Origin of the sequence: Mesorhizobium sp. M6A.T.Ce.TU.002.03.1.1 (assembly GCF_003997275.1) — a bacterium.
Taxonomy (GTDB): Bacteria; Pseudomonadota; Alphaproteobacteria; order Rhizobiales; family Rhizobiaceae; genus Mesorhizobium; species Mesorhizobium mediterraneum.
Window position 1 is genome coordinate 1 of sequence record NZ_RZTI01000001.1, and the last position, 56,022, is coordinate 56,022.

Annotated in this window: 57 protein-coding genes (1 of these 57 only partly in view); 39 read left to right on the top strand and 18 right to left on the bottom strand. The window is 62.5% G+C overall.

The genetic code is table 11. From position 1 onward, the window contains the following. The 9 genes from EOC93_RS00005 to trmB form a co-directional block, all read left to right on the top strand. Nucleotides 1-143 (top strand): TRAM domain-containing protein (locus EOC93_RS00005; RefSeq protein WP_127203535.1); only part of this gene is annotated, 143 nt, incomplete at its 5' end. 26 nt (nt 144-169) lie between these two features. Beyond that, nucleotides 170-1,219, top strand: a complete 1,050-nt coding sequence (locus EOC93_RS00010; RefSeq protein WP_095487850.1) for a PhoH family protein — start codon at nt 170-172, stop codon at nt 1,217-1,219. A gap of 17 nt (nt 1,220-1,236) precedes the next feature. Next, entirely contained in the window at nt 1,237-1,743 is a 507-nt protein-coding gene (ybeY, locus tag EOC93_RS00015) for an rRNA maturation RNase YbeY (protein ID WP_095487852.1), read from the top strand. Nucleotides 1,744-1,770: 27 nt separating this feature from the next. Next, the gene (locus EOC93_RS00020; protein ID WP_095487854.1) at nt 1,771-2,844 is read left to right on the top strand and encodes a hemolysin family protein; all 1,074 of its coding nucleotides are present in this window, start codon (nt 1,771-1,773) and stop codon (nt 2,842-2,844) included. A gap of 256 nt (nt 2,845-3,100) precedes the next feature. Then, nucleotides 3,101-3,538, top strand: coding sequence for a nuclear transport factor 2 family protein (locus EOC93_RS00025; protein WP_127203536.1), 438 nt, complete (start codon nt 3,101-3,103; stop codon nt 3,536-3,538). Between the two features lie 239 nt (nt 3,539-3,777). Further along, nucleotides 3,778-5,370, top strand: coding sequence for an apolipoprotein N-acyltransferase (gene lnt / locus EOC93_RS00030; RefSeq protein ID WP_127203537.1), 1,593 nt, complete (start codon nt 3,778-3,780; stop codon nt 5,368-5,370). Nucleotides 5,371-5,507: 137 nt separating this feature from the next. Next, the gene (locus EOC93_RS00035) at nt 5,508-5,927 is read left to right on the top strand and encodes a helix-turn-helix transcriptional regulator (RefSeq protein ID WP_095487857.1); all 420 of its coding nucleotides are present in this window, start codon (nt 5,508-5,510) and stop codon (nt 5,925-5,927) included. A gap of 308 nt (nt 5,928-6,235) precedes the next feature. After that, nucleotides 6,236-7,525, top strand: a complete 1,290-nt coding sequence (gene metK, locus EOC93_RS00040; protein WP_095488070.1) for a methionine adenosyltransferase — start codon at nt 6,236-6,238, stop codon at nt 7,523-7,525. A gap of 26 nt (nt 7,526-7,551) precedes the next feature. Then, nucleotides 7,552-8,253 (top strand): tRNA (guanosine(46)-N7)-methyltransferase TrmB, encoded by a 702-nt coding sequence (gene trmB, locus EOC93_RS00045; RefSeq protein ID WP_095487859.1) that lies wholly within the window; start codon nt 7,552-7,554, stop codon nt 8,251-8,253. Nucleotides 8,254-8,333: 80 nt separating this feature from the next. On the opposite strand, the gene EOC93_RS00050 is transcribed toward trmB, so the two are convergent. Continuing rightward, nucleotides 8,334-8,498: a hypothetical protein gene (locus EOC93_RS00050; protein ID WP_095487861.1), complete on the bottom strand. Its 165-nt coding sequence runs from the start codon at nt 8,496-8,498 to the stop codon at nt 8,334-8,336. Nucleotides 8,499-8,835: 337 nt separating this feature from the next. Between EOC93_RS00050 and rimP the strand changes: the two genes are divergently transcribed. The 10 genes from rimP to EOC93_RS00100 all read left to right on the top strand — a co-directional run bounded on the left by rimP (nt 8,836) and on the right by EOC93_RS00100 (nt 21,138). Continuing rightward, complete coding sequence (gene rimP, locus EOC93_RS00055) at nt 8,836-9,480, top strand: ribosome maturation factor RimP (RefSeq protein WP_095487863.1); 645 nt, start codon at nt 8,836-8,838, stop codon at nt 9,478-9,480. 48 nt (nt 9,481-9,528) lie between these two features. Then, nucleotides 9,529-11,124: a transcription termination factor NusA gene (nusA, locus tag EOC93_RS00060; protein WP_095488072.1), complete on the top strand. Its 1,596-nt coding sequence runs from the start codon at nt 9,529-9,531 to the stop codon at nt 11,122-11,124. 38 nt (nt 11,125-11,162) lie between these two features. Next, entirely contained in the window at nt 11,163-11,813 is a 651-nt protein-coding gene (locus EOC93_RS00065) for an RNA-binding protein (RefSeq protein ID WP_095487865.1), read from the top strand. Continuing rightward, nucleotides 11,810-14,377 carry a translation initiation factor IF-2 gene (infB, locus tag EOC93_RS00070; RefSeq protein ID WP_095487867.1) on the top strand — a complete coding sequence of 856 codons (2,568 nt, stop codon included), beginning with the start codon at nt 11,810-11,812 and terminating at the stop codon, nt 14,375-14,377. Before EOC93_RS00065 ends, infB begins: the two co-directional genes overlap by 4 nt. 124 nt (nt 14,378-14,501) lie before the next feature. Continuing rightward, on the top strand, nt 14,502-14,939 hold the full coding sequence (rbfA, locus tag EOC93_RS00075) for a 30S ribosome-binding factor RbfA (RefSeq protein ID WP_095487869.1): 438 nt from the start codon (nt 14,502-14,504) through the stop codon (nt 14,937-14,939). Next, nucleotides 14,939-15,898 carry a tRNA pseudouridine(55) synthase TruB gene (gene truB / locus EOC93_RS00080; RefSeq protein ID WP_126103751.1) on the top strand — a complete coding sequence of 320 codons (960 nt, stop codon included), beginning with the start codon at nt 14,939-14,941 and terminating at the stop codon, nt 15,896-15,898. The genes rbfA and truB overlap by 1 nt, the downstream gene beginning before the upstream one ends. 45 nt (nt 15,899-15,943) lie before the next feature. Continuing rightward, the gene (corA, locus tag EOC93_RS00085; protein ID WP_095487873.1) at nt 15,944-17,038 is read left to right on the top strand and encodes a magnesium/cobalt transporter CorA; all 1,095 of its coding nucleotides are present in this window, start codon (nt 15,944-15,946) and stop codon (nt 17,036-17,038) included. Nucleotides 17,039-17,178: 140 nt separating this feature from the next. Further along, entirely contained in the window at nt 17,179-17,490 is a 312-nt protein-coding gene (rpsO, locus tag EOC93_RS00090; protein ID WP_280953385.1) for a 30S ribosomal protein S15, read from the top strand. Between the two features lie 414 nt (nt 17,491-17,904). Continuing rightward, nucleotides 17,905-20,052, top strand: coding sequence for a polyribonucleotide nucleotidyltransferase (gene pnp / locus EOC93_RS00095; protein WP_127203538.1), 2,148 nt, complete (start codon nt 17,905-17,907; stop codon nt 20,050-20,052). Nucleotides 20,053-20,124: 72 nt separating this feature from the next. Further along, a complete protein-coding gene (locus EOC93_RS00100) occupies nt 20,125-21,138 on the top strand; it encodes a class I SAM-dependent methyltransferase (protein ID WP_127203539.1) in 1,014 nt (337 codons plus the stop codon). Nucleotides 21,139-21,177: 39 nt separating this feature from the next. On the opposite strand, the gene fabI is transcribed toward EOC93_RS00100, so the two are convergent. The 3 genes from fabI to fabA form a co-directional block, all read right to left on the bottom strand. Further along, nucleotides 21,178-21,990 (bottom strand): enoyl-ACP reductase FabI, encoded by an 813-nt coding sequence (fabI, locus tag EOC93_RS00105; RefSeq protein WP_095487879.1) that lies wholly within the window; start codon nt 21,988-21,990, stop codon nt 21,178-21,180. Between the two features lie 13 nt (nt 21,991-22,003). Further along, entirely contained in the window at nt 22,004-23,224 is a 1,221-nt protein-coding gene (fabB, locus tag EOC93_RS00110; protein WP_095487881.1) for a beta-ketoacyl-ACP synthase I, read from the bottom strand. A 117-nt stretch (nt 23,225-23,341) separates the two neighbouring features. Beyond that, nucleotides 23,342-23,860, bottom strand: a complete 519-nt coding sequence (fabA, locus tag EOC93_RS00115) for a 3-hydroxyacyl-[acyl-carrier-protein] dehydratase FabA (RefSeq protein ID WP_023802127.1) — start codon at nt 23,858-23,860, stop codon at nt 23,342-23,344. A gap of 243 nt (nt 23,861-24,103) precedes the next feature. Here fabA and irrA point away from each other — a divergent pair, with 243 nt between their 5' ends. Further along, nucleotides 24,104-24,535: an iron response transcriptional regulator IrrA gene (irrA, locus tag EOC93_RS00120; protein WP_006337949.1), complete on the top strand. Its 432-nt coding sequence runs from the start codon at nt 24,104-24,106 to the stop codon at nt 24,533-24,535. A 71-nt stretch (nt 24,536-24,606) separates the two neighbouring features. On the opposite strand, the gene EOC93_RS00125 is transcribed toward irrA, so the two are convergent. Next, nucleotides 24,607-25,164, bottom strand: coding sequence for an SH3 domain-containing protein (locus EOC93_RS00125; RefSeq protein WP_095487883.1), 558 nt, complete (start codon nt 25,162-25,164; stop codon nt 24,607-24,609). Nucleotides 25,165-25,322: 158 nt separating this feature from the next. On the opposite strand from EOC93_RS00125, the gene EOC93_RS00130 reads away from it, so the two are divergent. From EOC93_RS00130 to EOC93_RS00165, 8 genes are all read left to right on the top strand, one after another. Continuing rightward, nucleotides 25,323-26,324: a D-glycerate dehydrogenase gene (locus EOC93_RS00130; protein WP_095487885.1), complete on the top strand. Its 1,002-nt coding sequence runs from the start codon at nt 25,323-25,325 to the stop codon at nt 26,322-26,324. A 303-nt stretch (nt 26,325-26,627) separates the two neighbouring features. Next, entirely contained in the window at nt 26,628-27,815 is a 1,188-nt protein-coding gene (locus tag EOC93_RS00135) for a M20 family metallopeptidase (RefSeq protein ID WP_127203540.1), read from the top strand. A gap of 33 nt (nt 27,816-27,848) precedes the next feature. After that, nucleotides 27,849-28,706 carry a transporter substrate-binding domain-containing protein gene (locus EOC93_RS00140; RefSeq protein WP_127203541.1) on the top strand — a complete coding sequence of 286 codons (858 nt, stop codon included), beginning with the start codon at nt 27,849-27,851 and terminating at the stop codon, nt 28,704-28,706. 7 nt (nt 28,707-28,713) lie between these two features. Next, a complete protein-coding gene (locus EOC93_RS00145; RefSeq protein WP_245461338.1) occupies nt 28,714-29,433 on the top strand; it encodes an ABC transporter permease subunit in 720 nt (239 codons plus the stop codon). 1 nt (nt 29,434) lies between these two features. Next, nucleotides 29,435-30,121 (top strand): ABC transporter permease subunit, encoded by a 687-nt coding sequence (locus tag EOC93_RS00150; protein ID WP_127203542.1) that lies wholly within the window; start codon nt 29,435-29,437, stop codon nt 30,119-30,121. After that, nucleotides 30,118-30,894 carry an ATP-binding cassette domain-containing protein gene (locus tag EOC93_RS00155; RefSeq protein WP_126103743.1) on the top strand — a complete coding sequence of 259 codons (777 nt, stop codon included), beginning with the start codon at nt 30,118-30,120 and terminating at the stop codon, nt 30,892-30,894. Before EOC93_RS00150 ends, EOC93_RS00155 begins: the two co-directional genes overlap by 4 nt. Before the next feature lie 11 nt (nt 30,895-30,905). After that, on the top strand, nt 30,906-31,598 hold the full coding sequence (locus tag EOC93_RS00160) for a GntR family transcriptional regulator (protein WP_127203543.1): 693 nt from the start codon (nt 30,906-30,908) through the stop codon (nt 31,596-31,598). Then, nucleotides 31,595-32,494: a homocysteine S-methyltransferase family protein gene (locus tag EOC93_RS00165; protein WP_127203544.1), complete on the top strand. Its 900-nt coding sequence runs from the start codon at nt 31,595-31,597 to the stop codon at nt 32,492-32,494. The genes EOC93_RS00160 and EOC93_RS00165 overlap by 4 nt, the downstream gene beginning before the upstream one ends. A gap of 128 nt (nt 32,495-32,622) precedes the next feature. Here EOC93_RS00165 and EOC93_RS00175 read toward each other — a convergent pair whose 3' ends face one another. From EOC93_RS00175 to EOC93_RS00215, 9 genes are all read right to left on the bottom strand, one after another. Further along, nucleotides 32,623-33,105, bottom strand: a complete 483-nt coding sequence (locus EOC93_RS00175) for a GNAT family N-acetyltransferase (protein WP_127203546.1) — start codon at nt 33,103-33,105, stop codon at nt 32,623-32,625. 3 nt (nt 33,106-33,108) lie between these two features. Then, nucleotides 33,109-33,864, bottom strand: coding sequence for a molybdopterin-synthase adenylyltransferase MoeB (locus EOC93_RS00180; RefSeq protein ID WP_095487898.1), 756 nt, complete (start codon nt 33,862-33,864; stop codon nt 33,109-33,111). Between the two features lie 31 nt (nt 33,865-33,895). Beyond that, nucleotides 33,896-35,068: a DNA replication/repair protein RecF gene (gene recF, locus EOC93_RS00185; protein WP_127203547.1), complete on the bottom strand. Its 1,173-nt coding sequence runs from the start codon at nt 35,066-35,068 to the stop codon at nt 33,896-33,898. A 25-nt stretch (nt 35,069-35,093) separates the two neighbouring features. After that, on the bottom strand, nt 35,094-36,212 hold the full coding sequence (gene dnaN / locus EOC93_RS00190; RefSeq protein WP_095487902.1) for a DNA polymerase III subunit beta: 1,119 nt from the start codon (nt 36,210-36,212) through the stop codon (nt 35,094-35,096). Nucleotides 36,213-36,503: 291 nt separating this feature from the next. Then, nucleotides 36,504-37,976: a chromosomal replication initiator protein DnaA gene (gene dnaA, locus EOC93_RS00195; RefSeq protein ID WP_245329992.1), complete on the bottom strand. Its 1,473-nt coding sequence runs from the start codon at nt 37,974-37,976 to the stop codon at nt 36,504-36,506. Nucleotides 37,977-38,896: 920 nt separating this feature from the next. Next, entirely contained in the window at nt 38,897-39,163 is a 267-nt protein-coding gene (gene rpsT / locus EOC93_RS00200) for a 30S ribosomal protein S20 (RefSeq protein ID WP_095487906.1), read from the bottom strand. Nucleotides 39,164-39,344: 181 nt separating this feature from the next. Then, the gene (locus tag EOC93_RS00205) at nt 39,345-40,118 is read right to left on the bottom strand and encodes an enoyl-CoA hydratase (protein WP_127203548.1); all 774 of its coding nucleotides are present in this window, start codon (nt 40,116-40,118) and stop codon (nt 39,345-39,347) included. Nucleotides 40,119-40,188: 70 nt separating this feature from the next. Beyond that, a complete protein-coding gene (mutM, locus tag EOC93_RS00210) occupies nt 40,189-41,097 on the bottom strand; it encodes a bifunctional DNA-formamidopyrimidine glycosylase/DNA-(apurinic or apyrimidinic site) lyase (protein WP_127203549.1) in 909 nt (302 codons plus the stop codon). After that, nucleotides 41,090-42,328: a phosphopentomutase gene (locus EOC93_RS00215; RefSeq protein ID WP_127203599.1), complete on the bottom strand. Its 1,239-nt coding sequence runs from the start codon at nt 42,326-42,328 to the stop codon at nt 41,090-41,092. Before EOC93_RS00215 ends, mutM begins: the two co-directional genes overlap by 8 nt. A 153-nt stretch (nt 42,329-42,481) precedes the next feature. Between EOC93_RS00215 and EOC93_RS00220 the strand changes: the two genes are divergently transcribed. Then, the gene (locus EOC93_RS00220) at nt 42,482-43,405 is read left to right on the top strand and encodes a PhnD/SsuA/transferrin family substrate-binding protein (protein WP_127203550.1); all 924 of its coding nucleotides are present in this window, start codon (nt 42,482-42,484) and stop codon (nt 43,403-43,405) included. Nucleotides 43,406-43,523: 118 nt separating this feature from the next. On the opposite strand, the gene EOC93_RS00225 is transcribed toward EOC93_RS00220, so the two are convergent. From EOC93_RS00225 to EOC93_RS00235, 3 genes are all read right to left on the bottom strand, one after another. After that, nucleotides 43,524-44,144: a TadE/TadG family type IV pilus assembly protein gene (locus tag EOC93_RS00225; RefSeq protein WP_127203551.1), complete on the bottom strand. Its 621-nt coding sequence runs from the start codon at nt 44,142-44,144 to the stop codon at nt 43,524-43,526. A 35-nt stretch (nt 44,145-44,179) separates the two neighbouring features. Continuing rightward, a complete protein-coding gene (locus tag EOC93_RS00230) occupies nt 44,180-44,740 on the bottom strand; it encodes a TadE/TadG family type IV pilus assembly protein (protein WP_095487918.1) in 561 nt (186 codons plus the stop codon). Between the two features lie 153 nt (nt 44,741-44,893). Further along, nucleotides 44,894-45,316 (bottom strand): pilus assembly protein N-terminal domain-containing protein, encoded by a 423-nt coding sequence (locus tag EOC93_RS00235; RefSeq protein ID WP_127203552.1) that lies wholly within the window; start codon nt 45,314-45,316, stop codon nt 44,894-44,896. Nucleotides 45,317-45,670: 354 nt separating this feature from the next. Between EOC93_RS00235 and EOC93_RS00240 the strand changes: the two genes are divergently transcribed. The 9 genes from EOC93_RS00240 (at nt 45,671) to EOC93_RS00280 (ending at nt 54,748) form a co-directional block, all read left to right on the top strand. Further along, nucleotides 45,671-45,841 (top strand): Flp family type IVb pilin, encoded by a 171-nt coding sequence (locus tag EOC93_RS00240; protein ID WP_126103734.1) that lies wholly within the window; start codon nt 45,671-45,673, stop codon nt 45,839-45,841. A gap of 148 nt (nt 45,842-45,989) precedes the next feature. Then, the gene (locus EOC93_RS00245) at nt 45,990-46,508 is read left to right on the top strand and encodes a prepilin peptidase (RefSeq protein ID WP_127203553.1); all 519 of its coding nucleotides are present in this window, start codon (nt 45,990-45,992) and stop codon (nt 46,506-46,508) included. Nucleotides 46,509-46,729: 221 nt separating this feature from the next. Beyond that, nucleotides 46,730-47,542: a Flp pilus assembly protein CpaB gene (gene cpaB / locus EOC93_RS00250; protein ID WP_126103732.1), complete on the top strand. Its 813-nt coding sequence runs from the start codon at nt 46,730-46,732 to the stop codon at nt 47,540-47,542. Further along, a complete protein-coding gene (locus EOC93_RS00255) occupies nt 47,539-49,071 on the top strand; it encodes a type II and III secretion system protein family protein (protein ID WP_126103731.1) in 1,533 nt (510 codons plus the stop codon). Before cpaB ends, EOC93_RS00255 begins: the two co-directional genes overlap by 4 nt. Before the next feature lie 14 nt (nt 49,072-49,085). Next, nucleotides 49,086-49,823: a CpaD family pilus assembly protein gene (locus EOC93_RS00260; RefSeq protein ID WP_127203554.1), complete on the top strand. Its 738-nt coding sequence runs from the start codon at nt 49,086-49,088 to the stop codon at nt 49,821-49,823. 28 nt (nt 49,824-49,851) lie between these two features. Then, nucleotides 49,852-51,141 carry a CpaE family protein gene (locus EOC93_RS00265; RefSeq protein WP_126103729.1) on the top strand — a complete coding sequence of 430 codons (1,290 nt, stop codon included), beginning with the start codon at nt 49,852-49,854 and terminating at the stop codon, nt 51,139-51,141. Nucleotides 51,142-51,170: 29 nt separating this feature from the next. Continuing rightward, nucleotides 51,171-52,676, top strand: a complete 1,506-nt coding sequence (locus EOC93_RS00270) for a CpaF family protein (RefSeq protein ID WP_126103728.1) — start codon at nt 51,171-51,173, stop codon at nt 52,674-52,676. A 29-nt stretch (nt 52,677-52,705) separates the two neighbouring features. Next, entirely contained in the window at nt 52,706-53,719 is a 1,014-nt protein-coding gene (locus EOC93_RS00275) for a type II secretion system F family protein (RefSeq protein ID WP_126103727.1), read from the top strand. A 12-nt stretch (nt 53,720-53,731) separates the two neighbouring features. Next, nucleotides 53,732-54,748: a type II secretion system F family protein gene (locus tag EOC93_RS00280; protein ID WP_126103726.1), complete on the top strand. Its 1,017-nt coding sequence runs from the start codon at nt 53,732-53,734 to the stop codon at nt 54,746-54,748. 108 nt (nt 54,749-54,856) lie between these two features. Here EOC93_RS00280 and EOC93_RS00285 read toward each other — a convergent pair whose 3' ends face one another. Continuing rightward, nucleotides 54,857-55,678 (bottom strand): tetratricopeptide repeat protein, encoded by an 822-nt coding sequence (locus tag EOC93_RS00285; protein ID WP_127203600.1) that lies wholly within the window; start codon nt 55,676-55,678, stop codon nt 54,857-54,859. Between the two features lie 121 nt (nt 55,679-55,799). On the opposite strand from EOC93_RS00285, the gene EOC93_RS00290 reads away from it, so the two are divergent. Beyond that, a protein-coding gene (locus tag EOC93_RS00290; RefSeq protein WP_127203555.1) for a leucyl aminopeptidase family protein crosses the window boundary here: on the top strand, nt 55,800-56,022 show its 5' end (the start). It continues 1,142 nt past the right edge of the window; the window shows 223 of its 1,365 coding nt (coding positions 1-223); its start codon is at nt 55,800-55,802; its stop codon lies off the right edge, out of view.

A 56,022-nucleotide genomic window follows, 5' to 3' on the forward strand; every position in this document is an offset into this window, starting at 1 on the left:
GTCCTCAAGCCGGTCAGAATGTCGGACGCTCGCCGTGGCTGCAGCCGGTTATTGTTGATGAAAAGTCCGGCGAAATCGGTGACATTATCCAGGTACGAATCACGAAGACGGGTTACAACAGCCTGTTCGCCGAATTGGCCTGAAGGTCTCGGCAGATGAGGAGAGACGGTTGAGCGCTGCGGAAGTGAAGAACCTGCCCCAGAACCTACCATCGGGGGCTTCGGATATGGCGCACATCGTTCTGACTTTCGACAACAACAAGCTTGCCAGCGCCCTTTATGGCCAGTTCGACGAGAATCTGGCCAGGCTCGAGCAGAAGCTTGGCGTCGATATCCGATCCCGAGGCAACCAGCTGACCATCAAGGGCTCCGCCTCGGCCGCCGAGCAGGCGCGGCGCGCCCTGGATAATCTCTACGGCATTCTCCAGAAAGGCGCTGACATCGGCCAGTCGGACGTCGACGGCGCCGTGCGCATGGCGATCGCCGCCGACGACCAGCTGACGCTGCCGACGCTGGAGCGCAAGGGCAAGGTGTCCGCCGCCCAGATATCGACGCGCAAGAAGACGATCTATGCCCGTTCGCTCAACCAGGACGCCTATATGCGCGCGCTGGAGCGGTCCGAGCTCGTCTTCGGCATCGGCCCGGCCGGCACCGGCAAGACCTATCTGGCGGTAGCGCATGCGGCGATGCTGCTCGAGCGCGGCATGGTCGAGCGCATCGTGCTGTCGCGGCCGGCCGTCGAGGCCGGCGAGCGGCTTGGCTTCCTGCCCGGCGACATGAAGGAGAAGGTCGATCCGTACCTGCGGCCGCTCTACGACGCGCTTTACGACATGATGCCGGCCGACAAGGTCGAACGGGCGATTGCCGCCGAGGTGATCGAGATCGCGCCGCTAGCCTTCATGCGCGGCCGCACGCTGGCGCACGCCGCCGTCATCCTCGACGAGGCGCAGAACACCACACCGATGCAGATGAAGATGTTCCTGACCCGCCTCGGCGAGAATTCGCGCATGATCGTCACCGGCGATCCGACCCAGATCGACCTGCCGCAAAACACCAAATCGGGTCTGGTCGAGGCGCTCCGGATCCTCGACGGCGTTACCGGCATGGTGACAGTGCGCTTCAACGAAGGCGACGTCGTCAGGCATCCGCTGGTCGCCGAGATCGTCAAGGCCTACGACCGCGACGGCAAGCTGGCCCGGGGCCTGGGCACCGAAGGCTGATGTGAAGATGCGGCCTTATGGCTGAGGACAAAAAGTCTGTAGGCGGGGATCTTCCGGTTCCCATCGACATCGATATAGCGGTTGAAGCGGGCGACTGGCCCGATGCGGCCGCGCTGACGCGGCTGGTCGATCGCGCCGTTGCCGCTGCGTTTGCCGAAACCGGCGTGGCCGGCCGCTCCGAGCTCAGCATAGTCTTTTCTGACGATGCCCATATCCGCAGCCTCAATGCCGGCTGGCGCGGCAAGGACAAACCGACCAACGTCTTGTCTTTCCCGGCGTTTCCGCTCGCCAAGGGCGGTCCGCTGCCGCCCATGCTGGGCGACATCGTGCTGGCCGCCGAGACGGTCGCGCGAGAAGCCGCCCTGGAAGACAAGCCTGTCGAGAACCATATCATCCATCTCGTCATCCACGGCCTGCTGCATTTGCTGGGCTACGATCACGAGACCGACGCCGAGGCCGAGGAAATGGAAGCCAAAGAACGCGCAGCGCTTGCGAGGCTTGCCATTCCCGATCCCTACGCGTAACTAAAAAGATCAAATGACCGGACGACGATGAACGACAAACCAGAGACTGCCGCCCGCCCAGACGCCGGCAGTGCGACCAAGCCATCCGAACAGACGGAAGAGGGCTCTAGTCCGAGTACCACGACCGGCAGCTTCGCCAGCGAGCCATCGCCTGCCGGTCCTTCCCTGTTCGATCGCGTGCTCGGCCTGTTCAGGCAGCGCAACGGCACCAGCCTGCGTGAGGAGATCGCCGACGCGCTTGCCGAAACCGCGAGCGATGCTGGCGCCTTTTCGCCCGGCGAACGGGCCATGCTCAACAACATCCTGCGCTTGCGCGAGGTGCGCGTCGAGGACGTCATGGTGCCGCGCGCCGACATAGAGGCGGTCGAGATCACGACGAACCTTGGCGATCTTCTGGGACTGTTCGAGCAATCCGGCCATTCCCGCATGCCGGTCTATTCGGAGACGCTCGACGATCCGCGCGGCATGGTCCACATCCGCGACGTGCTCGCTCACATCACCAAGATCGCCCGCGTCAGAAAGGGCAGGACGACCAGGAAAGCCGCCGCCACCACGCTTCTCGATCTTGCCAAGGTCGATCTCGCGCGCACCATCGGCGACCTGAACCTGATCCGCCCGGTGCTTTTCGTGCCGCCGTCGATGCTCGCCTCCGATCTCATGGGGCGGATGCAGGCGATGCGCACTCAGATGGCGCTGGTCATCGATGAGTATGGCGGCACCGATGGCCTGGCCTCGCTCGAGGACATCGTCGAGATGGTGGTTGGCGACATCGAGGACGAGCATGACGAGGACGAGCCGATGATCACCCAGACCGGCGAGGGCGTGTTCGTCGTCGACGGCAAGGCCGAGATCGACGAAGTCACCAAGATGATCGGCGAGGATTTCGCCGCCGGCGAGCATGGCGAATATGTCGACACGATCGGCGGCATGATCTTCAACACGCTTGGCCGTGTTCCGGCCCGCGGCGAAGTGGTGCAGGCCATACCTGGTTTCGAATTCCTTGTGCTCGACGCCGATCCGCGCCGCGTCAAGCGCGTGCGCATCGTGGAGACCCAAAAGGGCGAGCGCCGCCGGCGCGCGGTGCGCGCCGAGCAGGCTTGAAGACGCCGCTCGCCCGATGACGGTCGACGATCCGTTTCAAGCACGCAACCCTGGGCTCGATCCCGCGAACTTCTGCACGGGTAATAAGCGGCCATTTGCCCGCCGTCTCAAAACGCTGTAGCGGAAACTTGTCCCGCGCCGTGCTATACTGACCAAGCCGACCTGCACTGCACCGCAGTTAGGGAAATGCCTACGGCGCGGACACCTGCGGGAGTCGCCAGTCCAGATCAGAAAATAAAATGACATGGTGGATGACATGTCCCTCGACGCCAATGATTTCGCTCAAGCAGTTGAAAAATACCACCTCGCTCTGGATGAGTTCATGAAAGGAAACCCCGCGCCTGCGAAGAAGCTCTTTTCTCAACGAGACGATGTAACACTGGGCAATCCCTTTGGCCCTTTCGCGCATGGACGGAAGCAGGTCGTTGAGACGATGGAGCAAGCGGCATCGAATTATAGGGACGGCGACGCTACCGGTTTCGAGAACATAGCGACATGTGTGACGTCTGAGCTGGCATACCTCGTCGAAGTAGAGCGGCTCAGGTCCAAGGTTGGCGGTCGCAGCGATGTCACGCCTCTTGCGTTACGCGTGACGAGCGTCTTTCGTCCAGAAGATGGTCTCTGGAAGATTGTGCATCGTCATGCCGATCCGATAACGACGGCTCAGCCGGCCAATTCGGTACTCCGCCGATAGGCGCGGTTGTGGTTTGGGGAGGCGGTCGATATCGCAAACCCTTGCTGCGGCAACGCGGCTATTCTTCATTCCGTTCTCGGCGAAGGTTGGCCCGCGTCATCGGGCTCGTAGCATCAGGCGTCCGCAAGGAGTCGTGAGCCGAATTCAATCCGGCACGTTGGCTGAAGCGGTGGCCGTTTGGAGCGCGGACCGCGGCCTGATAAATCTTGCTCCGTGATTCGCACGACTCGGAAGCATCGATGAAGCGCCTGGCCGGCCGGATAATTCTGCTGTGGGGCTGGCGCCGCGCGCTTGTGGCGTTTCTTGCCGGGGCGCTGGCGGTGCTTGCCCAGGCGCCTTACGATTTCTTCGCCGTCGGTTTCGTTTCGTTCCCGCTGCTGGTCTGGCTTCTCGACGGCGCGACCGGCGAAGCCTCCGATGGCTGGTTCCGGCGTTTGCGGCCTGCTTTCGCCATCGGCTGGTGGTTTGGCTTCGGCTATTTTCTCGCTGGCCTGTGGTGGATCGGCTCGGCACTTCTGGTCGAGGCCGACAGCTTCGCCTGGGCGCTCCCCTTCGCAGTGGTCGGAATTCCGCTGGCGCTCGCCTTTTTCTACGGCTTCGCGACAGCGGTTGCCCGGTTGCTGTGGAGCAACGACATCGGCCGCATCGCTGCCCTTGGCTTCGGCTTTGCCCTGGCGGAATGGCTGCGCGACTTTCTATTCACCGGCTTTCCCTGGAATGCCGTCGGCTACGCGGCGATGCCGGTGCCCTTGCTTATGCAGAGCGTGTCGGTGACCGGCATGGTTGGCATGAACGCGCTGACGGTCTTCGTCTTTTCATTGCCGGCCCTGCTTGCGGCGCGCCGGCATGTCCGCCTGGGGGCTGCACTGCTTGTCGTTCTCGTCTCGGCCCATGTCGGCTTCGGCTATATCAGGCTTGCTGCTCCGGAGAAGCCTGCGGAACGCAGCCTCGATGTCCGCATTGTGCAGCCGGCCGTTGACCTCAGCGAGAAGTGGGACGCTTCGGTGCCCGACCGGATCTTCGCCACGCTGATGGGACTTTCGGCCAAAGCGCCGGAGACTGGCCATGACAAGCCGCAGTTGATCCTATGGCCGGAGACCTCCGTGCCGTTCTTGTTCGCCCAGCGTCCCGATGCGCTGACCGCGCTGGGCGAGATGCTTGGCGACGGCCAGATGCTGATCGCCGGTGTTGTCCGGGAGGAGGGTGGCTCGGCGGCAAATGCCGACAGGCGGTATTACAATTCGGTGGTGGCGATCGACGACAAGGGTGAAATCGCAGATGCCGTCGACAAGGTTCATCTGGTGCCCTTTGGCGAATATCTGCCTTTTGCCGACCTGCTAGGCCGCTTCGGGCTCAAACAGCTTGTCGCCGGGCCGATGACCTACGCGGCGGGCAATGAGCGACATCCGATCGCGCTGCCCGGCGGCATCCGCGCGCTTCCGTTCATTTGCTATGAAGTCATCTTTCCCGATCTGGTGGCGGTTGACGCTACGTCAGCCGAGCTTATTGTGAACGTCACGAACGACGCGTGGTTCGGTGACACGCCGGGTCCATACCAGCATTTCAGGCAGGCGCAGATTCGCGCTGTGGAGAATGGGGTGCCCTTGTTGCGCGCAGCCAATAACGGCATCTCCGCTGTAGTCGATCCGCGCGGACGCATCCTTGACGCACTGGCGATCGACGCACGCGGAGCCATCGATGTCCATGTGCCGATTTCCAATCAGTCCGTCGTTTCTTCCAGCCAAAGGCGCATTAACGGACTGCTGATCATGTTGCTGCTTGGCCTGGCCGCTTTCGCATTGAATGTAAGGCAAAGGCTACGGGTGAATTGACAGTCGACACATTAGAAACTCATACTGTAACCGCCTGAAATTTCTCGAAGTCGGTACGTCGTTCTGTTGGGGCACTGGCCGCCGGCTTCGTTTGGGCAGAAAAACACAAAAAGCCGGAAAAATTCGGCGAGGAAAAAATGGCAGAAGAAAACAAGAAGAAGCCGAATCCTATCGACATCCATGTCGGAAGTCGCATCAGGCTTCGCCGCAATATGTTGGGAATGAGTCAGGAGAAGCTGGGCGAGAACCTCGGCATAACGTTTCAGCAGATACAGAAATACGAGAAGGGAACCAATCGCGTCGGCGCCAGCCGTTTGCAGGCAATAGCCTCGATACTCGGTGTTCCTGTCGCTTTCTTTTTCGAGGACGCGCCGGGCCAGGAGGCCGTGGGCAACCGCGGATTTGCCGAGGATGCATCAATGACTTTTGCGGTCGAATTCTGCGGCAGTCCTGAAGGGCTTCAACTCAACCGGGCCTTCGTCAAGATTGGCGACGTCAAGATACGCCGCAAGATCATCGAGCTCGTGAAGGCCCTTTCAACCGACGAGGTCGATTGATTGGGCCGATTGAGTTGGCAGGCAGTTTAAAGCCGGAAATGGCGAGGATGTCGTAGCCGGGCACGACCTCGCTGATCGCAGAATTTACATCCTGTAGGCAGGCCGGAGAGGAAATCGATTTTGCTCGACGCCCAACGTGTTGGAACTAAGCTCGCCGGCGGCATCCTGCCGCTGGTCGCAGTGGTGCAAGATAATAGCGCGATTTTCATGCCAGAATGGCCGCGCCGCTTGACGAGCGCCGCCCGGCACAGCTAACACGTGGCGCGCCAATCGGCAGCGTGCCGATATTTTTTCAAGAGGGGACACCCGTGACGCGGCAAAACTATTTATTCACCTCGGAATCCGTTGCCGAGGGTCATCCCGATAAGGTTTGCGATCGTATCTCCGACGAGATCGTCGATCTGGTCTATCGCGAGGCCAGAAAAACCGGCATGGACCCCTGGAAGGTCCGCGTCGCCTGCGAAACGCTGGCGACCACCAATCGCGTCGTCATCGCCGGCGAGGTGCGCGTCCCCGAGACCCTGCTCAAGAAGGACAAGGCCGGCAATATCCTGATGGATGCCGCCGGTCATCCGCTCGTCAATCCGGCGAAGTTCAAGTCGGCCGCCCGCAAGGCGATCCGCGAAATCGGCTATGAACAGGCCGGTTTCCACTGGAAGACGGCAAAGATCGAGGTTCTGCTGCACGGCCAGTCGCCGGATATCGGCCAGGGCGTTGACAATGCCTCCGACCGGCAAGGCGAGGAAGGGGCCGGCGACCAGGGCATCATGTTCGGCTATGCCTGCCGCGAGACACCGGATCTGATGCCGGCGCCGATCTACTACAGCCATAAGATCCTCGAACTGCTGGCCGCCGCACGCCATGAGGGCAACGGCGATGCCGGCCGGCTCGGGCCGGACGCCAAGAGCCAGGTCACCGTCCGCTATGTCGACGGCAAGGCGGCCGAAGTGACGCAAATCGTGCTGTCCACCCAGCATCTCGACGCCAGCTGGGATTCGAAGAAGGTCCGCAACGTCGTCGAGCCCTATATCCGCGAGGCGCTGGGCGAGCTGAAGATCGCCGACAGCTGCAACTGGTACATCAACCCGACGGGCAAGTTCGTCATCGGCGGCCCCGACGGCGACGCCGGCCTGACCGGACGCAAGATCATCGTCGATACTTACGGCGGTGCTGCGCCCCATGGCGGCGGTGCTTTTTCCGGCAAGGACACCACCAAGGTCGATCGTTCCGCAGCCTATGCGGCACGCTACCTGGCCAAGAACGTGGTGGCGGCGAAGCTCGCCGATCGCTGCACCATCCAGCTTTCCTATGCCATTGGCGTCGCCCAGCCGCTGTCGGTCTATGTCGACCTGCACGGCACCGGCAAGGTCGATGAGGCGAAGCTCGAGCAGGCGCTGCGCACCGTGATGGACCTGTCGCCGTCCGGCATTCGCCGTCACCTCGATCTCAACAAGCCGATTTATGCCAAGACGTCCTCTTATGGCCATTTCGGCCGCAAGGCCGGCCGCGACGGGTCCTTCTCCTGGGAAAAGACCGACCTCGCCAAGGCGCTCAAGGATGCACTCGCCGAAGCGCCCGCCGAAGCAGTCGCGGCCTAGCCGCGGCGTCCATAGATCCGAAAGACGTGGATCCGAAAGACCGGCCAAGCCGTGCGACCGAAGCATTTTTCGGTCGCCGGCGCGGCAAGACCATCCGTCCGCAGCAGGCGGCGGCACTGGAAAGCGGCTTCCGCACCTACCGGCTCGATCTGATGGCCGGACCGCCGGCCGAACTGCGCAGCCTGTTCGAAGCGGATGTCTGCGCCATTCATCTCGAGATTGGTTTCGGCGGCGGCGAGCACCTGCTGCATCGGGCGACGGCAGCTCCTGAGACCGGCTTTATCGGCGTCGAGCCTTTCGTCAACGGCATGGCCAAGATGATGATGGCGGTCAGGGAACGGCCGCTGGCCAATCTTCGGGTCTATGACGACGATGCCACGCGCCTGCTCGACTGGCTCCCGCAAGCCTCGCTCGACGGCATCGACCTTCTCTATCCCGATCCCTGGCCGAAAAAGAAACACTGGAAGCGCCGCTTCGTCAGTCCGGTCAATCTCGACCGTTTCGCGCGCGTCCTGAAGTCAGGCGGAAAATTCCGCTTTGCGTCCGATATCGATAGCTATGTGAACTGGACGCTGCTGCACTGCCGGGCGCATGATGCGTTTGAATGGCAGGCTGAAGAGGCAGCCGATTGGCATCGGCCCTATGAGGGTTGGCCGGGTACGCGCTACGAGGCGAAGGCCATTCGCGAAGGCCGTCGGCCTGCCTATCTCACCTTCGTCCGAAGATAGGCGACCAAGTTAAGCAGCGCCCCATCGCGCGCTTTGCCGTCGACGAGGACCAAGGACGTCCTCGTCCTGCTTCGCAGGTCTTAGAAGCGGCCGATCTTGTCGAAGGCGGCCGGATCCACGCCGAGATTGCGCAGATCGTGCGCGCGCGGCTTGCGGCCGGCTTCGACGGCGTGCGAAGCGGCGACGGCGCTGCCGAACACAGTGAAGAAATCGCCGATGGCCGAGAAAACCTTGCGGTTGGTCATGATTATGCCCTTTCGCCTGCTGCAATGTGACTGAATTTGTGCAGCGCAACATAGATAGGCGCGTATTGCCTGATATCACAGGGACGTTGCCGCATGGCCGCCATGCGTCCTGTGCAACGCTGCTGCCTCCTCACGGAGACAGAAAACCGGACAACTGGTGTGCTACCTAATCCGGGCAACTCGTCTGCTTACGACAGACCCCGCATGCGGACTTGAAACGACGGCCGCGATCGTCTATATCAAGCTCAAATTCTTGGTCGGTATGGCGAAGAGTGGGTCCACCCGGTCCCGCTCTTTTTTGTTACCTTCCGACCGCCAATGAAGCGACAGGAATAGAATGACCGCAACGGCGACCGACAGCGACGACCGCATCATCCGCGAAAGCGGCATCGATGCGCGCGTCGCGCTGATCGTGCAGCCGGTGCTGCGTGCCATCGGCTTTCGCCTTGTCAGGGTGCATCTGACGGGCCAGAACGGGCTGACGCTGCAGATCATGGCCGAGCGCGAGGACGGCACCATGACCGTCGAGGATTGCGAAGAGGTCAGCCGGGCAGTGTCGCCGGCCCTCGATGTCGATGATCCGATCGAAAAGGCGTATCATCTCGAAGTGTCGTCGCCGGGTATCGACCGGCCGCTGGTCCGCAAGTCGGATTTCGCGACCTGGACGGGCCATCTGGTGAAGATGGAAACGTCGGTCCTTGTCGCCGACCGCAAGCGCTTCAAGGGCAAGATCGCCGAGAGCGATGCGGACGGCGTGCTGATCGAGCGCGACAAGGCGGCCTATGGCGAGGAGCCGACGGTGCGCGTGCCCTACGATGCGATTGCAGAAGCGCGGCTGATCCTGACCGATGACCTTATCCGCGATGCGCTGTCGAAGGACAACAGGGCGCGCAAGGAAGCCAAGAAGCGCCGCGGCGAACCCGAAGACGCGCCAGAGGGCGTAGAAGCGGGCGCGGAAGACGAAACCGAACAGGAAATGTGATTGGGCTGCCGGGCGCAAAGGCTCGGCAACAAGCTCGGGAGAAAAAAGATGGTTGTAAGCGCCAACAGGCTTGAACTGCTGCAGATCGCCGACGCGGTCGCGCGTGAAAAGTCGATCGACAAGTCGATCGTCATCGCCGCCATGGCCGATGCGATCCAGAAGGCGGCGCGCTCGCGCTATGGCCAGGAAACCAACATCCGTGCCGACATCAATCCGAACACCGGCGAGATGAAGCTGCAGCGGCTGATGGAAGTGGTCGAGAAGGTCGACGACTATGCGACGCAGATCGCCATTTCCTCGGCGCGCGAGCGCAATCCCGACGCCCAGCTCGGCGACTTCATTGCCGAGCAGCTGCCGCCGATGGATTTCGGCCGCATCGCCGCCCAGTCGGCCAAGCAGGTCATCGTCCAGAAGGTGCGCGAGGCCGAGCGTGACCGCCAATATGACGAGTACAAGGACCGCATCGGCGAGATCGTCAACGGCACCGTCAAGCGCGTCGAATACGGCAATGTCATCGTCGATCTCGGCCGTGGCGAGGCGATCATCCGCCGCGACGAGCTGATCCCGCGCGAAAACTACAAATATGGCGATCGCGTCCGCGCCTATGTCTACGATGTGCGCCGCGAGCAGCGCGGTCCGCAGATATTCCTGTCGCGCACCCATCCGCAGTTCATGGCGAAGCTGTTCACCATGGAAGTGCCGGAAATCTACGACGGCATCATCGAGATCAAGTCGGTCGCCCGCGATCCGGGCTCGCGCGCCAAGATCGCCGTCATCTCGCGTGACAGTTCCATCGATCCGGTCGGCGCCTGCGTCGGCATGCGCGGCAGCCGCGTTCAGGCGGTGGTCGGCGAATTGCAGGGCGAGAAGATCGACATCATTCCGTGGTCGCCTTCGGCCGCTTCCTTCATCGTCAACGCGTTGCAGCCGGCGGAAGTCGCCAAGGTCGTGCTCGACGAGGACGCCGAACGCATCGAGGTCGTGGTGCCGGACGACCAGCTGTCGCTGGCTATCGGCCGCCGCGGCCAGAACGTCCGGCTTGCCTCGCAGCTCACCGGCTGGGATATCGACATCCTGACCGAGCAGGAAGAGAGCGAGCGCCGCCAGAAAGAGTTCGTCGAACGCTCGGCGCTGTTCATGGATGCGCTCAACGTCGACGAGATGGTCGGCCAGGTGCTCGCCTCCGAAGGCTTCACCAGCGTCGAGGAAGTCGCCTATGTCGATGCCGACGAGATCGCGTCGATCGACGGCTTCGACGAGGACACCGCCTCGGAAATCCAGGCCCGCGCCCGCGAGTATCTGGAGAAGATCGAAGCCGAGCATGACGAGAAGCGCAAGGCGCTGGGGGTCGAGGACGAGCTGCGTGAGATCCCTGGCGTGACCACCGCCATGATGGTGACGCTCGGCGAGGACGGCGTGAAGACGATCGAGGATTTCGCCGGCTATGCGGCCGACGACCTGACCGGCTGGAAGGAACGCAAGGACGGCGAGACGAAGGTGTTCCCCGGTGTGCTCGCCAGTCACGGCGTGTCGCGCGCCGATGCCGAGCAGATGGTTCTGGCTGCCCGCCTCAAGGCCGGCTGGATCACCGAAGACGAGCTTGTAGCCGAAGACGTGCCGGCTGACGAAGCCGTTGGTGCGTGAGGTGAAACCGCATCGCACACAACCCGCCCTTGGACGAGATGAACGATCGCACTTGCATCGTCACACGCAGACAGGCCGAACCGGATGAACTGATCCGTTTCGTCGTCGGCCCGGATTCGGCCGTCGTTCCGGATATCAAGAAAAACCTGCCCGGCCGCGGTTGCTGGGTGACGGCCGACCGCCTACATATCGACAAGGCGGCAGCGAAAAACCTGTTCGCTCGCGCCTTTAAGGCGCAGGTGATCGTGCCGACCGATCTCGGCGGCATGGTCGACGGGCTGCTTTCCAGATACGCTCTGGGCATGCTCGGTCTTGCCCGCAAGGCAGGCGCGATCGCGCTCGGCGCCACCAAGGTTGAGAGCGCGGTGCGTGGTGGGCTGGCGCTTTTCGTGTTGCATGCGACCGAGGCGTCAGATGACGGCGTCCGCAAGATCAGCCAGGCGCGACGGGCAACCGTCCACCTTGGTGGCCCCGCCATCCTTGCCTACAAACTTTTCTCCGAGGCCGAGTTGAGCTTGGCATTGGGGGGTACAAATGTGATACATGCTGCCGTTCTCGCGGGAGACGCGGGCAGGGCGGTCCAGAAGCGCATGGTTGCGCTCGACCGGTATCGGGGCGGTTCCCCGGACGATCTGGCAATGCTTGCGGCCGTTGCTGACGAAGATGATGCCGCAGAGGATATGGAATGAGCGATACGAAATCGGGCGACGACAAGACGTTGAGTGTGACGCCGAAGAAGACCTTGACGCTGAAGCGCCCCGGTACTGAACAGGGCACCGTGCGCCAAAGCTTCTCGCATGGCCGCACCAAGGCGGTCGTGGTCGAGACCAAGAAGCGCAAGTTCTCGCTGCCCGGCGACAAGCCGGAGCCGGCTGCTGCCCCTGTGTCAGTCTTCACGCCGAAGCCGCCGGTCGCGGCAGCGCCCGTTGTGCAGGAAGCGCCCAAGGCGCCGCCGCCTCCGCCGCCTGTCGAGCGCGGCGGCATGGTGCTGAACGAATTGTCGCGCAATGAGATGGAGGCGCGCCGCCGGGCCCTTGAGGGCTCGAAGGTCCGCGACGTCGAGGATCGCCAGCGCGCCATCGACGAGGCCAAGCGCCGCGCCGAGGATGAAGAGCGCCGCCGCCGCGAGCGCGAGGAATCCGCGCGCCGCCAGGCCGAGGAAGAGGCTCGGCTGCAGGCTGAGGCCGAGTCCCGCCGGCGTGCCGAGGAAGAGGCGCGTCGCCGCGCGCCGCTGGCCGCCGAACTGGCGACAGTCGACGACGAGGACATCAAGCCGAAGCGGACCGGCGCCGGTGCCCCGGTGCGCCGTCCGGTCACGCCCGAAGTGGCGCGTCCGGCCAAGCCGACCAAGGGCGAGGAAGATCGCCGCCGCGGCAAGCTGACGCTGAACGCCGCACTTTCCGATGAGGATGCGCGTGCGCGTTCGCTGTCGTCGATGCGTCGGCGCCAGGAGAAATTCAAGCGCGCGCTGCATAACGAACCGCGCGAGAAAGTCATGCGCGAAGTGATACTGCCCGAAACCATCACCATCCAAGAACTGGCGCAGCGCATGTCCGAGCGCGCCGTCGATGTGGTCAAGTTCTTCATGAAACAGGGCCAGATCCTGAAGCCGGGCGACGTCATCGACGCCGACACGGCCGAGCTGGTCGCCACCGAATTCGGCCACACGGTTCGCCGCGTCGCCGAGTCCGACATTGAGGAAGGCCTGTTCAACATCGCCGATCGCCCAGAAGATCTGGAATCGCGGCCGCCGGTGGTGACGATCATGGGCCATGTCGATCACGGCAAGACGTCGCTGCTCGATGCTATCCGCAACGCAAATGTCGTGTCCGGCGAGGCTGGCGGCATCACCCAGCATATCGGCGCCTATCAGGTCGAGAAGAACGGTCACAAGATCACCTTCATCGACACGCCCGGCCACGCCGCCTTCACGGCGATGCGCGCCCGCGGCGCCCAGGCGACTGACATCGCCATCCTCGTGGTGGCGGCCGATGACAGCGTGATGCCGCAGACGATCGAATCGATCAGCCATGCCAAGGCGGCCGGCGTCCCGATCATCGTGGCGATCAACAAGATCGACAAGCATGACGCCGACCCGCAGAAGGTGCGCTCTGAGCTGCTGCGCCACGAAGTCTTCGTGGAATCGATGGGCGGCGAGGTGCTGGATGTCGAAGTGTCGGCGACCAAGGGCACCAATCTCGACAAGCTGCTCGAAGCGATCCTGCTGCAGGCCGAAATCCTCGACCTGAAGGCCAATCCGGACCGCACCGCCGAGGGCGTCGTCATCGAAGCCCAGCTCGACAAGGGCCGCGGTCCCGTCGCCACGGTGCTGGTCCAGACAGGCACGCTGATGCCCGGCGACATCCTCGTTGCCGGCAACGAATGGGGCCGGGTGCGTGCGCTGGTCAACGACCGCGGCGGGCAGATCAAGGAAGCGCCGCCGGCAATGCCGGTGGAGGTGCTTGGTCTGCAGGGAACACCGCAGGCCGGCGACCGTTTCGCCGTCGTCAACAACGAGGCCCGTGCCCGCGAGATCACCGAATACCGCCAGCGTCTGGCGCGCGAGAAGGCGGTGGCCAAGCATGCCGGCCAGCGTGGGTCGCTCGAACAGATGATGTCGCAGCTGCAGACGAGCGGGCTGAAGGAATTCCCGCTGGTCATCAAGGGCGACGTGCAGGGCTCGATCGAGGCGATCAACGCGGCGCTGGACAAGCTCGGCACCGACGAGGTGCGTGCGCGCATCGTCCATGCGGGCGCCGGCGGCATCACCGAAAGCGATGTGTCGCTGGCGGAAACCTCGGGTGCTGCGATCATCGGCTTCAACGTCCGCGCCAATGTGCAGGCGCGCGCGGCTGCCGCGGCGGCAGGCATAGAGATCCGCTACTATTCGATCATCTACAATCTCGTGGATGACGTGAAGGCTGCGCTCTCCGGCCTGCTTTCGCCGGAGCGTCGCGAGACCTTCATCGGCAATGCGGAGATCCTCGAGATCTTCGACATCACCAAGGTCGGCAAGATCGCCGGCTGCCGTGTCACCGAAGGCAAGGTCGAGCGCGGTGCGGGCGTTCGCCTGATCCGCGATAACGTCGTCATCCACGAAGGCACGCTGAAGACCCTGAAGCGCTTCAAGGACGAAGTTGCGGAAGTCCCAGGTGGCCAGGAATGCGGCATGGCCTTCCAGAACTACGAAGACATGCGCGTCGGCGACGTCATCGAGTGCTTCCGCGTCGAGATGGTGACCAGGACGCTCTGAGTTCGAGCAGCTTGAGCTCAAGCATCTACTGAGACCGGGCGGTGGTCGAAAGACCGCCGCCCAAACCATATGAGACATGCGGCGCGGTCCCATCCCGCGCTTCACGATTTCAGGATAGAGAAAAATGCCCCGTTCAACCACATCAGGCCCATCCCAGCGCATGCTTCGCGTCGGCGAGCAGGTGCGCCATGCGCTTTCGGAAACCTTGCAGCGTGGCGAGATCCTCGATCCCTTGATCGAGAATGCCGTGGTTTCGGTCTCGGAAGTGCGCATGTCGCCCGATCTGAAGATCGCCACCGCCTTCGTCTCGCCGCTCGGCGCAAGTGATACCGATGCGGTGGTCGAGGCGCTCAACAAGCATGCGAAATTCGTGCGCGGCCGCGTTTCCGGCGCGCTCCGGCAGATGAAGTACATGCCCGAGTTCCGCTTCCGGCTCGACACCAGCTACGACAATTTCCAGAAGATCAACGAATTGCTGCACTCGCCCGAAGTGGCGCGCGACCTCGGCACAGATGCCCAGATTGACGACCAGAATAAAGACAATGACAAGGACGAAAAATAGTGGCGCGTCGCGGCAAGAAGAAGGGCCGGCCGATCTCCGGCTGGCTGGTGCTGGACAAGCCCGTCGGCATGGGTTCGACCGAAGCCGTCTCCAAGATCAAATGGCTGTTCCAGGCCGAAAAGGCCGGCCATGCCGGCACGCTCGACCCGCTCGCTTCCGGCATGCTGCCGATCGCGCTCGGCGAAGCGACCAAGACCGTGCCTTATGTCCAGGATGGCGCCAAGGTCTACCGCTTCACGGTTGCCTGGGGTGAGGAGCGTTCGACCGATGACCTTGAAGGGCCGGTGACGAAAAGCTCCGACCAGCGTCCGGCTGAAGCCGATGTGCTTTTGCTGATGCCGAAATACACCGGCGTCATCATGCAGACGCCGCCACAATTTTCAGCCATCAAGATCGCAGGCGAGCGCGCCTATGACCTTGCCCGCGACGGCGCGACGGTCGACATTCCGGCGCGGGAAGTCGAGATCGGCCGTCTCGACCTGATTGAGCACAGTGCTGATCGCACCATTTTCGAGGTCGAATGCGGCAAGGGCACTTATGTGCGCTCGCTGGCCCGCGACATGGGCCGCGACCTCGGCTGTTTCGGTCACATCGCCGAACTGCGCCGGATCGAGGTCGAGCCGTTCACGCAGGAAGACTTCGTCACCATCGCCGAGCTGGAAGCCGCCCGCTTTGGCGAACGGGGCGAAAGTTCGGATTCAGCGGACACGGTGCCAGTCGACTTCGACGCGATCGACGCGCTTCTGGTCGATACATCAGCCGCGCTCGACTGCCTGCCGCAGATCGCGATCAGTGACGACGCGGCAACAAAAATCCGCCTCGGCAATCCGGTCATCATCCGCGGCCGCGATGCGCCGGTGGAAGCTGAGGAGGCCTGCGCAACGGCGCGCGGCAAGCTGGTCGCCATCGGCGCCATCGAACAAGGCATGTTCAAGCCGAAGCGGGTCTTTGCCGGGTGAGTCCCGTCGTCTAATCTCGATGAGACTTAAACATCCGAGGGGCACATGGCAAAGGCCGAGACGATCAAGAAGCGGGCGCCGGTGACGGCACGGCGGCCGCCGGTTGGCGCATCGCCGGGCACGCTGATCGCCGACCCGGCGGCGCGGCGCAGCGAACTGCGACTGACACTGATGTCGCCCAATAAATTCGAGACGATCGAAGATGCCAGCATCGACGACGTCAAAGCCAATTGCGACACATGGCCGGTCATCTGGCTCGACTGTACCGGTCTCGCCAACATCCCGCTGATCGAGGAGATCGGCCGGATTTTCAGCCTGCATCCGCTGGCGCTGGAAGATGTCGTCAACACCGGCCAGCGGCCGAAGGTGGACTTCTTCGAGGACCATGCCTTTGTCGTCGTCAGGATGATCGACGACGTCACCGCGCATCGCTACGAGCAGATCGCCGTCTTCTTCGGCAAGAACTTCGTCGTCACCTTCCAGGAGCGCGAAGGCGATCCGTTCGATCCCGTGCGCAAGCGCATCGAAAGCTCGATGCCCAACCGGTTGCGCGCACGCGGAGCAGACTATCTCGCCTATGCCCTGATCGACGCCATCGTCGACAGCTATTTCCCGCCGATCGAGGCTGCCGGCGAATTGGTCGACAGCATCGAGGACCAGATGCTGCGCGCGTCGGATAAGCACCAGATGCGGCAGCTTCACGAGTTGCGGCGCGACGCCAATGTGCTGAAGGGGGTGCTTTGGCCGATGCGCGATGCGCTGGCCACGCTGATCCGCAACGACGTGCCCTATGTGAAGGCCGAGACCAAGGTTTTCCTGAACGACACGCTCGACCACTCGCTTCGGCTCATCGAACTGGTCGAAACCCAGCGCGACATGCTGACCGGTCTGATCGAGATGCATCTGTCGCTGAGCCAGGCGCGCACCAGCGATGTCATCAGCTATCTGACGATCGTCTCGGTGATCTTCATCCCGCTAACCTTTCTCGTTGGCGTGTGGGGCATGAACTTCGATCCAGAAAGCTCGCCATGGAACATGCCGGAGTTGAAGGCCCAATACGGCTATCCGGCGGCGCTCGTGTTCATGGCCCTTGTCGCGTTCGGGCTGATTGCCTTCTTCAGATGGAAGAAGTGGCTTTAGCCGAAGGGAAATCTTCGTTTGTGCCGCAAAAAGCCGGCTTGTGAATTGGGCTGGTGTTTTTGCCTGAATTGCACTATATGCGCCGCAGCATCGTGCAATGACACGTTGCTTGTACCGGCCCCTGCTGGACGACATCCCGGCTGAGGGCGTCCCGTTTCCTCAAACAGATAAGGAAAAACACGATGTCGATTACTGCCGAGCGCAAGAAGGAATTGATGGGTGAATTCGCAACCGCCAAGGGCGATACCGGGTCTCCGGAAGTCCAGGTGGCCATCCTTTCCGAGCGCATCAAGAACCTGACCGACCATTTCAAGGACCACAAGAAGGATAACCATTCCCGCCGTGGTCTGCTTGCTCTCGTCTCCCAGCGCCGTAGTCTGCTTGATTATCTCAAGCGCAAGGATGACGCGCGCTATCAGACGCTGATCGAGAAGCTCGGTCTGCGCCGTTGACGAATTGACCGGCGGGTTCTTTCGAGAGCCCGCCGGTCGCGCATTGGAGCATCGGATCAGTCCATTGCTCTATGAAGGAAGTAGAGCGCCGCGCATCGATCTAGACGCGCAAATAGGACGCTCTGAAAGTTTGAATTTGCGCATGATGCTTTCCGCAGGCCGCGGTTTCGGGATCATGCGCAAGGCCAGTCGGATCGATTGGCCAAACCCGGTTTCGAAATAGCACAGGGCCATTCGAAACCGCCCATGGACGGTCATGGGGCAGGATTGCAGGACGCTCGCGCGGCAATCGCGCCGGATTTACCCGAGCTTCCCGTTGTCTTGCCCGTGGCTGCCCGAGAAATGAAGCCAAGGGAAAGGGGCACTCGCGCACGGTGAAACGGCGCGGCCCTTTCCGCATATGAAGGACAAGATATGTTCAATCACCATAAAGTGGAAATCGAATGGGGCGGCCGCCCGCTCATCCTCGAAACCGGCAAGATCGCGCGCCAGGCTGACGGCGCGGTGCTCGCCACCTACGGCGAAACCAAGGTTCTCGCCACCGTCGTTTCGATGAAGGAGCCGAAGCCCGGCCTCGATTTCTTCCCGCTAACCGTCAACTACCAGGAAAAGACCTATGCCGCCGGCAAGATCCCGGGCGGCTATTTCAAGCGCGAAGGCCGTCCGAGCGAGAAGGAAACGCTGGTTTCCCGCCTCATCGATCGTCCGATCCGCCCGCTCTTCGCCGACGGCTACAAGAACGACACGCAGATTGTCGTCACCGTCGTCCAGCATGATCTCGAAAACGACCCCGACATCCTGTCGATCGTCGCCACCTCGGCGGCCTTGACGCTGTCCGGCGTCCCCTTCATGGGCCCGATCGGCGGCGCCCGCGTCGGTTACATCAACGGCGAATATGTGCTCAATCCGCATGTCGACGAGATGCAGGAATCCAAGCTTGACCTGATCGTCGCCGGCACCTCAGACGCCGTGCTGATGGTTGAGTCCGAAGCCAAGGAGCTCGGCGAGGACCTGATGCTCGGCGCCGTCATGTTCGGCCATCGCGGCTTCCAGCCGGTGATCGATGCGATCATCAAGCTGGCCGAGGTTGCCGCCAAGGACCCGCGCGATTTCACCGCGCCGGACTATTCGGCGCTTGAAGCAGAGATGCTGAAGATCGTCGAAGGCGAGCTTCGCGATGCCTACAAGATCACCGACAAGCAGAAGCGCTATGCCGCCGTCGACGCCGTCAAGGCGAAGGTCAAGGCTGCGTTCGCCCCCGCCGAAGGCGAGGAAGCAAAATACACGTCCGAGCAGATCGGCACTGTGTTCAAGGAGCTCCAGGCCAAGGTCGTGCGCTGGAACATCCTCGACACCGGCTCGCGCATCGACGGCCGCGACCTGAAGACGGTCCGCAAGATCGTCTCCGAAGTCGGCGTCCTGCCGCGCACCCACGGCTCGGCACTGTTCACCCGCGGCGAGACCCAGGCGCTGGTTGTTGCCACGCTCGGCACCGGCGAGGACGAGCAGTACGTCGATTCGCTGACCGGCATGTACAAGGAGAAGTTCCTCCTTCACTACAACTTCCCCCCCTATTCGGTCGGTGAAACCGGTCGCATGGGTTCGCCCGGCCGCCGCGAAATCGGCCACGGGAAGCTCGCCTGGCGCGCGATCCGCCCGATGCTGCCGACCGCCGATCAGTTCCCCTACACGCTGCGCGTCGTCTCGGAGATCACCGAGTCCAACGGTTCGTCGTCGATGGCCACCGTCTGTGGCACCTCGCTGGCGCTGATGGATGCCGGCGTGCCGCTGGCCAAGCCGGTTGCCGGCATTGCCATGGGTCTCATCAAGGAAGGCGAGCGCTTCGCGGTGCTCTCCGATATCCTCGGCGACGAGGATCACCTCGGCGATATGGACTTCAAGGTTGCCGGCACCGCCAACGGCATCACCTCGTTGCAAATGGACATCAAGATCGAAGGCATCACCGAGGAGATCATGAAGATCGCGCTGGACCAGGCCAAGGACGGCCGCCAGCACATTCTCGGCGAAATGGGCAATGCGCTGTCCGGCGCGCGTTCCGAGCTCGGTGAGTTCGCGCCGCGCATCGAGGTCATGCATATCCCGACCGACAAGATCCGCGACGTGATCGGCTCGGGCGGCAAGGTCATCCGCGAGATCGTCGAAAAGACCGGCGCCAAGATCAACATCGAGGACGACGGCACGGTCAAGATCGCTTCGTCCAACGCCAAGGAGATCGAGGCGGCGAAGAAGTGGATCCACACCATCGTTGCCGAGCCGGAAGTCGGCGAGATCTACGAAGGCACGGTCGTCAAGACCGCCGACTTCGGCGCTTTCGTCAACTTCTTCGGTCCGCGTGACGGCCTCGTCCACATCTCGCAGCTCGCCAACGATCGCGTCGCCAAGACCTCCGACGTCGTCAAGGAAGGCGACAAGGTCTGGGTCAAGCTGATGGGCTTCGACGAGCGCGGCAAGGTCCGCCTGTCGATGAAGGTCGTCGATCAGGCCACGGGCAAGGAAATCGCCCGCGACAAGAAGGCCGAAGGCGAAGAAGACGCCGCCTGAGCGATCTGACGGTATAATCGAAGCGGGCGCGCCGACAGGTCGCGCCCGTTTTCATTTTCAAGAGATCGAAGAATGTCCGCCGAGCCGCTGAAGACACTGTTCCACCCGTTCGAGGCCGAGGCTGTCGCCATGCCGCGTAAAGGCGAGCGCGTCCTCTTTCTGGGCGCTGAACCGGGTTTCCGCCTGCCCGAAGGCTTCGATGCAACACTGCATCTGGTGCAAGGCTTCCGCCCGCATTTTCGCGCGCTGCAGGGCGCCGGCTTCACGGTCACGCCGCGACCGGAGAGCGAAGGTTTCGATGCGGCATTGGTGCTTGCCGGCCGTCATCACGGGCAAAACGAATTGCGCATCGCTGAGGCGATTGAGCGTGTGAGGCCGGGCGGACTGATCGCCGTCGCCGGCGGCAAGGACGATGGCATTGCGAGCCTGCGCAAGCGCATCGGCGAGCTTGTGACGCTCGACGGCCATATGCCGAAACATCACGGCATCGCCTTCTGGTTCCATCGACCGGCCGATGCCGCGGCCGCGGCCGCGCTTCGCGTCGCCAATCCAACGCTTCTGGTCGAGAGCCGTTTCCGCACCGCACCAGGCATGTTCTCTTTTGATAAGATCGATGCAGGTTCGAGATTGCTGGTGGACAATTTGCCCGGCGACCTGCGTGGCAACATTGCCGATTTCTGCGCCGGCTGGGGCTATGTGGCGGCCGAGGTCGCCGCCCGCTCACCCGGCATCTCGGCGCTCGATCTCTACGAGGCCGAGTTCGAGGCGCTGGAGGCGGCGAAACGCAATATCGGCAATACAGCGGCGGAACCCAATTTCTTCTGGATCGATCTTTTGAGCGAGCCGATCGAGCGCCGTTATGACGCCATCGTCATGAACCCGCCCTTCCATCGCAGCCGCGCGACCGAGCCGGAGATCGGTGCCGGCATGATCCGCGCCGCGGCGAAGGCGCTGAAGCCAGGTGGGCGGCTGTTCATGGTGGCGAACCGTCAGCTTCCCTACGAGCCGGTGCTGGCGGCCGCCTTCTCCAGCCACGCCGAGATCGCCCGCGACGGGATGTTCAAGGTTTTGGCGGCGCGCCGCTGAGCGGAGTTCACCGGACCAAGGCATTTTCTATGGGCCGAATTATTCCCGGCCGGTGTCGGCCTGCTTCAACTCGTCGAGCGCCGGCATCGAGACGATGTGGTAGCCGGAATCGACATAGTGGATTTCGCCGGTGACGCCGGACGACAGGTCGGACAGGAGGTAGAGCGCGGAGCCACCGACTTCGTCGATGGTCACTGTACGGCGCAGCGGCGAGTTGCGCTGCTGGTAGGAAAACATATGGCGTGCGTCGGAAATCCCGGCGCCGGCCAGTGTCCGCACCGGTCCCGCCGATATGCCGTTCACCCTGATGCCGCGCGGTCCGTAGTCGTTGGCGAGATAGCGGACGCTGGCTTCCAGCCCGGCCTTGGCCACGCCCATGACGTTATAGTTCGGCATGACACGGACAGAACCGGCATAGGTCAGCGTGATCATCGAGCCACTGTCCTTCATCAGCGCGGCGGCGTGACGGGCGACCTCTGTGAAGGAGTAGCAGGAGATGACCATGGTGCGGACGAAATTGTCGCGGCTGGTGTCGGCGTAAAGGCCCTTCAGCTCGTTCTTGTCGGAAAAGCCAATGGCATGGACGACGAAGTCCAGCCCGCCCCAGGCCTTGCCCAAGGTCTCGAAGGTGGCGGCAACCGATGCGCTGTCCTCGACATCGCAAGGCACGACCAGCGAGGCGCCGAGCTTGTCGGCGAGCGGCTTGACCCGGCGCCCGAAGGCCTCGCCTTGATAGGTGAAGGCGAGTTCCGCCCCATGTTCGGAGAGTTTCCGGGCGATGCCCCAGGCGATCGAGTGATCGTTGGCGACACCCATGACAAGCCCGCGCTTGCCCTTCATCAATCCGTCCATGGTCGGCAAATCCTTATGCGGAATAGCGCTGGAAAATCAGCGTTGCGTTGGTGCCGCCGAAACCAAACGAATTGGACAAAACAGTGTCGATCCTGGCGTCGTCGATGCGTGTGCGCACGATCGGCATGCCTTCGAATTCCGGATCGAGTTGCTCGATATGAGCGCTCTCGCCGATGAAGCCGCCTTGCATCATCAGGATAGAGTAGATCGATTCCTGCACGCCGGCCGCACCCAGCGAATGGCCAGTCAGCGATTTGGTCGAGGTGATGAAAGGCATCTTCTCGCCGAACACTTCGCGGATCGCGCCCATTTCCCTGGAATCGCCGACCGGCGTCGAAGTGCCGTGCGTGTTGATGTAGTCGACTGGCGAAGAGGTGGTCGCCAGCGCCTGCCGCATGCAGCGCACCGCACCTTCGCCCGATGGCGCCACCATGTCGTAGCCGTCTGAGGTCGCGCCATAGCCGACGATCTCGGCGTAGATCTTGGCGCCGCGTGCCTTGGCGTGCTCGAGCTCTTCCAGGACCAGCACGCCGGCACCGCCGGCAATGACGAAGCCGTCGCGATCGACGTCATAGGCGCGCGAGGCGGCCGACGCCCTGTCGTTGAACTTGGACGACATGGCGCCCATCGCGTCGAACAGGTCCGACATCGTCCAATCGAGATCCTCATGGCCGCCGGCGAAGACCATGTCCTGCTTGCCCCACTGAATCAGTTCGTAGCCATTGCCGATGCAATGCGCCGAGGTCGAGCAGGCCGACGAGATCGAATAGTTGACGCCATGGATCTTGAACCAGGTGGCGAGCGTCGCTGAAGCGGTCGACGACATCGCCTTCGGCACGGCGAACGGGCCGATGCGCTTGGGGCTGCCATTCTTGAGCGTGGTTTCGGCCGCTTCGACGATGGCTCGGGTCGACGGTCCGCCCGATCCCATGACGATGCCGGTGCGCTCATTGGTGATGTCGTTCTCACCAAGTCCAGCGTCCACAATAGCCTGGTCCATGGCGACATGGTTCCAGGCCGCACCTTGCGACAGGAAGCGCATAGCGCGACGATCGATCAGGGCGGAGGGGTCGAGCGTCGGCGCTCCCCAGACCTGACAGCGGAAGCCGTGTTCGGCGAAGGAATCAGAGAAGCTGATGCCGGACTTGGCATCGTGGAGCGAGGCCTGCACCTCGTTGGCATTGTTGCCGATCGACGACACGATGCCGAGGCCTGTCACTACCACCCGTCTCATTCGCAACTCCTTCCAGCGCTTGAACCCGAAACCTGTTGGACACGGATCATGCGCAAATTAAAGTTCTACAGCTTCGTTTGCGCGTCCCAGGGACGCGCGGCGCTGTGGGGGCGCCGGTCAGGCGGCGGCCGATTGCTTGGACAGACCCACCTTGAGGTCCGTTGCTGCGTATATGGGTTCGCCATCCGCCTTCAGCCAGCCATCGGCGATACCAAGCACCAGCCGGCCGCGCATCACGCGCTTGAAGTCCACGCCATACTCCACCTTCTTGACCGACGGTGTCACCATGCCCTTGAACTTCACCTCGCCGGTCGAGAGCGCCATTCCTTTGCCCGGCTCGCCGAGCCAGCCGAGGTAGAATCCCGTCAATTGCCACATGGCGTCGAGGCCCAGGCACCCCGGCATGATTGGATTGCCGATGAAGTGGCAGGCGAAAAACCACAGGTCCGGCTTAATGTCGAACTCTGCGCGGATGAAGCCCTTGTCGAAGGCACCGCCCGTCTCGCTGATTTCGGTGATGCGGTCGAACATCAGCATCGGCGGATAGGGGAGTTGGGCGTTTCCAGGTCCGAACAGCTCGCCGCGGGCGCAGGCAAGCAGTTCTTCGTAATCGTAGCTGGATTTCGAAACCGCCATCAATCTCTTCCCCGTAATCGTCCCGGGCGGTAGAGCGCCCTTGTCGTTGGTTTCCTAACACAATCTATTTCAGGCCGGAAACCGGCGTTTGCGCTTAACCTGCCCGTCTGCCTGGGTCAATGCGCGCTATTGATCGTATTCGGCCGACAGAATATATGTCGGGAGGTGTTCAGTTTCGGGCGATGTTCGTTTTTTGCCATTCTGGGCATATCTTGGGGCGAAACTATGAGCTTGGACGGATAGATGGATCTGGGCTGCCGGAAGGAAAATGTCGCTGTGGACAAGCGGGTTCGCGAAGCTGGGCTGAGGCCGACGCGTCAGCGCATTGCGCTGGCCGATCTGCTTTTCGCCAAGGGCGACCGCCATCTGTCGGCCGAGGAACTGCACGAGGAGGCGATCGCCGCCGGCGTGCCGGTGTCGCTCGCCACCGTCTACAACGCCCTTCATCAATTCACCCAGGCGGGCCTTCTGCGCATCCTGGCCGTCGAGGGGTCAAAGACCTACTTCGACACCAACACCTCCGATCACCATCATTTCTACATTGAAGGCGAAAACAGGATCTTCGATATCGCCAGCGGTCCTGTCACGGTTTCCAACCTGCCGGAGCCGCCGGAAGGCATGGAGATCGCCAATGTCGACATCGTGGTAAGGCTGCGTCCCAAACGCTGCGATTGATCGGCGCGTCATTGGGTCGCGAGATACCCGGCTCGGCCGCTAGACCATGATCCCGAACCGACAAGAAGAGGTCAGTTTTTGACCCGTTCGCCCGGATAGGCGCCCCAGACAAGCGACTGGGCGAGCCAGCCGGTGTGGCCGTCGAAGGTCATTTCGCACCACTGGCCGTCACAGGACCTGATCGTGCCCATGGCGCCCGGCTCGATGATCGCGATGATGCTGGCATCCTTTTCCGGGTCGTTGAGAAGGTTGATTCGAGCATCCTTGCCGCGCTGCCAGGGTGCCACGATCGCCGTGCGGCGCCCTGAAAGCAGAGACTGGTTGATCCAGCCTTCAGAGCCGTCGGCATCGCGCACCCGACGCCAGGTGTCGAATTCCTGGATGATTTCCATCGGCAGGCCAGGCTTCATGTACATCCAGTCGACGGAATAGTTGACGCCTGGTCCGACGCGGGAGTTGACGCGGCCCGCTTTCAGGCTGACGAAACGCGGCAGCGGCAGGCCGCTCGGCCCGAGCGTTGCGCTCTGGGCCGGTGCTGCCGCACTCTGTGCCGCCGCAAGCGGGGAATAAAGGATAGCGCCGATAAATGCTGCGCTGAGGGTCAGGCGGAGCGACGCAAAACCAGACACTTTCGTTCCTTTCAGCGCCGGCTCATCGGCCTTGGCGCCCCTTTTTCTTTGTCTTCGGCGGAACCTCTTGTTACATGGAGAACTGGCACCGCGACCGGCCTCCAGTTTCGCCTGTCTTGGTTAAAGAGGTCTCAACGAGGGTTGGGTTTGAGGAAACAATGGCAGGCAGAAAAAGGCCCCTCGTCGTCATCACGCGCAAGCTGCCCGATCCGGTCGAGACCCGCATGCGTGAGCTGTTCGACGCCCGACTGAATGTCGAAGACAGGCCAATGACGCAGCCGGAACTGGTCGCGGCGGTCAAGGAAGCCGACGTGCTGGTGCCGACCATAACCGATCATATCGACGCAGCGCTAATCGCTCAGGCTGGCGACAACCTCAAGCTGATCGCCAATTTCGGCAACGGCGTCGACAAGATCGACGTGGCGGCAGCAGCGAAGAAGGGCATTACCGTCACCAACACGCCGAACGTGCTGACCGAAGATACGGCCGACATGACCATGGCGCTAATGCTGGCGGTGCCTCGGCGGCTGGCGGAAGGCGCCAATGTGCTGACCGGCGACAAGAAGTGGGCGGGCTGGTCGCCAACCTGGATGCTCGGCCGGCGGATCTGGGGCAAACGCCTCGGCATTGTCGGCATGGGCCGCATCGGCACCGCTGTCGCCCGGCGGGCCAAGGCTTTTGGGCTGTCGATCCACTACCACAACCGCCATCGCGTGCTGCCGGCGGTCGAGGATGAGCTGGAGGCAACCTACTGGGAAAGCCTCGACCAGATGCTTGCCCGCATGGACATCATCTCGGTCAACTGTCCGTCGACGCCGGCAACCTTCCATCTGCTCTCGGCGCGGCGGCTGGCGCTTCTGCAACCGTCCGCTTACATCGTCAACACGGCGCGCGGCGATATCATCGACGAGGACTCTCTGGTCAAGCTGATCCAGGACGGCAAGATCGCCGGCGCCGGCCTCGACGTCTACGAGCATGAGCCGGCGCTGAACAGCAAATTGCTGAAGCTCGCCGCCAAGGGCAAGGTCGTGCTGTTGCCGCATATGGGATCGGCGACGCTCGAAGGCCGCATCGATATGGGCGAGAAGGTGATCATCAACATCCGCGCCTTCTTCGATGGCCATCGCCCGCCTGACCGCGTACTGCCGCTGCGGACGTGACCGGGCGCCGTCCAATTCTTCAGCAAAGACTTTACGGTCCCCGATAGGGGATCAGGGACCCCGCCTTGAGGCGGCTGGGATGGCTCGGCATGAGCAACCATCTCACGCAAAAGTTTGCGGCACCGGTTGCACGCGGTGCAGTCGCGCGGGAAACAAGGTTCCCAGATGCTGCCCCCGGAGCAGCTCCCATGTGGCTTTAGAAAATCATTCTACTCCCGATCGGTCTCGTCGATTGTCGATCCTTGACAATAGGTGACAGTAGCATCAAGCAAAGGGCTTCCATCGCAAGAGTGTAAAAAGCTGATGCCTGAACGCCGCAACGACCCCGGCCCCGAGATCGAGGGACTTATCCGCGCCATCGAGGCTCGCCTCATTGAACTACGTCGCGACATCCATGCCCATCCAGAAACCGGCTTCGACACGGTCCGCACGGCCGGCCTGGTCGCCGCCGAGCTTGGCGCGCTCGGAATCGAGGCGCGCACCGGCGTCGGCCGCACCGGCGTCGTGGCCGAGATATCCGGAGCCTTTCCCGGTCCCTGCCTGATCCTGCGGACCGATATGGATGCCTTGCCGATCGGGGAGCAGACCGGTCTGCCTTATGCTTCGACCATTCCAGGCAGGATGCATGCCTGCGGGCACGATCTTCACACCGCCTCGCTTCTCGGCGCCGCGCATGCGCTCGTCTCGCTGGCGCCGCGTCTGCGCGGCTCGGTCCGGCTGATTTTTCAGCCCGCCGAGGAGACGCAGGAGAGCGGCGCGGCGGCCATGGTGGCGGACGGTGCCGCCAAAGGTGCTGACATGGCCATCGCCTTCCACAACCGTCCGGAACTGCCGGCGGGGCAGGTTCTGTTGAACCGCGGTGCAAGCACCGCATCGAGCGACGAGTTCAAGGTGGTGGTGCGCGGCAAGTCGGGCCATGCCGCGCGGCCCCATGCCGCCATCGACCCGATCGTCGCCAGCGCCCACATCATCACCCAACTCCAGACCGTGATATCGCGCGAGATGGACCCCGCGCAGTCCGCCGTCCTGACCATCGGCCATATCGAGGGCGGCGCGACCCAGAACATCATTCCCGACAGCTGCATGTTCGAGGGCACGGTGCGTTGCCGCTCGCCGCGATCGCGCGATCTCGCCGAGGCCGCGTTCCGGCGCATCTGCGAAGGCACGGCGCAGGCGCTCAATGCCGCCGTCGAGATCGACTATGCGCGCGGCGCGCCGCCCCTGATGAACGACGATGCGCTGGTCGATCGTGCGGTTTCCGTGCTCGGCCATCAGTTCGGCGCGACGCCTCAGGTCGAGCCGGGAACGAGCTTCGGAGCCGAGGACTTTTCCTATTTCTCCGAACTCATGCCTTCGGTCCAGATATTCATCGGTTCGGGCCAGCCCGGCCGTGACGACCGCGTCCACAACTCCGACTATCAGCCCGATGAAGCCTGCATCGGGCAAAGCGCCATCGCGCTCACGCGCATGGCGGTCGATCTTCTTTCCTGACCCCTCAACCCTCCTCCCAAGGATGATCCAAGCATGAAAATCACCCGCAGCACCTTCCTGCGCATGGGCCTTGCCGCCATTGCCGGGCTCGCCGTTGCCCCCGCCACAGCTCTTGCCCAGGGACGTAAAAAATATGTTTTCGCCACCGAAGGAGCCTTCCCGCCCTTCAATATGACCCGACCGAATGGCGAGCTCTACGGCTTCGAGCTGGACATGCTGGCCGAGATCGCCAAGCGCGCCGACTTCGACTATGAGGTGATCTCGCAGGCCTGGGACGGCATGATCCAGGGCCTCATCGACGGCAAGTACAATGCGGTGGTTGACTCGGTCTCCGTCACCGAGAAACGCCTCGAAGTGGTCGATTTCTCGCTCCCCTACACCACCGGCGGCTCGACCTTCGTCGTGCTGAAGGAAAGCGGCGTCGAACTGTCGGGCACGGGCGCTTTCGTCGACCTCGACGATACGAAGGCCACCGATGCCGCCATCGCGGCGATCGCCGGGGTGCTGGACGGCAAGACCGTGGGCGTCCACGTCTCGACCATCCAGGCAGACTTCCTGAACAAGTATCTGGCCGACAAGGGCGTGACGATCCGCACCTATCAGACCGGCCCGGAAGTCTATCAGGATCTGCTGAACGGGCGGCTCGACGCCGGGATCGCCTCGGTCACCAACATCTCGGCTTTCCTCGAGAAGAACACAGAAACCGCCAAGGCCACCGGCCCGTCCTTCACGGGCGGCGTCATGGGGCGCGGCTCGGCCTTCGTCGTCCAGAAGGGCGACGCCGAGCTGGCCGGGCTTCTCAGCAAAGCGCTGAAGTCGATGTCGGACGACGGCACGCTCGTCGAGCTGTCGAAAAAATGGTTCGGCATGGTCGTGACGCCCGCGCTCTGAGGCCAGGGTGCAGGCCGATCTGACACTTCTCGGCTTCGGGCCCGACGGATGGGGGCTGGCGCTCGCGCGCGCCGGCCTCATGACGCTCTATGTCTCCGTCGCGGCATTCCTGAGCGGGTTGGCCTTCGGCACGCTCATCGCCTGGGCCCGGGTGGCGGGCAACTGGCCGCTGCGCAAGCTGGCCGAGGCCTACGCCACGGTCTTCCGGGGCGTGCCCGATATCCTGGTGATCTACCTGTTCTATTTCGGCGGCCGGCAGGTCGTCACGGCCATTGGCACGGCGCTCGGACTGTCGGGGCCGTTCGACATCAGCGGCTTTTTGGCCGGAGTGCTGGCGATCGGGCTGATCTCGGCCGCCAACCAGTCCGAGGTGCTGCGCGGCGCCTATCAGGCCGTGCCCCGGGGCACGATCGAGGCGGGGCGCGTGGTCGGCATGACGCGGCTGATCCTGTTTCGGCGGGTCATCGCGCCGCAGGCGCTGGTCACCGCAATTCCCGGCATGGGCAACCAGTGGCAGTCGGTCATCAAGGAATCCGCCCTCGTCTCGGTGACGGGGTTGGTCGAGACCATGCGCCAGGTCGCGGTCGCAGCGGGCACCACGCAAGAGCATTTCCTGTTCTACGCCGCCGGTGCGATCATCTATCTCATCATCACCACGCTGTCGGATCATGTCTTCCGCCTCGCCGAAAGACGCAGCCTGCGCGGCCACGAGCAAGGCGGGCTCTGAGATGGATTTCGCCTTTCTCTCGGACATGCTCACGCAGCTCCTCAAGGGGTTGCCGCTGACGCTCAACCTCGGCGTCCTGGCGCTTGTGGGCGGGTTCTGCCTTTCGCTGATCCTCAACCTCATGCGCACGACGAGGGTCGGCAACGCACTGGCCTCGGCCTATGTCTTCGTCTTCCGCGGCACGCCGCTGCTCATCCAGATGTTCATGATCTACTACGGGCTGGCGGGCTTCGGCTTCATCCGCCACGGCTTCCTCTGGCCCTTCCTGCGCGAGCCCTATTGGTGCGGGCTGCTGGCGCTGATCCTGAACGATGCCGCCTATACGTCCGAGATTCTGCGCGGGGGGTTGCGCGCCGTGCCAAGGGGCGCGGTCGAAGCAGGGCGCGTCTCGGGCATGACGCGGCTGACGGTCATGCGCCGCATCACGCTGCCCATAGCCGTCCGTCAGGCGCTGCCCGCCTATTCCAACGAGGTGATCTCGATCCTCAAATCCACGGCGCTGGTCTCGACCATCACGCTGATGGAAGTCACCGGCATAGCCCGCGCCGCCGCCTCGGAAACCTGGCGGGCGGTCGAGATATTCCTCTGCGCGGCGGCGATCTATCTCGCCCTGTCGCTTCTGGTTACGCGGCTCTCGGCCTGGGCCGAGCGGCGCCTTTCGCCCTGGCAATTCGGAGAGACGCCATGAGCCTCCCATCGACCGCGCTTTCCATCGCCGGCCTGCGCAAGAGCTTCGGCAGCAACGAGGTGCTGCGCGGCATCGACCTTGTCGCCAAGGACGGCGACGTGATCTCGTTGATAGGCGCGAGCGGCTCTGGCAAGAGCACGCTGCTGCGCTGCATCCCCATGCTGGAGATCCCCGACGTCGGAACGGTGTCGGTGGGCGAGGACAGCCTCTCCCCGACGGGCGGACGTCTGTCGCGCGCCCAACTGGCCGTGGCGCGGCAGATGCGCGGACATCTCGGCTTCGTCTTCCAGAACTTCAATCTGTGGCCGCACCGCACCGTGCTGCAGAACGTCATCGAGGCGCCACTGTTCGTCCAGAGCCGTCCCCGCGCCGAGGCAGTGGAGGAGGCCACGGCGCTCCTGGAAAAGGTAGGCCTCGCCGAAAAGCGCGATGCGTGGCCCGCGCATCTTTCGGGCGGGCAGCAGCAGCGGGTCGCGATCGCGCGCGCTCTTGCCCAGCGGCCTCGCGCCATCCTGTTCGACGAGCCCACCTCGGCGCTCGACCCGGAACTGGTGGGCGAGGTCCTGAAGGTGATCCGCGCCCTTGCCGCGGAAGGGCGCACCATGCTGATCGTCACCCACGAGATGGGCTTTGCGCGCGAGGTCTCCTCGCAGGTAGTCTTCCTGCATCAGGGCCTGATAGAAGAGGCCGGCACACCGGGGCAGGTCTTTGGCAATCCTGCATCGGAGCGCTGCCGCGCCTTTCTCAGCGGCCATTTCGACCGCAATCGCTAGGGACCCCGGACATGCGTCAGCCAATCCAGCGCAAGAGCCTTCAGGACCAGGCCACCGAGTGGCTACGCGAGGCGATCGTGCGTGGCGATTTTGCGCCGGGCGCGGTGCTGACCGAGCTGACCTTGACTGAACGCATCGGTCTCGGCCGTGGCACGGTGCGTTCCGCGCTCTTCGCGATGGAGGCGCAGGAACTGGTGACGCGCACGCCCTATTCGAGCTGGCGCGTGGCCGTGCTCGATGCCCAGGCGATCTGGGAGATCTACACATTGCGGGCGGCGTTCGAAGGTCTGGCCGCCCGCATTCTCGCCCAACGCCGCGCCGCTCTCGGTACCGATCTGGTCGAGGCGGCTTTTGCCGCCCTACCGGCGGCGAATGACGGCGGCACGGATGTGCGGGTGGCAGCCGATCTCGGCTTCCATGCCAGTTTCGTCGAGCAGACCGGGCACCAGCATCTGATCCGTCGCCACGGGCTTCTGGCCGACAAGATGGAGTGGCTCTATCGCTGGTCCGAAGCACACTGGCCCTGCCGCCAGCCGCTGGTCAGCGATCACCAGCGCCTGTTCGACGCGCTGATGAGGGGAAGCCCGGAAGCGGCCGAACAGGCCGTCCGCGACCATATCGCCGAGTCGATAGAGCTGGACGTCGCAGGCTTCTACGAACTTCAAGGACGCGGCGCGACGACGCCGCAACAGGAGCAGGTATGAACGACATCACCATTCTCGACGGCGGTATGGGCCGCGAACTCGAGCGCATCGGCGCGCCCTTCCGCCAGCCGGAATGGTCCGCGCTGGCGCTGATGGAAGCGCCCGAGATGGTCCGCCGGGTGCACGAGGATTATATTCGCGCGGGCGCGAAGGTCATCACCACCAATTCCTATGCGCTGGTGCCCTTCCACATCGGCGAGGGGCGGTTCCGTGCGCGCGGCGCCGAGCTGGCGTCGCTGGCCGGAAGGCTGGCGCGCGAGGCGGCCGACGGCACGCCCGGCGTGAAGGTAGCTGGATCGTTGCCTCCAGTCTTCGGTTCCTATCAGCCGGAACTTTTCAAGGCCGACCTGGCGCATGGCTATCTCTCGGTTCTGGTTGAGGGCCTCGCGCCCCACGTCGATTGTTGGCTCGCCGAGACCCAGAGCAGCTTGGAGGAGGCCCACACCGCCGCCGCGGCGGTGCGCGGCAGCGGCAAGCCACTCTGGCTGTCCTTCACCCTGCGGGACGATGTCGCGCCGCAGGACGTGCCCGAGCCGCAGCTGCGGTCCGGGCAGAGCGTAGCCGATGCTGCCCGTCTCGCACAGCGCACGGGGGCGGAGGCGCTGCTCTTCAATTGTTCCATGCCCGAGGTCATGGGAGCAGCGCTCCAAGCTGCGCGCATTGCCGCCCCCGGTCTGCCGCTCGGGGTCTATGCCAACGCCTTCGGCTCCCAGGACGAGGACGGCGCGGCCAACGAGGTGATCTCGGATATCCGGGCCGATCTCGATCCGAAATCCTATTGCCGCTGGGCCGACGGCTGGGTCGCGAAGGGTGCCTCCATCATCGGCGGCTGCTGCGGGATTGGCGCCGACCACATCCACCATCTGGCCGGGCATCTGCGCTGCGGGCATCTTTGATGCCTGTGGGCCGCGCAGAGCGGCTCTTGTCACCGGCGCCAGCCGCGGCATCGGCAGGGCGCTTGCCAAGGGGCTTGCCGAGGCAGGCTTCGGCGCCACCATCAACGCCATCTGCCCCGGGTGGGTATTCACGAAAGACATTTGCGCATCGTGATCGAGGTCGGACGGTCGTAGCCGTTGTGCGCCGTCCGTTCGGTTTCGCGAAAGCCGAGGCGGGCGAAGGCTGCATGATTTCCGGTCAGCTCGATCCGCGTCTGAAGCTCGATCGCCGGCTTGCCGCGGTTGCAGGCAAGATCCTCGACAGCTTGCATCAGTTGGCTGCCAATCCCCTGTCCTTGAAAGCCCGGTTCAACGGCGAGCTTTCCGACGTAGAAATCGTTGGCCCGCTCCAGAACAAAAACGCAGCCGACAATCCTGCCGTCCTTCAGCGCCGAAAAGCCCATCTCTTGCCGAGCCTTGTCCCGGAGATTTTCGACCGTGAGCCGATGTGCTGAGGATGGCGGATCGATGACGCCGTCCATCGAGGCGAAGGCGCGCATGATCAGCGCCAGCACCTCGTCCCATCGGTCGAAATCGGCGGGAAGCTGCGCGATGGAAACCAGGCTGCCCAAGATCTAGTTTCTCTTGTAGCGGATCGTATCGAAGCGCGCGGTCAACGCATCGTAAAGCAGCAGCCGGCCGACCAGCGGCTCGCCGATGCCGGCGATCAGCTTGATCGCCTCCATTGCCTGCAGCGTGCCGACGACGCCGGTCAGCACGCCGAGCACGCCGGCCACAGCGCAGGATGGCACCAGGCCGGGCGGCGGCGGTTCCGGAAAAAGATCGCGATAGCTTGGATATGGCTTGCCGTCCGCGCCGGTCTCGAACGGTTTCAGCACGGTCACCGAGCCGTCGAAGCGGCCGACGGCGGCATGTACCAGCGGCCGCTTTTCCGCGGCGCAGGCGTCGGCCACCGCATAGCGGGTTTCGAAATTGTCGGAACCGTCGACGACGATGTCATAGCGGGCGACGAGAGCAGGGGCGTTGTCCGCCGTCAGCCTGAGATTGTGCAGTTCCACGGCGACGTTGGGATTGATACGGGCGATCGCCGCTTTGGCACTGTCGGTTTTCGCCATGCCGACAGTCTCGGTGCCGTGGATCACCTGTCTTTGCAGGTTTGACAGCGAGACGCTGTCGTCGTCGACGATCCCGAGCGTGCCGACGCCGGCGGCGGCAAGATATTCGAGCACCGGCGCCCCCAGCCCGCCGGCGCCGATGACCAGGACCCGCGCACGCTTCAGTCGCTGCTGGCCGGCGCCACCGATCTCGGGCAGCACGATGTGGCGGGCGTAGCGTTCAAGCTCTTCGTCGGTGAGCGCGGTGATGTTCATTGCAAGACAATATAGCTGCCGAGAAATCTTGTCAGGCGTCTTTGGTTGGCCCAACCGTGCCGTGATCGACGGTCAGGAACTGCGCGCGTCCCTTGAGACTGGAAAACAGCGCCGCATCGGTCCCGGTCATGAAAGCCTGGCAGTTCAGCTCTTCGAGGATCGAGAACAGCGCGGCGCGCCGGCCTGCGTCGAGATGGGCGGCGATCTCGTCGAGCAGCAGGATCGGCGTCATGCCCGACATCTCGCCGGTCAGCCGGGCATGCGACAGGACCATGCCGACCAGCAGCGCCTTCTGCTCGCCGGTCGAACAGAGTTCGGCCGGCATCGCCTTGGGCCGGTGCCTCACCACGAGATCCGAACGGTGCGGGCCGTCTAGCGTGCGCCCGGCGGCGCGGTCGCGATCGCGGCCTTCGGCAAGGGCGCGGCGGAACCGCTCCTCGACATCGACGGCCGCGGTGGTTCCGACTTCGCTTTCCAACGCGCCCGACAGGCCGATATCGGCTTGCGGAAACGGACCCGCGCTTGGCAGCCTGTCGATCATCGCGGCAAGCAGGCGCACCAGTTCGGCACGCGCGGCGGCAATCGCCACACCGGTTTCGGCCATTTGCGTCTCGATCGCGTCGAACCAGGCGCCGTCACGCGAGCCTTCGGCGAGCAGCCGATTGCGGCCGCGCATCGCTTTTTCGTAGTCGAGCGCGCGCTGGCCGTGGCCGGGATCGATCGCCAGCACCTGACGGTCGAGAAAGCGCCGGCGGTCTGCGGCCGGCCCGGTGAACAACGCATCCATCGCCGGTGTCAGCCAGACGACGCGCAGCCATTCCAGCATGTCCTCCGCCGAGCGCGCTGCCGCGCCATTGATCCGCACCCGCCGGCCGCCCTCGCCGGCGGCGGCGCCGCCTGCAATGCCGGTGCCGATCTCGACCGGGCCGTCCGGCCCATCGAGCCGGGCATGGATGGCAAAGCCGCCGTCGCCGCCTTCGCGCGCCACGTCGGCATAAGGTGCGCGGCGCAGGCCGCGACCCGGCGTCAGCAGGGAAATCGCTTCCAGCAGATTGGTTTTGCCGGCGCCATTGTCACCGGAAAAAATCACGGCGCCGGGGTCGATGTCGATCGACAGCGTTGCGTAGTTGCGGAAATTCGTAAGCGATAGCTTACTTATACGAGTCTGCTGGTCGTGCGCAGACTGCTTCGCAACTCCGGTCATGACAGCAAGATGGCCTCGTTCAGGCCTACACCCGCATCGGCATCAGCACGTAGAGCGTGGTTTCGTCGGCCATGTCGTGGATCAGCGTTGGCGAACCGGCGTCCGCCAGCATGAATTTTGCCTCAGTGCCGGTCAACTGGGCTGCGACGTCGAGCAGATATTTGGCATTGAAGCCGATTTCGATCGCGTCGGACGAATAATCCGCAGCCAGTTCTTCGGTGGCGCTGCCTGAATCCGGATTGTTGACCGCAAGCGTGACCTGGCCTTCTCCAATCGAAAGCTTCACCGCGCGGCCGCGCTCGGAGGAGATGGTCGAGACGCGGTCGACGGCGGCGGCGAAACTCTGACGGTCGATGATCAGCTTCTTGTCGTTGCCGGTGGGGATGACCCGCTGATAGTCCGGGAAGGTGCCGTCGATCAGCTTCGATGTCAAAACCACACTGCCGATGGTGAAGCGGATCTTGGTGTCGGACAATTCGGTGGTCACGGCGATATCAGGGTCATCGACAAGTTTTTGCAGCTCGCTGACCGTCTTGCGCGGAATGATGATGCCCGGCATGCCCTCGGACCCTGCCGGCGCGTCGATCTCGGCGCGCGCCAGTCGATGTCCGTCGGTCGCTACCGAGCGCAGCTTCAGCTTGCCGTCGGCATCATGTGTGTGCAGATAGATGCCGTTCAGGTAGTAACGCGTCTCTTCGGTGGAGATGGCGAATTGGGTCTTCTCGATCAGGCCCCTGAGCGCAACCGAATCGAGCCGGAAGATATGCGAGAACGATCCGGCCGAAAGCTCCGGGAAATCGGATTGCGGCAGGCATTGGAGACGGAAGCTCGAGCGGCCCGAGGTCACCGTCATGGCGTTGCCGTCCTCGTCGGTCTTCAGCATGACCTCAGCGCCGTCGGCGAGCTTGCGCACGATGTCGTAGAGCAGATGCGCCGGAACCGTCGTCGCCCCGCCGCGCTCGACCTTGGCAGGCGTGGCTTCGGTCACCTCCAGATCGAGGTCGGTCGCCTTCATCTCGAGGGTGGCGCCTTCGGCGCTCAGCAGCACATTCGACAGAATCGGTATGGTGTTGCGCCGCTCGACCACGCGATGAACGTGATTGAGCGACTTCAGGAGATTTGACCGTTCCAAGATAACACGCATGACGAAACAGGCTCGCTTGAATGAATGAGCGGGTCTCCGGCAAGCGGTGCCCCGCGAAAGGTCTGAACAGGCTCAGAATCTGCATAAACTGATAGGAAAAACCCCGCAAGCGCAAGCCCACGCCACCGGTTCGAGCCGGTTACGCAGGCTTTCTGGGGATAAAGCTGGCGAAGCCCGCAAGCCAATGCTTGTCGCCCAAAAGTGCGCAGCGGTTTTGAGGCAACGACATGCATAAAAACGTAGATTTCAAGCGCGTCGCAGCCACACGACACGCTTTGTTTTTCGGGCCGGTCAGGCTTGATCGTTGATCAGTCTTCTCAGCAGTTCGAGCTCCTGCGCCAGCGTGTTGTCGACGCCTGAAAGATCCTCGATCTTGCGCACGGCATGCAGCACCGTCGTGTGGTCGCGGCCACCGAAACGCCGTCCGATCTCCGGCAAGGAGCGCGGTGTCATAACCTTCGACAGGTACATGGCGACCTGCCGCGGCTTGACGATCGTACGCGTGCGCCGGTTGGACAGAAGTTCTGTCTTCGAAACATTGTAATGGCGCGCGACGATGCGCTGGATGTCCTCGATGCGCACCCGCTTCGGCTCGCCCGAACGATAGATGTGGCCGAGGATCTCGTCGATGCGGTCGATGGTGATCTGCGGTTCGAACGACTGGCGGAACAGAAGCTGGTTGAACGCGCCTTCGAGTTCGCGTCCGCTGCCGGTCACCGTGCGGGCGACATGGTTGAGGATCTCCTCCGAGATGTCGAGCGATGCATCGTCAGCCTTTGCGGTGGCAAGGCGCAGCTTGAGCATGCCGATGCGCATGGCGAAATCCGGCGCCGACATTTCGAGCGCGACGCCGCCGTTGAGGCGCGAGCGGACGCGGGGCTCCAGCGATTCCAGTTCCGACGGCGGCCGGTCGGCGGCAACCACCACCTGCTTGGCGCTGTCGAGCAGCATGTTGATCAGATGGCAGAATTCATGCTGGATCGACTTGCCTTGCAGGAACTGCATGTCGTCGATGATGAGGAGGTCGATGTCGCGCAGCTGCTCCTTCAGCGTCAGCGCATTGTTGTCGCGGATCGCGGTGGCGAACCGCCACATGAAATATTCGGCCGTGAGATAGACGACGCGCGACTTTGGATTCTGCTTCAGCGATTCCGCCGCGATCGCCTGCAACAGGTGCGTCTTGCCCAGCCCCACCGTCGCGTGAAGAAAGAGCGGATTGAAGCGCACCGCGCTCGACTGCGATTCCGCCACCGCCTTGGCGGCGGCGAAGGCCACCCGGTTCGACGGTCCCTCGATGAAGGAGCCGAACGTATAGCGCGGGTCAAGCGGCGAACCGAGCACATTGTGCCTGAACTCGGTCTCTGCAGGCATTCCCGAGCGAGGTGCCGGCACCCGCTCCACCCTGCCGGGGCCCGCTGTTCCAGCGGCCAGCGCCGTTTGCGCTTGCCTTGTCATCTTGCGCGCTGGGGCCAGTTCGGGCTCGACGCCATTGCGCCCCGGGCGGGTAGCGGTGCGCACGACGATCTCGATCTTGAGGATTTCGGGATCCTCGTGTTTCCACAGCTCGGCGATGAGGTCGAGATAGTGGCCGTTGATCCATGAGCGCAAGAAGGCAGTCGGCACGGAGATGCGGACAATGCCCCGGGACGCTTCGGCGACCTTCATGCGCCCGAACCAGCTCGAATAGACTTCGGTTCCCAGACGCGCCTTCAACTGAGCCTTGACCCGGTCGAACTTCTGTTCCGCATCGTTGGAAGCCGACATAGTGTCCCCTCCGGTTAAGGTTCCAGGGAATGGGAGGTCGCCCGTAAGCTCCCTTTCGATGCCGCTCTGCATGATCGAGTTCCTTGTCCTTTTGTACCTTTTTCCGCCGGGGATACGCCTCCTGCATCCATGTTTCCGGCGACCGTGTCTTCGCTGCGACACCACCGCCGCCGCCGGCAGGTGATGTCGCCTCGTTGTCAGGGGACCGGCGCCGGCTCCTCAGAGCCAGCCCGTTTGGTCATGTCAGGGCAATACAATGCCGTCCGGCGAAAACGCCGGCGCGTCATGACCTGCCATATACAGTTACGCCAATCCCCTACCGTATCGAAAAAGACAAACCAAACCCGACGCGGAAATGATCCACGTCATGAATTCCGCCACTTTTTTGCTGGCCGATTCAGGCTGGGTTAAGGGCCAACAGGCCCGTCCCTCTCGATAGACCGACATTAACGAAATCGTTGTGGATAGGGCAAGGCCACGACTAACGGATTTTTAAGGAATGTGGTTACCGCAGACGGGTTCGAACCCTGTGTTGCACGGGCGTATTTTGACAAAGCCATTGTGATTCAAACCCTTTTCCGGCGAATATGAAAAAGGCCACGCCGCGCGAAATTTTCTGAAATAATTTTCTTGACAGGCAATTGTCCCCCATCCCCCGCACGCGATGTGAACAAGCTGTGGATGGACCGTCCGTAAGTTATTGAAAAGTAAGGGTAGTTTTTGACAGCTGATATTTTCATCGCGGGCGCTTTCAGCGGCCTTGAATATCAGCGGGCATGTATATGCCGGCAAAGCATTTTGAACATTGAAGTTCGCGCGGAGGTGTGGTTTGCGAGCATTCTTTTTAAGTACTTGCCGGCAAACGAAAAAACCCGGCGCGAGCGGCCGGGTTTAAAGAAGATCAGTTCTGGAAAGGTATATCAGGCCGACAGCACCTTGAGCCGCTGGGCCAGGCGCGACACCTTACGGGATGCCGTATTCTTGTGCACCACGCCCTTGGTCGCGGCGCGCATCAATTCCGGCTCCGCCACTTTGAAAGCAGCCTGCGCGGCGGCCTTGTCGCCCGAGGCGAGCGCCTCCTCGACCTGGCGGATATAGGTCCGCACGCGCGAGCGGCGGTTCTTGTTCATCGCCGTGCGACGGGCGATCTTGCGCGTTGCCTTTTTGGCCGAGGAGGTATTGGCCATGATGCCTCTCTTCTGATCTGGTGGGCGCATGCGGGATGCCGCAGGGCGCAAAAAACAAACGGGCAGCCACAGGGCCGCCTCGGTTGGTGCGCTTATAGTTCAGCTTTTCCGGCGCGTCAACGCTGCTTCGCCTTCTTTTTGGCCGCTGTTGTCGCTCGCATCCGGCCGCCGTCGTCACGATCTACCGGTTCGTGAAATTCGGCTTCCGCTTCTCGGTAAAGGCGGCCATGCCTTCCTTCTGGTCGTCGAGCGCAAACAGGGAGTGAAAAAGCCGGCGCTCGAACCGCAGCCCTTCGGCCAATGTCGTTTCATAGGCGCGGTTGACGGCCTCTTTCGCCATCATCACCGAGGGCAGCGAAAAATCGGCTATCTTGGCCGCCGCCTTCAACGCCTCCTCGATCAGCTCGTCGGCAGGCACGACGCGCGACACCAGGCCGCAACGCTCGGCCTCCGCGGCATCCATCATCCGTCCGGTCAGGCACATGTCCATCGCCTTCGACTTGCCGACGAAGCGGGTTAGGCGCTGTGATCCGCCCATTCCCGGCATGACGCCGAGCGTGATCTCGGGCTGGCCGAACTTGGCGTTGTCGGCGGCGATGATGAAGTCGCACATCATCGCCAGTTCGCAGCCGCCGCCGAGCGCATAGCCGGCCACTGCCGCGATAACAGGCTTGCGCGCCCGGGTGAACTCTTCCCAGCCGACAAAGAAATCCTGCACATAGGCGTCGGCAAAGGAGATCGCCTGCATTTCCTTGATGTCCGCACCTGCCGCGAAGGCCTTTTCGGAACCGGTGATGACCATCGCGCCGATGTCGGCATTCGCGCAGAAGCCGTTCACGGCCGCGACCACTTCCGCTAGGATTTGGGAGTTCAGCGCATTGAGCGCCTTCGGCCGGTTCAGCGTGATCAGCCCGACCTTGCCGCGGGTTTCCACGATGATCGTCTCATAGGCCATGACTGTATCTCCTCGCTCGGTCATCTACCTTACATCTGGCGTCCAGCTCACACACGGTATCCAGGCTGGCTCACAACTGACAAGTCCGGCAATAGAAGGTGGAACGCCCGCTTTGCACGACGCGCTCTATGTGGCCGCCGCAGCCGTGCTTTGAGCAGGGTTCGCCCTCGCGATCGTAGACCGCGAAGGAATGCTGGAAATAGCCCAGGGACCCGTCGGTCTGCACATAGTCGCGCAGCGACGATCCGCCGGCGGCGATTGCATCGGCGATCACGGCGCGGATTGCTTCGGCCAAGGCGTCGCTCTGCTGTCTGGCCTTCTTTCCAGGCTTTGCGATGGTGCCCGACTCGCGCAACGGCGACAGGCTGGCGCGCCACAGGGCTTCCGACACATAGATATTGCCGAGCCCGGCGATCAGCCGCTGATCGAGAAGTGCCACCTTCAGCGGCGACTTCCGGCCTTTCAGCAGCGAGGCGAGAAGCCCGCCGTCCAACGCATTGCCTGTCGGCTCGACGCCCAGCCCCGCCAGCATCGGATGCGTGTCGGGCGCCCCTTCCGAAAACAGCATGAAGCCGAAACGACGCGGGTCGTTGAAGGTCACGCGCGACCGGACGCCTTCAGGCGAGACGACATAGAAGACGACATGGTCGTGCACCGCGTTTTTCGAGCGCTCGTGATAAAACGCGCCCAACATTTCGCTGTTATCGGGCATTTCGCTGTCATCGGACATTTCGATGCGGAACGAACCAGACATGCCGAGATGGCAGATCAGCACCGGGCCGCCTGCCAGATACATCGTCAGGTATTTGGCCCGGCGACCGAGTGCCGTAATCGTCTTGCCGGTCAGCCTCTCCGAGAATTTTTCAGGAAACGGAAAGCGCAGGTCGGGCCGGCGCGCCTCGACGCGTGCGATGCGGGCGCCTTCCAGGACCGCCTGCAGGCCACGCCGGACCGTTTCGACCTCAGGCAATTCAGGCATGGCCGCCTATCGTTGCATAAAAGGAGGTGCCGTGGCGGCCGCGTGCCAGCCCAAGATGCTCGGCGACCGTTTCACCGATGTCGGCGAACGTCGTTCTGAGCCCAATGTCGCCGCCAAAACCTGGTCCCGTGCCGATCACCGGAATGCGTTCGCGCGTATGATCGGTGCCGTGCCAGGTGGGATCGTTGCCATGGTCGGCCGTGAGGATGAGAAGATCGCCGTGCCTCAGCCGCGCAAGCGCCTCCGGCAGCCGCCGGTCGAAGGCCTCGAGCGCGGCGGCATAGCCGGCAACGTCGCGCCGATGGCCGAACTCGGTGTCGAAGTCGACGAAATTGGCGAAGACGAGATCGCCGTCGCCCGCGTCATCCATCGCGCCGAGCGCCTTGTCGAACATCGCCATGTTGCCGGCGGCCTTGCGCACTTCCGAAATGCCGCGATGGGCGAAGATATCGCCGATCTTGCCGACCGCGATGACCCGGCTGCCGCGCGCCGTCAGCCGGTCGAGCAGGGTTGGTTCGGGCGGCGGCACCGAATAGTCCCGGCGGTTGTGCGTCCGTTCGAAGCTCGCGGCGGTTTCCCCAATGAAAGGTCGCGCGATCACCCGTCCGATGTTCAGCGGATCGACCAGCCTGCGCACCACCTTGCAGAATTCGTAGAGCCGTTCCAGGCCGAAGTGAACTTCATGCGCGGCGATCTGCAGAACGGAGTCGACCGAAGTGTAGCAGATCGGCTTGCCGGTGCGTATATGCTCCTCACCGAGCCGTTCGATGATCTCGGTACCCGGGGCATGGCAATTTCCGAGAACGCCCGGCACCTCTCCTTCGCGGATGATTGCTTCGGTCAGCTCGGCTGGAAAGGCGGGAACCGTGTTCAGGAAATAGCCCCAGTCGAACCGGACTGGCAAGGCGGCGATTTCCCAATGGCCCGACGGCGTGTCCTTGCCGCTTGAAATCTCCTGCGCTGCGCCATGGAAGGCGGAGGCGAGCTGGGCCTTGCCGCCGCTTTCGATGCTGAATCCTGTCGCGGTTTTTGCCGCGTGACCCAGACCGAGCGAGAGCATATTGGGTATGAAAAGCGGTCCTTTGCGCAGCCCCTCGCGATCCGCCCGGCCTTCCGCGCAGGCTCTGGCGATGTGTCCGAACGTGTTGGAACCGGCGTCGCCATAGCGCTCGGCGTCGGCCGCGCCGCCGATGCCGAAGGAATCGAGAACGAAAAGGAAGGCGCGCGCCATTGCAGGGTTCATTATTATTGTCTGTCCGTCCGCCCAGACATAGGGTTCCGCGGCGCCATTGGCAATTCGGAACCAGACGGCTTGGCGCGATAGTTGAGATGCCGCGAAATGCCGGCATAGGCATGGACCGATGAAAGGCGAGCGGGGACTCACATGAGGCATGCCTTGAAGGCCTCCGTAGCCATCATGACGATGCTGGGCGCATCCTGGTCAAACCCGGCGCGCGCCGATTGGCGGGACGACATCGGCACGTTTCGTGTCGGCATCGTTGCCGAGCCCGGCGCCGGCAACACCGTTCCAGGTCTTGAGCTGTTGACGGATGCCTACACCAAGGCGCTCGGCATGAGGGTGGAGTTTGTCGTTGCCCGCGACTACGCGGCGCTGATCGAGGCGCAGGCCAATGCCCAGATCGAATATGCGGTCTATTCGGCGACCGCCTACGCCACCGCATCCGAACGTTGCGAATGCGTCGAGCCTCTTGTGGCGCCTGTCGATTCCGACGGCGCGGTCGGCATCCGCTCCGTCTTGCTGACGCGGGACGGCAAGGTCCCGGATCTGGCCGCGATGGAAGCACATCGGGTCGCCATGGCGCCCCCGGACAGCGTCGGCGGTTCTCTCTTGCCACTTGCCGGGCTGGCCGCCGAAGGCGTCAAGGTTGCCGAGGACGCACCATTTCTGACGCACGCCAGTTCGGCTGCGGCGGCTGAAATGATGCTGGTCGATGGTGAGGCCGATGCCCTGTTCGGCTGGATGCCGGCGATGGCCGATGGCCAGCCGGATGTTCCGGGCGGCACGGTGGCCAGGCTGGAAATGGCAGGGATTTCGAAAGCAGCACTTCGGGTCGTGTGGACGTCCGGCGTGCTGCGATATGGTCCCCATGCCGTCCGCAGCGATCTCGACCCCGAAGCCAAACGGCGGCTCACCGTGTTCCTCATCAATCTCAGATCGATGTCGCCGGATGTCTACGATCTTCTGGAATGGAAACATTCCGGCGGCTTCGCCGTCGCCAGTCCGGATGACTACGCGATGGCCGCGGCGATCGTGCGCCTGGTGTCAGGCAACCATCGACAGCAATAGCAACCGGCGTCGGAGCATCGGAGCAAAAAAGAAGACCGGTTCTGTGTCAATCCGAGTTCAAAAAATGGAGCGGCGGTGCGGCTCGATTTGAGAGTCCGCCGCTCTGCCCGCGGTTGTTTCAGCAGGTGGCGCAAGGAATCGTCAGGCTCCTGCGGGGCCTGAGATAATATGTTTCCCCCATCGATATCTTGTTGAAGGCCGAGCTCAATCCAAGTCGCTTTTCGCTGTCCGCCGACCAGGTGATGATCGGCTCGTATGCAAGACTGCTTTCGACGCGAATGAGAAAGGTGTCCTTGATCTCAAGCGCTTTTGGAACCGTGGTGATGGAGTCCTTGGCGGCGTCGGCACTGAAGGCATCGCCAACCATCTTGCGTGACCACACGACCTGCACCTTCGGCGGCGTTTCGTTGGTGACCTTTATCGCGGTGATGACGATCTTCGGGGTCGAGCGGTTGTAGGGCTGAAGGGTGGAGTTGCCGATCGTCATGATCGCATCGAGATCGGCGGCGGAGATTATCTCCTGCTGGGTGACCAGATCCGCCACCATGCTGCCGATGCGGCTGACCTTCTTGCTGGTCTCGATGGCTTGCGAGGCTTCCATGGTCATGAAGTACATGATCAGCAGGACAGGCACGATGAAGGCAAACTCAACGGCCGCGACACCGCGGCGATCGCAGCAGAACCGGATGGCTTTCGTGCAGATCCCGGCGATCCCCCTATGTGCCCCCGCACGAACCATGCTTCATCCTTTTCCCACTCGCGCAACGGCGCGTTTCAGTCGTCGAACGGCTCGTTCTGCCAGGTCACCGATGCGAAATGCAGCGTTTTGCCATCCTTGAGATTGGCCATCGACTTGGCCATGAAATTGGTCATGACCGGCCATTTGTAGAAAACCCGCAGCATGTTCTTCGACGCAGCCAAGCCCGGGGCTACCGTGAAGGTCTCCGCGTTCGTGCCTTGCGTTAGCACGACGTCGCCGTCCTGGATCTTGAAGCCCGCCTTGGCCGCATCGGCGAAGGTCGGATATTCGCGCAGATCCACCAATAATCCGGGGCAGTCCTTGGCGACCATGATTTCCAGCCGGCTGCAGATCATGGCCTTCAGCGTGGCCTCGGTCATGTCGGCTGCCTTATCTTGGCCCGTCCGCAGCCGGCGCGCGACATCGTCGGTGGCGTTGGCCATCACCTCTTGCCCGGCAAATGAAATGCAGCTCTCCAGGATGGCAAAGACGAGGAGCGCAAACGGCACCGCAAGCATCGCGAATTCGATGGCTGTGCTGCCGCGCCGGTCACCAAGGAATCGCGCGGAAAAGCTCGCTCGTCCTGCTTTGCTCATGTCCCGTCGCTGCCGATCCTGAAGGGGTGTCGGAGGAAACATTAGCGGAAACCCATTGAGGTGCAGTTTGGATGATCGTTAAATTCGACGGAAGGGTTTTAAGCAGCCGATAACCGAAGCGGCATTTCTGTGAGACGAGAACAGTCCGGTTGCTTACCGGCCGGCGCTCATCTCGGCTTCGGAGGCTTTCTCCGCATCGCTCTTATACGAGCTTTCGCAATACGGTGTGCAGGACATGGTCTGTATTTCGGCACGTCGATAGATGCGCACCGACGACGCGTCCTGCCGCACGACAGTGATCTGCTCGTCGATGATCGGACTGCCCTCTTGATCGAGGACGACGAGGTTGGTCACGCCAAAGCCCTTGCCCGTCAGCACGATCGTCGAAGCATCCTGCACGGAGGCATCGGCGATCGCCGGATTGCCGACGACGATCGTATCGGCGGCGCGCGACAATTTGACGATCTTCGCCTGGTTCATCGTAACCTCGATGCCGGCGCCCGCATTGGCCGGCACGACGAAGGCCGTGGCGGCAAGAAGCGCGGCAATCGGAAAGGACGATCTCGGCCCGGTCATTGAAGCGCTCCACGGCGGCGAACTGCTCAACGGAACATGAACGAGATTGGTGAACCAACGGTTAAGCGGATGGGAGCCGTGGTGATGTCGGGATCGGAATCATGATCGCCTGGAGCGCGCCGCCCCTTTCTCAAATCGCTAAATTGCGGCTTTCACGGCCCTTGGGGTGTTTGTCGGGTTCGCGGGCGTCACTTAGTTTACGGTTAACCACGCAATGCCTTCGAAGCGGGAAAGGAATCGGTAAGGCTGTTTATTAAGCCGATCGAAAGAGCTTCTCCATAGATTGGCAGCATCCGATCAGCCGCCAAGAGAAGTTGACGGAATTGCTGTAACACCTGGAGTAGGAGCTCTCGAATGTCTAATCTCATTGCACGTTTTGTGAAGGACGAATCCGGCGCGACCGCCATCGAATATGGTCTGATCGCCGCCCTCATCGCACTCGCTATCATGGTCGGCGCCGGTCAACTGGGCAATAGCATCAACCAGAAGTTCAAGGATATCTCCTCGACGCTGAACGGCGCCTGATAATAGCGACGTTAGTCGCTTTTTCGGATCAAGGGCCGCCTCGTTTGGCGGCCCTTATTCGTTGTGTCAGGCGATTTTGAATTCCCGGCCTCATCAATCGTTAATCGAACACGTCTAGGCTGGGCCAGGTACCATGGGCGCTGCGCTGATGATTGAAGCCTTGATCTTCGTTGTCTTTCCGTTCTGCATGCTTTTCGCCGCGATCTCCGACATGCTGTCGATGACGATCGCCAATCGCGTGCCGGTGCTGCTCGTGGCTGTTTTCGCTCTGGTCGCACCGCTGACGGGCATGGACTGGGCAACCTATGGCTTGCATTTCGCCTCCGGCGGCCTTGTCCTCGCCGTGACGTTCGGTCTGTTCGCGCTCGGCGGCATGGGAGGCGGAGACGCCAAGCTGCTGGCCGCCACGGCCCTCTGGATGGGGCTGAACATTCATCTCGTCGAATATCTCGTGGCCTCGGCATTCATCGGGGGCCTCCTGACGCTCGCCATCCTCGCTTATCGCAAATCGCCGCTTGCAGCCGTTACAAGTCACAATCCGTTTTTACGCCACTTCGCCGACGAGACGACCGGCGTACCCTATGGCATAGCGCTCGGCATTGGCGGGCTGCTCACCTTTCCGAATTCGCCGTTGATGGCGTGGGCACTCGTAAGGCTGGCGGCCTAATTCTCGCCGCCAACTTTCCCTCGTCAGACTAGGCTTCCACTATTTCGATTTTGGCGTTGGAGCAGGCGGCTTGGCCGCCTTTTTTACGGGCCGAACCGGATGCCTCAAATTTATGTAAACCTTAAATTAATCACGATCGTAAGCATTATATTAACCTTGTTTTGACGATTGCCGCTGCAAGGTCCGGCTTGGCTACGTGGTTTGCCAAGAGGTTCGGACAAATGCCAGCATCCCGACTGATCATTCTAGGCGTGGCGGTGGCCGCGGCGGGTGGCGCAGGCTATGTTGCAAAAAACATGGTGGCGGCTCCGCCGCCTCAAATTGTCGATTCCGGCCCCACGGCGCCGGCAATCGCGCTGCAGGACGTGCTTGTCCTGTCCAGCGACGTTCCGATGGGCAGCCCGCTCGAGAACAATATCAGCTGGCAGTCCTGGCCGGCCGACGGCATCAATGCGAATTTCATAACCCGCGCCGCGGAGCCCGAAGCGCTTGAGAAGCTGAAAGGCGGTGTTGCCCGTGTGGCGATGTATGCCGGCGAGCCGTTGCGGCGCTCCAAGCTGATCGGCGAGGGACAGAGCTTCATGTCGTCGATCCTGCCCTCCGGCATGCGGGCCGTCGCCACAGCCGTATCTGCCGACACCTCGGCCGGCGGCTTCATTCTTCCCAACGATTTCGTCGACGTCATCATGACCCGCAGAGCCGATGCCGCGAGCGGCAGCAGCGGTTTTACGACCGAAACCATCCTCAAGAACATTCGCGTCCTGGCAATCGACCAGACGATCCAGGAGGACGAGGAAGGCAAGAGGACCAGGGTCGGTCAGACCGCCACGCTGGAACTGACACCGCAGCAGGCGGAGATCATCACCGTCGCCCAGCAGATGGCCGATCGCCTGACATTGGCGCTGCGGTCGATCAGCGACACCCAGGAGAAGAATCTGGGCGAGGCCGACTATCTCGTTTCCGGCAATGGGCGGCGCGGAACGGTGCGATTGATAAAGTCGGGCGAAGTTTCCGAAGTGGGGGCAAGGCAATGAGGCTACACGCTGGACTGCCGGTCACCGTGGCTGCGGCAATCGGCCTGTTTCTCCTCGGAACGAATGCGCATGGTGTCGTCGAGGCAAATGCGGCAGGCAGGAATGCCGAGGTGTCGGCTTCGACCGCCACCCAGCGCGTCAAGCTCGGTCTCAACAAATCGGTGGTCATCGACCTGCCGAGCGACGCCTATGACATTCTCGTCGCCAACCCCGCGGTCGCCGATGCGGTGACCCGCACCGCCCGGCGCATCTATCTGTTCGGAAAGGCGGTGGGCGACACCAACATCTTCGTCTTCGGGCCCAATGGCGAGCAGATCGTCAGCCTGGATCTGGCGGTCGAACGCGACGTCGCCGGGCTGGAAGACTATATCAGGCGCTTCATCCCGTCATCGGCCATCACGGTCGAATTGCTGAACGATAACGTCGTCCTGACCGGAACCGTGGACACTCCCCTGGACGCCAAGCGCGCGGTCGATCTGGCCACCATCTTCGTGTCCGGCGGTGAAGCGACCACGGGACAATATTCGCAGACCGCCTCCGGCGGCTCGGCCGAAGCCGGTGTCGACATCGACAATCCGGATTCCGAGCGCCGCGTCAGCCAGATCGTCAACCTGCTGCAGATCATCGGCGACGACCAGGTGACGCTGAAAGTGACGGTGGCCGAAGTCAGCCGCTCGGTGATGAAGCAGCTCGGCGTCAACCTTATTGGCGACGGCGGCAGCAACGGCATCAGTTGGAGCGCACTGACCAGCCCCGCATACGGATTGGGAAAGCCACTGTCGCAAAACTCGGGACTTTCAATCGGCACCTCGGCGCTTCAAGCGTACATCAACGCCATGGAGCAAAGCGGTGTCATGAAGACGCTGGCCGAGCCGACATTGACCGCAGTCTCGGGTGAGAAAGCGACTTTCAAAGTCGGCGGTGAATTCAATCTCATCACAAGCCGAACGAACAACGTTTCAGGCGACAATCAAACGGGCCAGGTTACTTACACCAACGAAAAGCTCGAATATGGAATTGGCCTCGAATTCCAGCCTGTCGTGCTCTCGGCGGGCCGCATCAGCCTTAAAGTGAGGACGTCGGTTTCGGAGCCTACGACGGAAGGCGCCACAGTGCTCGAAGGGGGTGGTGACTTGCCCGGCACCACTTTGCTGTCGATCCGCAAACGCCTGGCCGACACCACCGTCGAATTGCCTTCCGGCGGTTCGATGATGATCGCCGGCCTCGTTCGAGACGATATCCGGCAGGCGGTCGCGGGGCTGCCCGGGCTGACCAAGATACCGGTGCTCGGCACGCTGTTCCGCAGCAGGGACTTCGTCCGCAACGAAACCGAGCTCGTCATCATCATCACGCCCTACCTGGTGAAGCCGGTGGCGCGCAACGAGCTTGCCAAGCCGGATGATAATTTCAACGCGGCCAGCGATGGCGCCGGCATGTTCCTTGGCCGTGTCAATCGCGTCTACGGCACCATGCAGACCGACAAGCCCAACGGCCGTTACCACGGCGTTGTCGGCTTCATCTACAAGTGATCGGGGAAGCGGACATGTCGCAGTCAGCGTCGAAGCCAAGGAAGATCATCGCAGCGATGCGGCCCGGCCGTTCGCGGACCTACCGGCCGGCCATTCCGGTCCTGGCGATTGCGGTCGCGGCATTGCTGGCGGGCTGCGCCAAGCGGGACAGCATCACGGTTGGTGCCGTTCCGGACGACTATCGCACCACGCATCCGATCGTGATCGCTGAGAAGGTCCAGAAGATCGACCTTCCGGTCGGCGCCGGCGACCGCGGCATGACCGGGTCTCAACGCGCCACGCTTCTGGGTTTCCTGGACGGCTACGACAAGAGTGCCGCTCCGGCTCTGACGATCTCGATCCCGAGCGGTTCGGCCAACGAGATCGCCGCGACCGCAGCCGGTCGCGATTTCGCCAAGCTTGCGATTGCCAGCGGCATCAGCCGCAACCGGATCGCCGTGACTACCTACCAGTCGGTTTCGGCCGAAGCGTCCGCGCCGATCCGCGTCGCCTTTGTCTCGGTGAAGGCCCAGACCGATAAATGTGGGCGCTGGCCCGAAGATCTGCTGGAGACGTCGGAAAACAAGCACTACGCCGATTTCGGCTGCTCTTATCAAAACAATCTTGCCGCCCAGATGGCCAACCCAGCCGATCTAATCGGGCCGCGCAAGCAATCCGATATCGACGCGGAAAATCGCGGCGAGGTGATCGACGTCTACCGCCAGAGAGGCATTTCGGACGAGTTCCTCGGCAATTCCGAAGTGGAATATTGAGCTTGAGCCGCGCAGGTCACGGAAAGAAATGACAATGAGCAATCTTGCCTACGACGCAGGGCTAGACGGCGGCGAAACCTCGCAGCAGGATATCGCCGCCATGCAGGCGTTGCGGCCGATTCCGCGCATTTCGATCCAGGCATTTTGCGAGACCGAAGGCGTTGCCAATCCGGTCGAGCGCGCCGGCGAGGATCGCCGCATGGCGAAGGCCCATCTGAAGGTCCATATGGGCGGCATCGCCACCGCCATCGAATTCTACCAATCGGCGCCGACACCGAACTTGATCCTGCTGGAATCGCGCAGCGAGCCGACGCAATTGCTCGAGCAGCTCACGCAGCTCTCCGAATATTGCGATCCGACCTCCAAGGTCGTGGTCATCGGCCACTACAATGATGTTGGCCTTTACCGCGAGCTCATCCGCTCCGGCATTTCCGAATATGTCATCGCGCCGGTGTCGATGGCCGACATCGTCAGCGTGATATCGTCGATTTTCGTTGATCCGGAGGCCGAGCCGATCGGCCGCTCGATCGCCTTCATCGGCGCCAAGGGCGGCGTCGGCTCCTCGACCATTGCCCACAATGTGGCCTGGGCGATGTCGTCCCTGTTCAAATCTGAAGTGGTCGTCGCCGACCTCGATCTTGCTTTCGGAACGGCCAACATCAATTTCGATCAGGATCCGGCGCAAGGCATTGCCGAGGCGGTCTTCTCACCGGAGCGCGTCGACGAGGTCTATCTCGACCGGCTGCTTGCCCAGTGCGCCGAGCACCTGTCGCTGCTTGCAGCACCTTCAACGCTCGACCGGGTCTACGATTTCGATCCCGACGCCTTCATGCAGCTTATCGACACGGCCCAGCGCAGTGTGCCGCTTCTGGTGCTCGATATCCCGCACATCTGGACAGGCTGGACCAAGAACACGCTGGTCAAGGCCGACGAGATCGTGATCACAGCGACGCCGGAGCTGGCCAATCTGCGCAACACCAAGAATCTCGTCGACATGTTAAAGCGGCTTCGCCCGAACGATCCGCCGCCCAAGCTGATCATCAATCAGGCAGGCGTGCCGAAGCGCCCGGAGATTGCGTCATCCGACTTCGCCGACTCGCTCGGCCTGTCGCCGATGTCGGTGATTCCTTTCGAGCCGCAGCTGTTCGGAAATGCCGCCAATAATGGGCGCATGCTCGGTGAAATGGATGCCAAGAACCAGGTCGTCGGCATGGTCAACGAGATTGCGCATGTGCTGACCGGGCGCAGCGAAATCAAGGCAAGAAAGAAAGCGGGCCTGGGCAATCTCCTTGGCAAGCTCTCGCGCAGCAAGAAGTGATGCTTTCGCAGCGGAATTGGTAGTCGATCATGTTTGGTAAAAGAGGTAGCGACGACGGCAGCCGGTTCACCCCGGAATTCCGTCAGCCGGCACCTGCGCCCGCCGCGCCGGCGGCGGCAAACCCTGCGGAAACGTCGGTTCTTGCCAAACCCGCGCCGCCGTTGCTTGGCACGTCCGCGGCCCCGCTCGCGCGCCGCGCTGTCGAGGCGCCGCCACTGGCACCGGAGCCAAAAAGGATCCAGCGCGAGAAGAGCGAAGCCTACTACGACACCAAGAGCCAGGTCTTCTCCGCGCTCATCGACACGATCGACCTGTCGCAGCTCGCCAAGCTCGATCCCGAAAGCGCGCGCGAAGAAATCCGCGACATCGTCAACGACATCATCGCGATCAAGAATTTTGCGATGTCGATCGCCGAACAGGAAGAACTGCTCGACGACATCTGCAATGACGTCCTGGGTTACGGGCCGCTGGAGCCATTGCTCGCCCGCGACGACATCGCCGATATCATGGTCAATGGTTCCAAGGACGTCTACATCGAGGTCAACGGGAAGGTCGAGCAGACCGGAATTCGTTTCCGCGACAACCAGCAGCTTCTCAACATCTGTCAGCGCATCGTCAGCCAGGTTGGCCGCCGCGTCGATGAATCGAGCCCGATCTGCGACGCACGCCTTCCCGATGGTTCCCGCGTCAACGTCATCGCGCCGCCGCTCGCCATCGACGGCACCGCTCTCACTATCCGCAAGTTCAAGAAGGACAAGCTGACGCTCGATCAGCTGGTCAAGTTCGGTGCCATTTCGCCGCATGGCGCCGAGATTCTCAAGATCATCGGCCGCGTCCGCTGCAACATCGTCATTTCGGGCGGCACCGGCTCGGGCAAGACGACGCTGCTCAACTGCCTGACCAACTATATCGACCGCGAGGAACGCGTCATCACCTGCGAGGACTCGGCCGAGCTGCAATTGCAGCAGCCGCATGTCGTGCGTCTGGAAACCCGCCCGCCCAACCTCGAGGGCGAGGGCGAGGTGACCATGCGCGACCTGGTCAAGAACTGCCTGCGCATGCGTCCCGAGCGTATCATCGTTGGCGAAGTGCGCGGACCCGAAGTGTTCGATCTTCTGCAGGCGATGAACACCGGTCATGACGGCTCGATGGGCACGATCCACTCGAACAGCCCGCGCGAATGCCTGAACCGTATCGAATCGATGATCGCGATGGGCGGCTACACGCTGCCGCAGAAGACCGTGCGTGAAATCGTGGTCGGTTCCGTGGACGTGATCATCCAGGCCGCTCGCCTGCGCGACGGATCGCGGCGTATCACCCACATCACCGAGGTGATCGGAATGGAGGGCGATGTCATCATCACGCAGGACATCGTCCTCTACAACATCAAAGGCGAGGATGCGAACGGCAGGCTGCTGGGCGAGCACGTGTCGACAGGCATCGGTCGTCCGCATTTCTGGGAGCGCGCCCGCTACTATGGCGAGGAACAGCGCCTCGCCAATGCGCTCGAGGCGATGGAGAAACGCGCTGACTGAAGCATTCGGAGGCGTAGGGGCCAGGATCGATGTTCGGAATTGACGGCACCGTATTGGCATTCATCGTGCTCGCCGGCTTCAGCGCCGGCGCGGTCGCCTATGCTTTTCTGTTCAATCGGATTAGCACCGAGAAGCAAGTCGGCAGGCGGCTTGAAACGATCAAGACTGCCGAGACGGATCGTGACGTCGTCAAGGCCTCGCGCGATCGCGTGGCGGAAGCGGCCAAGCGTCGCAAATCGGTCCAGGATTCGCTGAAGGATCTTGAGCAGAAGCAGAAAACCAACCAGAGCATCGTCAAGAAGCCGCCACTGAAGGCCCAGATCCGTCAGGCGGGCATGAAGGTCTCGCTCGAGCGCTTCTATCTCTACTCGGCCGTTTGCGGCGCCGTCCTGACGTTTCTTGCGTATTTCATCGGCGCGCCACTGCTTGTCTTGCCGGGTGCGCTGCTGGTCGGCACTCTCGGACTGCCACGCTGGTTCGTCTCGTTTTGCCGCGCGCGCCGGGTCAAGGCGTTCCTCAACGAATTTCCGAATGCGCTCGACATCATCGTGCGTGCGGTCAAATCCGGCCTGCCGCTGAACGACGCCGTCCGCCTGATCGCCAACGAATCTCCCGAACCGGTCAAGACCGAGTTCCGCCGCATCGTCGATTCGCAGCAGATGGGCCTGTCGATCCCCGACGCCAGCCTGCGTATGGCCGAAACAATGCCGTGCACGGAAGCGAGCTTCTTCGGCATCGTCATCCAGATCCAGTCCCAGGCCGGCGGCAATCTTTCGGAGGCGCTTGGCAATCTTTCGCGCGTGCTTCGCGACCGCAAGAAAATGAAGGCCAAGGTCCAGGCGCTGTCCATGGAAGCGAAGGCGTCCGCCGTGATCATCGGCGCGTTGCCTTTCGTCGTCGCCTTTCTCGTCTACCTGACAAGCCCGAACTATATCATGCCTCTGTTTACCACCAGCGCCGGCAATCTGATCCTCGGTTGCTCGGCGGTCTGGATGTCTATCGGCATCCTGGTGATGCGCAAGATGATGAACTTCGAAGTTTAGGATTTCGAGCGCATGACCGAAACTGTCGTCAAGACCCTTACCGACCCGGCATTCCTGATTGCCTTGCTGGTCGGCATCGCGGTGTTTGCGACCGTCTTCACGCTGCTGCCTGCTTTTGGTGGAAACCAGCTCAAGGCGCGCATGAAATCCGTAGCGCTGGAGCGCGACGAATTGCGCGCCAAGCAGCGTGCGCGGCTTGCCGTCGAGGCCGATCGCCGCCGTAAGGGCCTGCGCGAGCAACAGTCGATCGGCATGCGAAATATTGTCGACCGGCTGGACCTGAGACGCGCCCTTGCCGATGAAGGCACGTTGCAGAAACTCAAGGTGGCTGGCTTTCGCGGGCAGAATCCGCTGACGCGTTTCCTTTTCTTCCGTCTGGTCCTGCCCTTTATCGGCTTTGCGCTGGCCGCGATGTATCTGTTCGTGCTCGGAGGATTGCCGGAGCAGCCGCCTCTCATCAAACTGTTTGTCTGCGTCGTCGTCGCCTATGCGGGTTTTTACGCGCCGGTGCTTTACGTCAACAACCGCGCCACTAAGCGCAAGCAGTCGATCCAAATGGCGTGGCCGGACGCGCTCGATCTGATGCTGATCTGCGTCGAATCAGGCATGTCGGTTGAGGCGGCGTTTCGCAAGGTCGCGGACGAGATCGGCGCGCAATCGGTGGCGCTTGCCGAAGAGTTCATCCTGACCAATGCCGAACTTTCCTACTTGCAGGAACGCAAGCAGGCTTACGAGAACCTTGCAAGTCGCACCGGCCTGGAATCGGTCAAGTCGGTGTCGCAGGCGCTGGTCCAGGCTGAGCGCTACGGCACGCCGGTGGCGCATGCGCTGCGCGTGCTTGCCAGTGAAAGCCGCGACATGCGCATGAACGCCGCCGAGAAGAAGGCCGCGGCCTTGCCACCGAAGCTCACCGTGCCGATGATCCTGTTCTTCCTGCCGGTGCTGTTCGCCATCATTCTGGGTCCTGCAGGCATCCAGGTGAGCCAGCGCGGCATCTTCGGCGCCCCGTCGACATCCAGCGGCCAATAGCCTCGCCAAGGCGACAATACACGCAAAATCCGCGGTGCTGATGCACCGCGGCTTTGGAATTTCCGGCATGTCGACGAGTTGAGGGACTGGCCGGCAAAGCCGGCGCGGTCAGTTGGTGGCAGGCTTCGCCTTGTCCTGGTCCTTGAGCTGGCTCCAGGCGTTCTGCTGGGCGAGCATCTGGCGAAGGTAAGCCACGTTCGCTTGCGCCTGTTCGGCCGAGAGCTCCTGCGAAGCGATTTTCTCGGCTTCGTCGAAACGACCCTGCAGGCCGACGACCAACGCCAGGTTCTGGCGGACGCGGCTGTCGGCGTTCGGCTGCTGGGCGGCCGAGCGCATAAAGGTTTCGGCCGTGCGCAGGTCACCTTCCAGCACATAGGACATGCCGAGATTTGAAAGGATCGAAGGTTCGTTCGGCTTGAGGTCCAGCGCCTTGCGATAATCCTGGCGCGCCTCGTCTCTCTGGCCAAGCTGGTCGAGAATCGCGGCTTCCGCCGACACCAGTTTCCAGTCCGGATATTCCGGCGTCTGCGCGCGGCGCACGGCGTCGAGCGCCGGCTCGAACTGGCCGTTGGCGGCGAGCGCCTTGCCATAGGCGGCAAGCACGTCGCGGTCTTTCGGCAAGGCGATCGCCAGCTTGCGCATCACGGCGAGCGACTGGTCGGCGTCGCCATCCATTTGCAGCGCCGCCGCGTAATTCGTCGCGATCCGCTTGTCGTTGGGGTTTTTGGCGTAGGACTGACCGAGCGCTGCTGTCGCATTGTGCAACTCGCTGGCCGACATGGTTTCCAGTGGTTTGCCGCTGGAGCGCGAGATGGAACCGGTCGTCAACTTGCTGGTTCCGCAGCCGGCGACGCTGGCCGCAAGCGCCATCATAAACGCCGTGGTGATCAGCCGCTTTCCCGTGGCGTTCATCTTGCGGTTGGTCGGCATCTGCACCAGGCCTCCATTCATAGACGTGGCCATTACGTGGCCATCTTCCCTCCCGCAGAAATATTCTGTTAACCCTAACGGACAGTTAAGAAGCGCCGACTCGAACGCCGGAGACCATCGAATGCCTGTCGAACTCGTCGAGAGAAAACTGAAGACCGCGCTGCCGGTCCATCTGGTGGCGAAGGATAGGCTGGATGCGGCAGGTCTTCCGCCATCCACGATCGCCTGGGCCAGGGCCAACGGCTTTTCCGGTGAGGCAGGCAGGACACTGGCCGTGCCCAGCGAAAACGGCGCGCTGGCCGGAGCCCTGTTCGGCCTCGGCGATGGTGAAAGCGCGCTTGCCC

What these genes read in the sequence shown, in the direction of transcription:
- ybeY (WP_095487852.1), top strand. Translation starts at nt 1,237, where the DNA reads ATGGCTGAGGACAAAAAGTCTGTAGGCGGGGATCTTCCGGTTCCCATC.
- EOC93_RS00020 (WP_095487854.1), top strand. Translation starts at nt 1,771, where the DNA reads ATGAACGACAAACCAGAGACTGCCGCCCGCCCAGACGCCGGCAGTGCG.
- EOC93_RS00025 (WP_127203536.1), top strand. Translation starts at nt 3,101, where the DNA reads ATGTCCCTCGACGCCAATGATTTCGCTCAAGCAGTTGAAAAATACCAC.
- lnt (WP_127203537.1), top strand. Translation starts at nt 3,778, where the DNA reads ATGAAGCGCCTGGCCGGCCGGATAATTCTGCTGTGGGGCTGGCGCCGC.
- EOC93_RS00035 (WP_095487857.1), top strand. Translation starts at nt 5,508, where the DNA reads ATGGCAGAAGAAAACAAGAAGAAGCCGAATCCTATCGACATCCATGTC.
- EOC93_RS00050 (WP_095487861.1), bottom strand. Translation starts at nt 8,498, where the DNA reads ATGACCAACCGCAAGGTTTTCTCGGCCATCGGCGATTTCTTCACTGTG.
- rimP (WP_095487863.1), top strand. Translation starts at nt 8,836, where the DNA reads ATGACCGCAACGGCGACCGACAGCGACGACCGCATCATCCGCGAAAGC.
- nusA (WP_095488072.1), top strand. Translation starts at nt 9,529, where the DNA reads ATGGTTGTAAGCGCCAACAGGCTTGAACTGCTGCAGATCGCCGACGCG.
- EOC93_RS00065 (WP_095487865.1), top strand. Translation starts at nt 11,163, where the DNA reads ATGAACGATCGCACTTGCATCGTCACACGCAGACAGGCCGAACCGGAT.
- infB (WP_095487867.1), top strand. Translation starts at nt 11,810, where the DNA reads ATGAGCGATACGAAATCGGGCGACGACAAGACGTTGAGTGTGACGCCG.
- rbfA (WP_095487869.1), top strand. Translation starts at nt 14,502, where the DNA reads ATGCCCCGTTCAACCACATCAGGCCCATCCCAGCGCATGCTTCGCGTC.
- corA (WP_095487873.1), top strand. Translation starts at nt 15,944, where the DNA reads ATGGCAAAGGCCGAGACGATCAAGAAGCGGGCGCCGGTGACGGCACGG.
- pnp (WP_127203538.1), top strand. Translation starts at nt 17,905, where the DNA reads ATGTTCAATCACCATAAAGTGGAAATCGAATGGGGCGGCCGCCCGCTC.
- EOC93_RS00100 (WP_127203539.1), top strand. Translation starts at nt 20,125, where the DNA reads ATGTCCGCCGAGCCGCTGAAGACACTGTTCCACCCGTTCGAGGCCGAG.
- fabI (WP_095487879.1), bottom strand. Translation starts at nt 21,990, where the DNA reads ATGGACGGATTGATGAAGGGCAAGCGCGGGCTTGTCATGGGTGTCGCC.
- fabB (WP_095487881.1), bottom strand. Translation starts at nt 23,224, where the DNA reads ATGAGACGGGTGGTAGTGACAGGCCTCGGCATCGTGTCGTCGATCGGC.
- fabA (WP_023802127.1), bottom strand. Translation starts at nt 23,860, where the DNA reads ATGGCGGTTTCGAAATCCAGCTACGATTACGAAGAACTGCTTGCCTGC.
- irrA (WP_006337949.1), top strand. Translation starts at nt 24,104, where the DNA reads ATGGATCTGGGCTGCCGGAAGGAAAATGTCGCTGTGGACAAGCGGGTT.
- EOC93_RS00130 (WP_095487885.1), top strand. Translation starts at nt 25,323, where the DNA reads ATGGCAGGCAGAAAAAGGCCCCTCGTCGTCATCACGCGCAAGCTGCCC.
- EOC93_RS00135 (WP_127203540.1), top strand. Translation starts at nt 26,628, where the DNA reads ATGCCTGAACGCCGCAACGACCCCGGCCCCGAGATCGAGGGACTTATC.
- EOC93_RS00140 (WP_127203541.1), top strand. Translation starts at nt 27,849, where the DNA reads ATGAAAATCACCCGCAGCACCTTCCTGCGCATGGGCCTTGCCGCCATT.
- EOC93_RS00150 (WP_127203542.1), top strand. Translation starts at nt 29,435, where the DNA reads ATGGATTTCGCCTTTCTCTCGGACATGCTCACGCAGCTCCTCAAGGGG.
- EOC93_RS00155 (WP_126103743.1), top strand. Translation starts at nt 30,118, where the DNA reads ATGAGCCTCCCATCGACCGCGCTTTCCATCGCCGGCCTGCGCAAGAGC.
- EOC93_RS00160 (WP_127203543.1), top strand. Translation starts at nt 30,906, where the DNA reads ATGCGTCAGCCAATCCAGCGCAAGAGCCTTCAGGACCAGGCCACCGAG.
- EOC93_RS00165 (WP_127203544.1), top strand. Translation starts at nt 31,595, where the DNA reads ATGAACGACATCACCATTCTCGACGGCGGTATGGGCCGCGAACTCGAG.
- EOC93_RS00180 (WP_095487898.1), bottom strand. Translation starts at nt 33,864, where the DNA reads ATGAACATCACCGCGCTCACCGACGAAGAGCTTGAACGCTACGCCCGC.
- recF (WP_127203547.1), bottom strand. Translation starts at nt 35,068, where the DNA reads ATGACCGGAGTTGCGAAGCAGTCTGCGCACGACCAGCAGACTCGTATA.
- dnaN (WP_095487902.1), bottom strand. Translation starts at nt 36,212, where the DNA reads ATGCGTGTTATCTTGGAACGGTCAAATCTCCTGAAGTCGCTCAATCAC.
- dnaA (WP_245329992.1), bottom strand. Translation starts at nt 37,976, where the DNA reads ATGTCGGCTTCCAACGATGCGGAACAGAAGTTCGACCGGGTCAAGGCT.
- rpsT (WP_095487906.1), bottom strand. Translation starts at nt 39,163, where the DNA reads ATGGCCAATACCTCCTCGGCCAAAAAGGCAACGCGCAAGATCGCCCGT.
- EOC93_RS00205 (WP_127203548.1), bottom strand. Translation starts at nt 40,118, where the DNA reads ATGGCCTATGAGACGATCATCGTGGAAACCCGCGGCAAGGTCGGGCTG.
- mutM (WP_127203549.1), bottom strand. Translation starts at nt 41,097, where the DNA reads ATGCCTGAATTGCCTGAGGTCGAAACGGTCCGGCGTGGCCTGCAGGCG.
- EOC93_RS00215 (WP_127203599.1), bottom strand. Translation starts at nt 42,328, where the DNA reads ATGGCGCGCGCCTTCCTTTTCGTTCTCGATTCCTTCGGCATCGGCGGC.
- EOC93_RS00220 (WP_127203550.1), top strand. Translation starts at nt 42,482, where the DNA reads ATGAGGCATGCCTTGAAGGCCTCCGTAGCCATCATGACGATGCTGGGC.
- EOC93_RS00225 (WP_127203551.1), bottom strand. Translation starts at nt 44,144, where the DNA reads ATGGTTCGTGCGGGGGCACATAGGGGGATCGCCGGGATCTGCACGAAA.
- EOC93_RS00230 (WP_095487918.1), bottom strand. Translation starts at nt 44,740, where the DNA reads ATGAGCAAAGCAGGACGAGCGAGCTTTTCCGCGCGATTCCTTGGTGAC.
- EOC93_RS00235 (WP_127203552.1), bottom strand. Translation starts at nt 45,316, where the DNA reads ATGACCGGGCCGAGATCGTCCTTTCCGATTGCCGCGCTTCTTGCCGCC.
- EOC93_RS00240 (WP_126103734.1), top strand. Translation starts at nt 45,671, where the DNA reads ATGTCTAATCTCATTGCACGTTTTGTGAAGGACGAATCCGGCGCGACC.
- EOC93_RS00245 (WP_127203553.1), top strand. Translation starts at nt 45,990, where the DNA reads ATGATTGAAGCCTTGATCTTCGTTGTCTTTCCGTTCTGCATGCTTTTC.
- cpaB (WP_126103732.1), top strand. Translation starts at nt 46,730, where the DNA reads ATGCCAGCATCCCGACTGATCATTCTAGGCGTGGCGGTGGCCGCGGCG.
- EOC93_RS00255 (WP_126103731.1), top strand. Translation starts at nt 47,539, where the DNA reads ATGAGGCTACACGCTGGACTGCCGGTCACCGTGGCTGCGGCAATCGGC.
- EOC93_RS00260 (WP_127203554.1), top strand. Translation starts at nt 49,086, where the DNA reads ATGTCGCAGTCAGCGTCGAAGCCAAGGAAGATCATCGCAGCGATGCGG.
- EOC93_RS00265 (WP_126103729.1), top strand. Translation starts at nt 49,852, where the DNA reads ATGACAATGAGCAATCTTGCCTACGACGCAGGGCTAGACGGCGGCGAA.
- EOC93_RS00270 (WP_126103728.1), top strand. Translation starts at nt 51,171, where the DNA reads ATGTTTGGTAAAAGAGGTAGCGACGACGGCAGCCGGTTCACCCCGGAA.
- EOC93_RS00275 (WP_126103727.1), top strand. Translation starts at nt 52,706, where the DNA reads ATGTTCGGAATTGACGGCACCGTATTGGCATTCATCGTGCTCGCCGGC.
- EOC93_RS00280 (WP_126103726.1), top strand. Translation starts at nt 53,732, where the DNA reads ATGACCGAAACTGTCGTCAAGACCCTTACCGACCCGGCATTCCTGATT.
- EOC93_RS00285 (WP_127203600.1), bottom strand. Translation starts at nt 55,678, where the DNA reads ATGCCGACCAACCGCAAGATGAACGCCACGGGAAAGCGGCTGATCACC.